This window comes from Dactylosporangium salmoneum, assembly GCF_039532525.1.
GTDB lineage: Bacteria > Actinomycetota > Actinomycetes > Mycobacteriales > Micromonosporaceae > Dactylosporangium > Dactylosporangium salmoneum.
The window spans coordinates 57,672-113,962 of record NZ_BAAARV010000069.1 but is presented as its reverse complement, the minus strand read 5'-3'; the positions used below and the strand labels follow the sequence as shown (position 1 = coordinate 113,962).

Here is a 56,291-nt window from a genome sequence, read left to right as displayed (position 1 = left end):
AAGGCCACGCCGAACACGAGCATCATGCCGGTGACGAAGTCGACGTACGCCATCGCCTCGAGCATGATCGACGTGTTCGGGTTGATGAAGCTGATCAGGAACTCGAGGCCCTTCGAGACCACGATGAACGCGAGCACCGCGCCGGCCGCGAACAGCGGCGCGGCGAGACCGGCGAACACGTAGGCCCACCGGCGCTCGCTGCGGTGCAGGCCCGGGGCAACGAAGGCCCACAGCTGGTACATCCAGAACGGCGACGAGACGATCAGCCCCGACCACAGCGAGATCTTCAGCGTCAGCAGCAGCGGGTCGGTGACCTTCAGGGCCACGAACTCGCACCGCCAGCCCTGGGGCAGGACACCGTTGTTCGCCGCGGTCGCGTTCTTCAGCGAGATCTGGCAGTAGGGGTCCTGGAGGATCTGCAGGATCCAGGTGTGCAGCAGGTATCCGACGATCATGCCGAGCACGATCGCGATGGATGCCCGGAAGAGCCTCGTGCGCAGTTCCCGCAGATGCTCCAAGAGGGTCATGGAGCCATCTGCGGCGCGCTCAAAGTTCGACGGCTGCTTGTCACGCCGCCGTGCGAGGATGCTCACGACCCGAGCGCGCCTCAGCGCTCGCGCGCGTGATCGACCGGGTCGACCTGCGGCTTCGGCGACGGCTGGTTGTCGGCGATCGTGCCGCTGAGCGGCGCCCGGCCCGACTGCGCCTCGGCCTTGGCGTCCACGTCGTCGTCGGCCAGACCCTTGGTCTCGGCCTTGATGATCCGCATCGAGCGGCCGAGCGAGCGTGCCGCATCAGGCAAGCGCTTCGCGCCGAACAGCAGGATCAGCACCACCACCAGAACGATGATGTGCCACGGCCTAACTGCACCCATGTGAAGCCACCTCACTGTATTCGAGCTGCCGCACCCATCGTACTGACCACAGGTGGGTGAGGGCAGTGGCCGGGGTTTGCGGGATGGAGTCCGGCCGCTGAAGTCCTGACGAGTGTTGCCGGGGCCCTGCCCGATCGTCAACTATCCGTCCGGACAAAGGTGCACTTTGCCCGGTTGATCCGGCAGGATTGTTAACTGTTCTCGACTTCGGCCCGTGCCTGCGCACGCGCGACGGCCTGGGCCTGCATGGCTTCCAGCTGCGGCAGCATGGCCTCGACCGTCTGCTGCAGCGCCGCGACGCGCGGCTCGACCCGCCGCTGCCCGTCGACCAGGCGGGCCTGCATGGCCCGGGCGGCGTTGTCGAACGCGCGCATCCGGCCCATGACGCTCAGGACCACCCCGACCAGGACGATGAGCGCGAGCAGGACGATGCCGCCCGAGATCCACCACAACACGTGAACGACCTTAATGCACGTAGGCGTCCAGCGCCGCCAGCGCCTCGGCGGCGACCGACGCGGCGAGCTGCGCGGGGGCCACGACGGTGACCTCGGCGCCGAGCCCGAGCACGAACCGGCGGGCCCAGTCGAGGTCGGAGGCGCGCAGCGATACCGTCCAGTGCTCGCCGGGACCGCGGACGACCTCTTCGCAGGGGTACTGCTCGGTGATCCACCGCGCGCCCCGGCCCACCCGCAGCGTGACGAGGGGCAGGTTCGGGGTCGGCGTGAACAGGCTCCCGCGGCGGGTGTCGGTCGGCTGAGCCTGCTGCGGCACCCGGGCCGGCTCGTCGAGCTCGGTGGAGGCGTCGATGCGGTCGATGCGGAACAGCCGGACCGCCTCGGCGCGCCGGCACCAGGCCTCCAGGTAGGCCCACCGGCCGACGACGAGGACCCGCATGGGGTCGACCACCCGCTCGGTGGTCTCGTCGCGGGTCGCCGTGTAGTACGTGATCCGCAGCGCCCGCCGCCGGTCCACGGCCCCGCGCAGCTCCTCGAGCCGGTCGGTGTTGCCGGGCAGCCGCACCGCCACCGGCGCGTCGGCCAGGTCGCCGGCCGCGTGCTCGATCTTCGCCAGCGCCCGGTGCACGCCGTCGCCCGCGGTGACGCCCGGCGTCTCGGCGAGCATCCGCAGCGCGACGATGAGGGCGAGCGCCTCGTCGGGCGTGAGGCGCAGCGGGCGGTCGATTCCCGCGTCGTACGTCAGGGTGACGCTGTCGCCGACGAATGCCATGTCGATGAGGTCGCCCGGGCCGTACCCCGGCAGCCCGCACATCCACAGCAGTTCGAGATCCTCGCGCAGCTGCCGCTCGGTGATCCCCTGGTCGGCGGCGGCCTCGGCGAGCGTGATCCCGGGGCGGGCCTGCAGGTAGGGCACCAGGTTGAGCATCCGGCCCAGCCGGTCCGCCGACGTCGTCACGCGAGCACCTTCTCCACCGGCTCGTAGGCGGCGGCGACCGCGCGCAGGCGGCGCACCATGTGCTCGCGCACCTCGGGCGGGTCGAGCACGACGACGTCCGCGCCGTACCCCACCAGCCAGGCCGCGAACTGGTCGGCGTCGGCGTAGCTCAGGGTGAGCCGGTCGCCGTCGGGGCCGCTGACGCAGCGTTCGGCCCAGCGCCGTACCCCCGCGGCCTTGCCGGGGCGGATCAGCACCGTCGCCCGCCCGGTGCGCTCGACCGGCCCGCTGGACCGGGCCACCCGGCCGATCAGGTCCACCTTCGGCGGCTCGTAGGCGCCGCGCCGGCCGATCCGGCGCACCCCGCTGACGATCCGGGACAGCCGGAAGCAGCGCTCGGCGTCGCGGTCGAGGTCGTGACCCACGACGTACCACCGGCCCCGCCAGCACACCACGCCCCACGGCTGCAGCCGCCGCACGCCGGCGCTGTCGCGCTCGGGCACCTCGTAGGAGAACGTGACCGCCTGCCGGTCCCGCACCGCCGCGGTCAGCGGCTCGAACGCGGGGTCGACGGTGACCACGGCCTCCACCCCGAGCGTGGCGTGCGGGTCGACGTCGATCCCGCCGGCGCGCAGCTTGGCCAGCCCCGAGGACGCCGCCGCGGCCAGGCCGGTCTGCTGCCACAGGCGGGCCGCGATGCCGACCGCCGCCGCCTCGTCGGGCGCGAGCGGGATGTCGGGCAGCGCATACTCGCGGCGCGCGATGCGGTAGCCCTGCTCGTTGTCGAAGATGCTGGCGGTGCCCATCTCCAGCGGCACGCCGAGCTCGCGCAGCTCGGACTTGTCCCGCTCGAACTTGCGCTGGAACGCCTCGTGGTCGCGCTCGTCGTTCGGATCGTGCTCGTATCCGGGCACGATCGCGGCGATCTGTTCGGCGGTCAGGAAGCGGCGCGTAGCGAGCAGGCAGATCACCAGATTGACCAGGCGCTCGGTTCGGGTCCGCGACACGCAGCGAACCTACCAGCCCGAACGCCTGTTCTGCGCCGCCCACGCGGAGTGCGACCCACGGTCACCACGAAAGCGCACAGTGTCGCTGCGTTACGGTATGCGCCGTGATCCGCTGGCGCTGGGGAACCGTCGTCGAGGCCCGCCGCGAGTGGCGCGGGAGCCTCGAGCTCGAGGTGACGGTCGAGTCGAGAAGAGCAGAGGACCCGGCGACGGTACGGGCACTCGCCTACCCCCGGCTCGTAGGCACCCCCGAGCCGGGCGATCGCGTGCTGCTCAACCTCAACGCCCTCGCGCTGGGGCTCGGCACCGGCGGCTACGCCCTCGTCGTGGCGATCCCGGACCGGCTCCCCGAGGACGCCGACGTCCCGGGCCACGTCGTCAAGGCGCGGTACACCCCGCTGCAGGCGATCGTCCTGGCCGCCGACGAGGAGGCCTCTCCCCTGCGCGGCGCCCTGGCCGGCGCCACCGACCTCGAGGCCATGCCGGTGGTCGTGGCCGACCTGCACTCGGCCCTCCCCGCCGTGGTCGCCGGCGCCCTGGCCGCCCGCCCGGACGCCCGCATCGCCTACGTGATGACCGACGGCGGCGCCCTGCCGGCCTGGTTCTCCCGCACCCTGGACGCCCTTCGCCCGCTGCTGGCCGGCACGGTCACCACCGGCCAGGCCTTCGGCGGCGACCTGGAGTCGACAAACGTCCACAGCGGCCTGCTCGCCGCCCGCCACGGCCTGCGCGCCGACCTGGCCGTCGTCACCCAGGGCCCGGGCAACCTGGGCACCGGCACGAGCTGGGGCTTCTCGGGGGTCGCGGCCGGCGAGGCGGTCAACGCGGTGGCCGCGCTGGGCGGGCGCCCGATCGCCGCACCGCGCATCTCGGACGCCGACCCGCGCCCGCGCCACCGCGGCGTGTCGCACCACAGCGTGACCGCCTTCGGGCGCGTCGCCCTGGCCCCCGCCGACCTGGTCATGCCCTCCGACCTGTCCGAGCCGCTGTCCGGCGAGGTCCGGGAGGCGCTGGCCGCCCTGTGCCCGCCGCACACCCTGGTCGAGGTGCCGTCCCGCGACCTGCTGGCGGCGCTGACCGCCCTGCCGACGAAGCTCTCGACGATGGGCCGCGGCCTGGCCGAGGACGAGGCCTACTTCCTGTCCGCCGCCGCCGCGGGCCGGCACGCGGCAACCGCCGGCTAGATCGGCGTCAGGCCTTCGCGAGGGCGGCGCTGGCGACCGAGCGCAGCTGCGAGAGGTGGTCGGCGCCGGGGTTGGCGGCGGCCACCATGTAGACGGCGACGATGGCCTTGCCGCGGCGGGCGAGCAGCGTCTTGGACTTGTCGCTCAGTGCCGCCTCGCCGACGCCGCCCACGGCCTCCAGGGACGCGATCGTCGTCCACAGCTTCTGGGCCTGGCCCGCGTCGGCGAAGGTCAGGGCGACGACCGTGACCTGGTCGCCGGCCGCGCTGCCGAAGGGGCACATCCGGGCGTGGGCGTCCAGGCCGAGGGTCTGGGCGGCCTGGCCGTACTGGGCGGCCGCGGCGGCGCCGTCGCCCTGGCTGGCGCCGACCGGCAGGCCGGTGGCCTGCTGGACCTGGGCGGCGGAGATCAGGCCCTGGCAGCCGTCGGAGTTGACCACCGGCGGGAGGGTGGGCGAGGCCAGCGGCTGGTGGGAGGCCTCGCTGGCGGCCGGGGCGGCCGGCAACGGCTGGTGCTGGGCGCCGTCGTCGGTGCAGGCGGCGAGCAGGAGGAGGACCGCCCCCGCGAGGAGCCCGGCCGCGGGCCTCATGCGTAGATCACGATCAGGACGAAGGCCGCGACGATGACGATCAGCACCGAGGCCAGCAGCCAGGTCGGGTACTTCGGACCTTCGGTCCGGTTGCGCTCGATCTCCTCGCGGATGCGCTGCAGCCGCCGGCCCTGGCGGCTCTTCGCGGGGCGGTCCGGGTTGAAGTCGGCGTCGAGCTTCTTCGGCTTCGGGGGCGGCTGGTCCGGTGCGTCATACATAGCGCCGGTCAGCCTAGCCCCCCTCAGCCTCGTGCGTCACATACTCGCGATCAGGCGGTCGACGCGCTCGTCGTAGGCGCGGAACGGGTCCTTGCACAGGACGGTGCGCTGGGCCTGGTCGTTGAGCTTCAGGTGCACCCAGTCGACGGTGAAGTCGCGGCGGCGCTCCTGGGCGTGACGGATGAACTCGCCCCGCAGGCGGGCCCGGGTGGTCTGCGGCGGGGTCTCCTTGGCCTCGAAGATCTCCAGGTCGGTGGCGACCCGGTCGACCTGGCCGCGCTTCTCCAGCAGGCCGTAGAGGCCCCGGCCGCGGCGCAGGTCGTGGTAGGCCAGGTCCATCTGGGCCACCCGCGGGTGGGACAGCGGCAGGTCGTGCTTGGCCTGGTAGCGCTCGATCAGGCCGAGCTTGGTCACCCAGTCGACCTCGCGCTCGACGTCCTTGTGGTTGCCCGTCTCGACGGCGTTCAGGACCCGGCCCCACAGGTCCATGACCCGCTTGGTGGCGGCGTCGGCGCCGCGGCGGTCCAGGAACTCGGTGGCCTTGTCGAAGTACTCCTGCTGGATCTCCAGGGCCGAGATCTCCTTGCCGCTGGCCAGGCGGACCCGGCGGCGGCCGGTGATGTCGTGGGACACCTCGCGGATGGCGCGGATCGGGTTCTCCAGCGAGAGGTCCCGCATGGCCACGCCGGCCTCGATCATGCGCAGCACGATGTCGGCGGTGCCGACCTTGAGCAGCGTGGTGACCTCGTTCATGTTCGAGTCGCCGACGATGACGTGCAGGCGCCGGTAGCGCTCGGCGTCGGCGTGCGGCTCGTCGCGGGTGTTGATGATCGGACGGGACCGGGTGGTCGCCGACGACACGCCCTCCCAGATGTGCTCGGCGCGCTGCGAGAGGCAGTACACGGCGCCGCGCGGGGTCTGCAGCACCTTGCCGGCGCCGCAGATCAGCTGGCGGGTGACCAGGAACGGGATGAGGATGTCGGCCAGACGGCCGAACTCGCCGTGCCGGCTGACGAGGTAGTTCTCGTGGCAGCCGTACGAGTTCCCGGCGGAGTCGGTGTTGTTCTTGAACAGGTAGATCTCTCCCGCGATGCCCTCGTCGTGCAGGCGCCGCTCGGCATCGACGAGCAGGCCCTCGAGGATGCGCTCGCCGGCCCGGTCGTGGACGACCAGATCGGGCACCGAGTCGCATTCGGGGGTGGCGTATTCCGGGTGGGAGCCCACATCCAGGTAGAGGCGCGCGCCATTGCGCAGGAAGACGTTGCTGGAACGGCCCCACGACACGACGCGCCGGAACAGATAGCGGGCGACCTCGTCCGGGGACAGGCGGCGCTGCCCCCGGTAGGTGCACGTGACCCCGTATTCGGTCTCAAGGCCGAAAATTCGCCGGTCCATGTACAGACATTAGCCGCCTGAGGCCGCTTTCGAACCTATTGGGACCGGAGACTTTCGGTATACCCCTGGCAGGTGGAGTAGTCGGGCAGCCGCCCCTCCTCGCGCAGCTGGGCCAGGGTCGGCGCGGCGGCGTCGCGGGCCGACAGCTGCGGCTCCTCGGCGGGCCACGCGATGGCCAGGTCCGGGTCGAGCGGGTGGATGCCGTGCTCACCCGTCGGGTTGTACGTCTCGGAGACCAGGTACGTCAGGGTGGCGTCGTCGCTGAGGGCGCAGAACCCGTGCCCGAGGCCCTCGGAGAGGTACACCGCGCGCCGGTCGACGTCGTCGAGCTGCACGCCCTCCCAGCGGCCGAATGTCGGGGATCCGACCCGGATGTCCACGATCACGTCGAGCACGGCCCCGCGGGTGCACATGACGTACTTCGCCTGCCCCGGCGGCACGTCGGCGAAGTGGATGCCGCGCACCACCCCGCGCGCCGAGACGGACAGGTTGCCCTGCGCCAGCCGCAGCGGGTGACCCACCTCGGCGGCCAGGTGGTCGAAGCGGTAGAACTCGGTGAACAGGCCGCGGGGGTCCCCGTGCAGCACGGGGGTGATCTCCCAGGCGCCGCCGATCGAGAGCTGTCGGATCTTCACGTGCTGGCTCCGTAGCGTGTCGGTCGTGGTGGCGGGTGCGTCGAGCGCGACCCGGTGGTCAGTTCTTCCAGTCCAGCAGGTGCAGCAGGTAGTCCCCGTAGCCACTCTTGCGCAGCGGCTCGGCCAGCGCCCGCAGTTCGTCGTCGGAGATCAGCCCGGCCCGCCAGCTCACCTCTTCCACGCACCCGATCTTGAAGCCCTGCCGCTCCTCGATCACGCGCACGAACTCGGCCGCCTGCACCATCGTGTTGAACGTACCGGTGTCCAGCCACGCGGTGCCGCGGTCCAGCACGACCACGTGCAGCTCGTCGCGCTCCAGATACGCCGCGTTCACCGCGGTGATCTCCAGCTCGCCCCGGTCGCTCGGCTTGAGCTCGCGGGCGATCTGCACGACGCGGTTGTCGTAGAAGTACAACCCGGGGACCGCGTAGCGCGACTTGGGCCGGACCGGCTTCTCCTCGATCGACAGCACCCGGCCGTCGGGGGCGAACTCCACGACGCCGTAGTCCTGCGGGTTGGCCACCGGGTAGGCGAAGACCCGGCCGCCCTTGACGTCGGCGTTGTCGGAGAGGCGCTGGCCGAGCGCGGCGCCGTGGAAGATGTTGTCGCCGAGCACCAGGGCCACGCTGTCGTCGCCGATGAACTCGGCGCCGATGATGAACGCCTGCGCCAGGCCCTCGGGGCGGGGCTGGGTGGCGTAGCTGATCCGCAGGCCCCATTGGGAGCCGTCGCCGAGCAGCCGCTCGAACTGGTCGGAGTCCTCAGGAGTGGTGATCACCAGGATCTCGGTGATGCCCGCCATCACCAGCGTGGTGAGCGGGTAGTAAATCATTGGCTTGTCGAAGACCGGCATCAGCTGCTTCGACACGGCCTTGGTCAAGGGCCACAGACGCGAGCCGGTCCCACCGGCGAGGATGATGCCACGCACCCGGTCACCTTACGGGCTGTGGCCATGCGGGGTCGACCCGGCCGTGACTTGGTTGCACTAGACTCCCGAACCCGTGAGAATCCTCGTCACCGGCGGTGCCGGTTTCATCGGCTCGCATTACGTGCGCACCCTGCTCAGCGGCGGCTATCCCGCGTACGCCGGTGCAGCCGTGACCGTCCTCGACAAACTCACCTATTCGGGAAACCGGGAGAACCTCGCCCCCGTCGACGGTGACCCTGCGCTCACGTTCGTGGAGGGCGACATCTGCGACGCCGGCCTCGTCGGCGAGCTCATGCCGGGCCACGACGCGGTCGTGCACTTCGCCGCGGAGTCGCACGTCGACCGCTCGATCCTGGGCGCGGGCCCGTTCGTGACCACCAACGTGCTCGGCACCCAGGTGCTGCTCGACGCGGCCCGGGCGGCCGGGGTCGGGCGCTTCCTGCACGTGTCGACCGATGAGGTGTACGGCTCGATCCAGGAGGGTTCCTGGACGGAGGAGTGGCCGCTGGCGCCGAACTCGCCGTACTCGGCCTCCAAGGCCGGCTCCGACCTGCTCGCCCTGGCCTACCACCGCACCCACGGCATGGAGGTGGTGGTGACCCGCTGCTCGAACAACTACGGGCACTACCAGTTCCCCGAGAAGGTCATCCCGCTGTTCGTGACCAATCTCATCGATGGGGCGACCGTGCCGCTGTACGGCGACGGCGGCAACATCCGCGACTGGCTGCACGTGTCCGACCACTGCGCCGGGATTCAGCTGGCGCTGGAGAAGGGCCGCTCCGGCGAGGTCTACAACATCGGCGGCGGCCGGGAGCTCACCAACCGCGAGCTGACCGAGGTGCTGCTGGACGCGACCGGGCGGGACTGGGACTCCTCGGTGCGCTACGTCGAGGACCGCAAGGGCCACGACCGGCGGTACTCGCTGTCGATCGAGAAGATCCGCAACGAGCTCGGCTACACCCCCCAGATCACCTTCGAACAGGGCATCGCCGAGACGGTGGCCTGGTACAAGGAGAATCGGGCCTGGTGGGAGCCGCTCAAGGCCCGCGCGGCGCTGGGCCACTGACCGTGACCCGCTACCTGGTGACCGGGGCCGGCGGCATGCTCGGCCACGACCTGCTCGACGTGCTGGCCGGCCGGGACGTCACCGCGGCCACCCGCGGCGAACTGGACATCACGGACACGGCGAAGGTCCGCGACCTGGTCGAGGGGCACGACGTGGTGCTCAACGCGGCCGCCTGGACCGACGTCGACCGCGCCGAGTCGGACGAGGCCGGCGCGACCGCGGTGAACGGCACCGGCGTCGCCGCGCTCGCCACCGCCTGCGCGGCCACCGGCGCCCGCCTGCTGCACGTCTCCACCGACTACGTCTTCCCCGGCGACGCCGAGGCGCCGTACGCGGAGGACGCCCCGACGGCGCCGATCAACGCCTACGGGCGCAGCAAGCTGGCCGGCGAGCGGGCGGTGCTCGACACGCTGCCCACGACCGGCTACGTGGTGCGCACCGCCTGGCTCTACGGCGCGCACGGCAAGAACTTCGTGACCACGATGCTGCGCCTGGCCGGCGAGCGCGAGTTCGTCGACGTGGTCGACGACCAGGTCGGCCAGCCGACGTGGTCGCGGGATCTGGCCGAGCGGCTGGTCGCCCTGGCCGACAGCGGCGCGCCGGCCGGCGTCTACCACGGCACGGCCGCGGGCCAGACCTCTTGGCACGGGCTGGCCGAGGCGGTCTTCGCCGGCGCCGGCCACGACCCGGCCCGGGTCCGCCGCACCACCAGCGAGGCGTACAAGCGCCCGGCGCCCCGCCCCTCCTACAGCGTGCTCGGGCACGCGCGCTGGGCGGCGGCGGGGCTGGCGCCGATGCGTCCGTGGCATGACATGCTGACCGCAGCGCTCGCCGACCCGGCGTTCGCTACCCGAGCAGACGAGGCCCCGCGTTGAAGCTCACCATCGTCACGGTCATCACGGCGATCGCCGTCCTGGCCTTCATGATCGAGCTGCTGCGGAGGCGGCAGCTCCAGGAGAAGTACGCCATTCTGTGGCTCGCGGTCGGCATCCTCATGGTGCCGCTGGCGATCTTCCCCGTCATCATCGACAAGATCGCGAAGCTCGTCGGCATCGCCTCCGGCGTGAGCCTGGTGATGTTCTTCGGCATCGTGTTCCTGCTGCTGGTGACGGTGCACCTGAGCTGGGAGGTCAGCCGGCTCGAGGAGGAGACCCGGACGCTGGCCGAGGACCTGGCGCTGCTGCGCAGCGAGCTGGGCCGCCCCCGCCCGCAGGAGCTCGCAACCCACGAGACCCACGAATCCCTCTCGCCCCAGGAGGTGGGCCCGGATGATCAACGGTAAGCGGGTCCTCATCATCATCCCGGCCTGGAACGAGTCCGGGTCGATCGCCGACGTCGTGCGCGAGGTGCACGGCGAGCTGCCCGGCGTGGACATCATCGTCGTCGACGACGGCTCCACCGACGACACCGCCGCCAAGGCCGCCTCGGCCGGGGCGATCGTGGCCCGGCTGCCGTTCAACCTCGGCGTGGGCGGCGCGATGCGCACCGGCTACCGCTACGCCCGCGACCACGGCTACGACGTGGCCATCCAGGTCGACGCGGACGGGCAGCACGACCCGCGGTACATCCCGAAGCTCGTCGACGCCCTGGACGAGAACGACCTGGTCATCGGCGCCCGGTTTGCCGGCGAGGGCGGCTACTCGGTCAGTGGCCCGCGCAAGTGGGCGATGAAGATGCTCTCGGCGGTCCTGTCCGCGATGGCCGGCACCCGGCTCACCGACACGACGTCGGGGCACCGGGCCTGCAACCGGCGGGTGATCGAGTTCTTCGCCAACTGGTACCCGGCGGAGTACCTCGGCGACACCATCGAGGTGCTGGTCCGGCTGGCCCGCAACAAGTACAAGATCACCCAGATCCCGGTGGCGATGCGCCCGCGGATGGCCGGCACCCCGAGCAACTCCCCCGTCAAGGCGTCGATCTACCTGGGCCGCGCGTTCGTCGTGCTGCTCCTGGCGATCATCCGCGCCTGAGCACACAGCAAAAAAGGGCCGGGTCGAGCGACCCGGCCCTTTTGTGAGGACTACTCTTCTTCCGGGCCGCCCGAGGCGTTGTCGGCCGGGGTGCTCGGCGAGGCCGGCGGCTGCGGCTTGTCCTCGAGGCCGCCCTCCACGTCGGCGGACTTGACCGCCGAGGCGTCCTCCAGGATCGCGGTCAGGGCCAGCCCGGTGAGCCGGCGGAACGTGCGTCCCGGCCGGTTGCGGTCCAGGACCGCGACCTCCAGCTGGTTGGCCTGCAGCTTGCGCGGCTGGCCGCCCTCGCCCCCGACGCTGCCCAGACCCTCGACGGCCAGCTTCAGGGCCTCAGCGAGCGTCTGGTCGGGCCGCAGGCGGCTCTTCACGGCGCCGGAGATGGTGTCGGACTGCCCGCCCATGGTGACCAGGCCCGGCTCGTCCTGGACGGAGCCGTCGTAGGTGATCCGGTACAGCTCGTCCTCGGCCGAGGTGGCCCCCGCCTCCGCGACGCAGATCTCCACCTCGTAGGGCTTCTGCTCCTGGGTGAAGATCGCGCCCAGGGTGCGGGCGTAGGCGTTGGCGATCTGCCGGCCGGTCACGTCGCGGCGGCCGTAGGAGTACCCGTGCAGGTCGGCCAGACGGACCCCGGCCGAGCGGAGGTTCTCGAACTCGGGGTAGCGGCCGACGGCGGCGAAACCGATCCGGTCGTAGATCTCGCTGACCTTGTGCAGCGCGGTCGACAGGTTCTCGGCGACGAACAGCACGCCGCCCTCGTAGCTGAGCACCACGACACTGCGACCACGGGCGATGCCCTTGCGCGCGTATTCCGAGCGGTCCCGCATGATCTGCTCGGGCGAGGCGTAGAACTGCATGGCCACGGTGGCGAGTTCTCCTTCTGCTGGTGGTCGGGACTGCTAGGACTCAGGAGCCGGGGTTCTCGCGGCGCTCCGCGATGATCTGCTCGGCGACGGCGCGGGTCTCGTCGTCGCTGAACCGGCGGGTGCCCTCCACCGTGGCGGTCATGACCACCGGGAAGATGCCACGCAGCAGGTCGGGGCCGCCGGTCGCGGTGTCGTCGTCGGCCGCGTCGTAGAGCGCCTCGATCGCCAGCTTGACCGCCTCCTCGGTGGTCACGCCCGGGCGGTACCGCTTCTTGAGCGACGACTTCGCGAAGAGCGAGCCGGAACCGATCGAGTCGTAGCCGCGCTCCTCGTAGACGCCACCGGCCACGTCGAAGCTGAAGATGCGCCCGGCCTGGTCGACGCTCTTGGCGTCGAGGTCGAAGCCCGCGAACAGCGGCACCACGGCGAGGCCCTGCATGGCGGCCCCGAGGTTGTTGCGCACCATGCTGGCCAGCCGGTTGGCCTTGCCCTCCAGCGAGAGCATGCTGCTCTCGATCTTCTCGTAGTGCTCCAGCTCGACCTGGAACAGCCGCATCATCTCCAGGCCGAAGCCGGCGGTGCCGGCCATGCCGACGAGCGAGTAGGCGTCGGCGGCGAAGACCTTCTCGATGTCGCGCTGGGCGATGAGGTTGCCCATCGTGGCCCGCCGGTCGCCGCCCATGAGGACGCCGTCGGCGCAGCCGATCGCGACGATGGTCGTGGCGTGTGCGCTCACGTCGGCCGCCATTCCGGGCGGGAGCGGCCGCCGGCCCGGCAGCATCTCGGGTGCCACCTCGGAGAGGAACTCGCTGAACGACGAGGTCCCGGCGGCGTGATACGCGGCGGGCAGGCGCCCTGAGTGGTCAAGACCCGTCGGCAACGCAACTCCTTCTCAACTGACGTCTGCAGTGATCGACTGAGATGGCCCCACAATACGCGCTGGAGCGTCCCGAAAGCGGCGCGCCACAACGCTGTGGGCGAACAGGCCGCCCGCCCGGAACCCGGACGGGCGGCCTGTCGCGACGGCGGCTACTGGCCGCCCTTCTGCACGTATCCGCGGACGAACTCTTCGGCGTTCTCCTCGAGCACGGAGTCGATCTCGTCGAGGAGGTCGTCGACGTCCTCGCCCAGCTGCTCGACCCGTTCGGCGGTCTCCGGATTGACCTCGGCCGCGACGACCTCTTCTTCCTCGTCGCGCCGGGACTTCCCGGACTGGGACTGCCCGCCCGTATCCCTCGTAGCCATGACTCATCCTCCTCGGGGGGACCACCATACGTACCGCTGCATCGAACTTACCCGGAAGTGATCGCTTCGAGCAGATCCTTCGCACTCGGGCACTTGTCGAACAGCGCGCCGACGTGCTTCTTGGTCCCTCGCTCGGGTTCCATCATCGGCACCCGCACGAGCGACTCGCGGCCAACGTCGAAGATGACCGAGTCCCAGCTGGCCGCCACCACCTCGGCGGGGTACTTGGCCAGGCAGCGGCCGCGGAAGTAGGCCCGGGTGTCGTCCGGCGGCTCGACGATGGCCCGCTGGACCTCCTCCTCGGTGAAGAGGGTGGCCATCGAGCCGCGGGCGACGAGCCGCTGGTACAGGCCCTTCTCCGGGCGGACGTCGGAGTACTGCAGGTCGACGAGCTGCAGCTTGTGCGAGGACCAGCCGAGCGACTCGCGCTCCCGGTAGCCCTCCAGCAGCCGCAGCTTGGCCACCCAGTCGAGCTCCCCCGCGCACAGCATCGGGTCGCGCCCGAGCTTGTCCAGCGCGTCCTCCCAGCGCTGGAGCACGTCGAGGGTGATCTCGTCGGCGTCGTCGCCCTGCCGGTCCTCGACAAAGGCCCGGCAGCGCTCGTAGAACGCCCACTGGATGTCCAGGGCGGACAACCGCCGCCCGTCACGCATCCGGATGAGGTGCTTGAGCGACGGGTCGTGGCTGACCGACTTGAGCTCGGTGACCGGGTCGGCGATGCCCAGGTCCGAGGGCAGCGCCTTCTCCTCGATCATGGCCAGGACCAGCGACGTCGTGCCGACCTTGAGGTACGTCGAGATCTCCGACAGGTTCGCGTCGCCGATGATGACGTGCAGCCGCCGGTACTTGTCGGCGTCGGCGTGCGGCTCGTCGCGGGTGTTGATGATGGGCCGCTTCAGCGTGGTCTCCAGCCCGACCTCGACCTCGAAGAAGTCGGCCCGCTGGGAGAGCTGGAAGCCCGGGGCGGAGCCGTCCTGCCCGAGGCCGACCCGGCCCGCGCCGCAGACGATCTGCCGGGTGACGAAGAACGGCGTGAGGTGCATGACGATGTCGGCGAACGGGGTCTGCCGGCGCATCAGGTAGTTCTCGTGGGCGCCGTAGCTGGCGCCCTTGTTGTCGGTATTGTTCTTGTACAGGTGGATCGGCAGCGTGCCCGGGATGGTCGCGGCGCGCCGGGAGGCCTCCGCCATCACCCGCTCGCCGGCCTTGTCCCACAGCACCACGTCGCGCGGGTTGGTCACCTCGGGCGTGGAGTACTCCGGGTGGGCGTGGTCGACGTAGAGGCGCGCGCCATTGGTCAGTATCACGTTGGCCAGCCCGAGATCCTCGTCGGCCAGTGCCTCGGCGGGGTCGTAGAGCGCGCCGGAGTAGGTGAACCCCCGGGCGTCGCGCAGGGGCGACTCCTCCTCGTAGTCCCACCGGGCGCGCCCGCCCTTGGTGAGCTCGGGCCGCGCTCCGTAGGCGTTGACCACCTGGGAGGACGTGACCATCGGGTTTGCACCCGGCTGGCCGGGCACGGACACGCCGTACTCGACCTCGGTGCCCATCACGCGCCGCACACTCATGCCCACAACCCTAGCCGTATGGCGAGCCACCCTGCCCACACCGGGCGGGCCACTTTGCGAGAAAGCGTGAGCGGGCGGTGACCGTTCGGCCGTCCGCCCGCTCGTCGCTTTTGTACCGGTTTATCTGGTTTACAGGTACTGGCCGGTGTTCGTGGCGGTCTCGATCGACCGGCCGGCCTCCGCACCCTTGCCCCCAGAGACAAGCGTGCGGATGTAGACGATGCGCTCGCCCTTCTTGCCGGAGATGCGGGCCCAGTCGTCGGGGTTGGTGGTGTTGGGCAGGTCCTCGTTCTCCCGGAACTCGTCGACGCACGAGTCCAGCAGGTGCTGGAGGCGCACGCCCTTCTGGCCACTGGACAGGAAGTCCTTGATGGCCATCTTCTTCGCCCGGTCGACGATGTTCTGGATCATGGCACCGGAGTTGAAGTCCTTGAAGTACAGGACCTCCTTGTCGCCGTTGGCGTAGGTCACCTCGAGGAAGCGGTTCTCCTCCGTCTCGGAGTACATCCGCAGCACGACCGCGTCGATCATGGCCGCGACCGTCGCCTCGGGCGATTCGCCGTGCTCGGCGACGTCGTCCTTGTGCAGCGGTACGTCGGTCAGGATGTACTTCGAGAAGATGTCCTTGGCCGCCTCGGCGTCCGGCCGCTCAATCTTGATCTTCACGTCGAGCCGGCCGGGGCGCAGGATCGCCGGGTCGATCATGTCTTCCCGGTTGGACGCGCCGATGACGATGACGTTCTCCAGCCCCTCCACGCCGTCGATCTCGCTGAGCAGCTGAGGGACGATCGTGTTCTCCACGTCGGAGGAGACGCCGGAGCCGCGGGTGCGGAACACGGAGTCCATCTCGTCGAAGAACACGATCACCGGCGTGCCCTCGCCGGCCTTCTCACGAGCCCGCTGGAAGATCAGCCGGATGTGCCGCTCGGTCTCGCCGACGTACTTGTTGAGCAGCTCAGGACCCTTGATGTTCAGGAAGTAGCTGGTCTGCCGCTCCTCCCCGCGCCGCTCGGCGATCTTCTTGGCCAGCGAGTTGGCCACCGCCTTGGCGATGAGGGTCTTGCCGCAGCCGGGCGGGCCGTAGAGCAGCACGCCCTTCGGCGGGCGCAGCTTGTGCTCACGGAACAGCTCGGCGTGCAGGAACGGCAGTTCCACCGCGTCGCGGATCTGCTCGATCTGCGGAGACAGGCCACCGATGTCGGTGTAGTCGACGTCGGGCACCTCCTCCAGGACCAGCTCCTCGACCTCACTCTTCGGGATGCGCTCGTACGCGTACGCCGAGCGCGGCTCGATCATGAGCGAGTCGCCGGCCCGCAGTGGCTGGTCGGCGAGCGTGTGGGCCAGGTGGACGATCCGTTCCTCGTCGGCGTGCGAGACGACGAGGGCGCGGTCGCCGCCCTCGAGGACCTCCTTCAGCATGACGACCTCGCCGGCCCGCTCGAACCCGAGCGCGTCGACGATGTTGAGGGCGTCATTGAGCAGGACCTCCTGCCCTCGGCGCAGCTCCTCGGTCTCAATCGCCGGGGATACTGCCACGCGCAGCTTGCGCCCGCCGGTGAAGACGTCGACAGTGCCGTCGTCATGGCGGGCGAGGAAGACGCCGTAACCGCTCGGCGGCTGCGCCAGGCGGTCAACCTCCTCCTTCAGCGTCACGATCTGGGCGCGGGCCTCCTTGAGGGTGGCCACGAGCCGCTCATTGTTTTCGGTCAGCCGGGCAATCTGCGCCTGTGCTGCGGCAAGCCGCTCCTCGAGCTGTCGCACGTGTCGCGGTGTTTCCGTCAGCTTGCGCCGCACCAGGGCGAGTTCCTCCTGAAGAAACGCGACCTGCGTGGAGAGATCGTGGGCGTCCTTCTCCCATCGTGCGGCGCGCGTCTCCGCGTCGTCGCTGCGTGCCACGTCCCACCTCCCCGGGGGCTTCGAACGTTGTGCTCTAACACTAACTGCTGATCGGCGGTTCAGGCCCCCTCGAACACGTGCGCCATAGGGTGTTTACAAATCCGGGATGGTCGCAGGCCCCTATCCAGCACCCTTTTTGCCGTCGGTGCGGCGTCGGTCACGGCCCCCTGCACGGTTGCGGGCGCGTCGGGTAGCGTCGTGAACGTGAGCGTGGAGACTTCCGAGGACACCCTGCAGGTCTGGGTCGACCAGGACCTGTGCACCGGCGACGGGCTGTGCGTGCAGTACGCGCCGGAGGTCTTCGAATTCGACGTCGACGGCCTGGCCTACGTCAAGGGCCCCGACGGCGAGCTGCAGATGGCACCGGGAAGCAGGGTCGGCGTGCCCGCCCACCTGCGGCTGGAGGTCATCGACGCCGCCAAGGAGTGCCCCGGCGAGTGCATCCACGTGCACCGCGAGTCCGACGACGCACCGGTCGCCGGACCCAACGCCGAGTAGCTCACAGCCGCGGGGCGGCTCACAGCATCGGCTTGCCCACCAGGCCGCTGACCAGGCGCGCGAACTCCTCCAGCCGGGCGATCTGACCGGCGCCGCCGTCGTCGAGGGTCTTGCCGAAGCGCAGCGCGTCGTGCCGGATCACCGACCCGGCCTCCTCCGCCGCCACATTCGCCTCGTCCAGCGACGTGAGCAGCAGATATACGTCCACGCTGTCCACCCGGTGGGTGCCGTTGGGGTTGCGCGAGATGCGCCGCCGGCAGCCCACCTCGGTCACCGCCGACAGCGCGACCACCCGCAGGGACGACGTCATCGAGCCCGGCGGCGCCTCCTCAGGTGGGATGTCCTCGCCGTGCCACAGGATGAGCCGGTTGCCGTCGCAGACCACGACCTCCTGCCACACGCCGTTGACGTCGTTGACGAACCGCTCGAGGGTGAAGCCCAGAACGCTCTGACCTCGCAGTACACCCGCCATGGCATCCAGGGCGATGTCGGGGTCACGCAGGTATGCCCGGGCCGCCGACTCGAGATCCGGGTACGGCGACCAGTCGGGGAAGACTGCGGGAAGGTCACTGAAGCTCGGTCGGCTCATGTCCTTCGGCCTCCTCGTCTGCCCGAGCGGCCGCGGCGGCCGCCAACCGCCGCGCCGCATACGCCTCGGCCCCCTTGCTCGGCTTGCGCCGGCGCGGCGGAGCCGTCACCCCAGGGGCGAGCTTGCGCGCGCTGACCAGGAACGCCGTGTGGGCGATCATGCGGTGGTCGGGCCGCACGGCCAGACCCTCCGCGTGCCAGTCACGCACGAGACTCTCCCAGGCTCGAGGTTCGGTGTACCCACCATCCTCGCGCAAGGCCTCCACCAACTCCGACAATTGCGGCGTGGTCGCCACATAGCCGATGAACACCCCGCCGGGGATCAGCGCCCGCGAGACGAGCGGCAGGATCTCCCACGGGGTGAGCATGTCGAGGATTATCCGGTCAAACCCGCCCTCTTCGCAGCCTGCCACGTCGCCCACCCGCAGCGACCAGCCCGGAACCGGCCCGCCGAAGAACGCCTCGACGTTGCGTCGGGCGATCTCGGCGAAGTCCTCCCGCTGCTCGTACGACACCAGGGAGCCCTGTGGCCCCACGGCACGCAGCAGCGAACAGGTCAGCGCCCCGGAGCCGGCCCCGGCCTCCAGGACCCGGGCGCCCGGGAAGATGTCGCCCATGGCCACGATCTGGGCCGAGTCCTTCGGGTAGATCACCTGGGCGCCGCGCGGCATGGACAGCACGTAGTCGCTCAGCAGCGGCCGCAGCGCCAGGTAGCCCGTGCCGCCGATGCTCACCACGCTGCCGTCGGGCGCGCCGATGAGCTCGTCGTGGGCCAGCCGTCCGCGGTGGGTGTGGAACTCCTTGCCCGGCTCCAGCACGATGGTGTGCATCCGCCCCTTCGGGTCGGTGAGCTGCACCCGGTCGCCCGGGCGGAAGGGCCCCCTCCGGATGGCGGACGGGGTCTCGACGGGGCTTTCCACACTCACGCGCTGTTCCTCCGGACGGTCGGCCTGCGCGGCCGCCGGGTCGGGGCCACGAGGGAGACGAGCTCGGCGCCGCGCAGGACGCCGTGCACATCCTCCCCGGTGACCACCAGATAGTCGCCGCCCGGGTCGTCCCGGATCGCCATCAGCAGGTCGGTGCCGCGAAGATCCCCGGCGAGCACGTGATGGCGGTCGATGCGAGCGGCGACGTCCACGATCGGCACCCACGGCCGCCGCTCGACCGGCACCGCCCGCGCCTTCGCCCGGTGCACGAACCCGACCAGGCTCCCGGCGCTGTCGACCACCGCCACCACCGGCCCGCGGTCGTCGCTGAGCTCGGCGATGCGGTCGGCCTCGGCCAGCGGCGTGCCCGAGCGCACGGCGACGAGCGGCCGGGCCAGCTCGCGGGCGCTGAACGGGGGCAGCCTGGCGGCCGCCTTGGCGTGGCGGATGGCCTGCCCCGCCCCGACCCACATGGTGATCGCGACCAGCAGGGTGAACGCCACCCCGAAGTACGCCTTGTGGAAGGGTCTGAACTCCAGCAGCAGCAGCGCCGAGCCCGCCGTGGCCAGCGCGAGCAGCCGCCCGAACCAGCCGGCCACCCGGCGCCCGACGTTGGCGTCGCCGGTGAGCTTCCACACAAGCGCCTGCAGCGCCCGCCCGCCGTCCAGGGGCAGCCCCGGCAGCGCGTTGAATACCCCGACCACGATGTTGGACAGCGCCAGCTGGAAGGCGAACGTGGCGGCGATCCCGCCGGACGGCAGCACCACGGCCGCCCCCGCCGCCAGGAGCCCCAGCACCAGCGACACCACCGGCCCGGCCAGCGACACCAGCAGCTCCACGCCCGGGCGCGGCGCCTCCCGCTCCATCTCGGTGTACCCGCCGAGCATCTCCAGCGTGATCCCGCGCACGCCGATCCCGCTGCGCCGGCTCGTCACCGCGTGCCCGAGCTCGTGCAGCAGCACCGACACCAGCAGGCACACCACGAACCCGAACCCGACCAGCAGCCCGGTGCTGAACGGCAGCGGCTGGGCACGGGTCTGCACGATCGTGCCGTACGTGAGCGTGATCAGGGCCGCGAGCAGCAGCCACGAGGGCGCCAGATAGATGGGGACGCCGGCCAGCCGGCCCAGCGGAATGCCCGATCCGCGCTCCTCCGTCCGCTCGCGAGCGGCCGTTGCCGATGCCGTGCGGTGTTCGCTCATCGCCCCCGATGCTACGGGTTCGGGGGTTCGAAACGCGTTTTTGTCGTACCCCCCGCTTAACCTTCTCAGCATGACGGTGCCCGTTACCTCCGCCCTACCCACCCTGTCGCCGTCGCGCGCCGCCGACTTCAAGACGTGCCCGCTGCTGTACCGGTTCCGCAGCATCGACCGGCTACCCGAGCGGCCCACCCCGGACCAGGCCCGCGGCACCCTGGTCCACGCCGTCCTGGAGGCCCTCTTCGACTCCCCCGCCGGCGCCCGCACCCCGGAGCAGGCCGCGTCCCTGGTCGCACCCCAGTGGCAGCGCCTGGTCGAGCAGGAGCCGGAGCTCGCCGGCATCTTCACCGGCACCCCTCTCACCGCGGAGGAGTTCCTGGCCGGCGCGAGCGAGCTGCTCAACGGCTACTTCGCCGTCGAGGACCCCAACCGCCTCGACCCGGCCGACCGCGAGTCCTACGTCGAGGCAGAGGTCGACGGCCGGCTCGTCATCCGCGGCATCATCGACCGCCTCGACATCTCCCCGGCCGGCGACCTGCGCGTCGTCGACTACAAGACCGGCGGCGCACCGCGCGAGGCCTTCGAGGCCCGGGCCATGTTCCAGCTGAAGTTCTACGCGCTGGTCCTGTGGCGCACGCGGGGCGTGGTGCCCCGGGTGCTGCGCCTGATGTACCTGCGCGACCAGGAGGTCTGCGACTTCGCACCGGACGCGGAGGAGCTGGCCCGGTTCGAGCGGACCCTGCTGGCGCTGTGGCAGGCGATCGAGCTGGCCACCCGGACCCAAGACTTCAGGGCGCAGCCCTCGCGGCTGTGCGGGTGGTGCGCGCACCAGGCGTTGTGCCCGGCTTATGGGGGGACGCCGCCGCCGTTCCCGGTAGCGGCGGCGCCGGCTACCGAGGTGGTGGTGGAGCGGGACTGACTCCTACTTCCTCTGGGCCCGGGGGCCGGGGCCGGGGCCGGGGCCGGGGCCGGGGCCGGGGCCGGGGCCGGGGCCGGGGCCGGGGCCGGGGCCGGGGCCGGGGCCGGGGCCGGGGAAGTGTGTCGGAAGAGCATGGCTCCGGTTCGTGCAAGTGGCGGCCGTTGCTCCCGTCAGACAGCGGTCGGCCCTGAGGGGCCTCCCTGCCAGGTCCGTGGTGCCAAGGGCGGGCCCGGGTCCGTTCTTGGCTCGGCTTGGGGAATGCCGCTTGCGGTTCGGGCATACCTTGCGGCCGGGCCGGCGCCCGGAATGAAGTGGCTCCGGGGGTGCCGCTTGCGGTTGGGCACCTCTGTGGCGGGGGCGGCGCCGGGAACGGCGTGGCCAGCAACGCCGGTCGCGGTGGTTCCGGCGGCGAACCGACCGCCCGACGCGCGGGCGTCAGCACAGAGCCCGCCTTCGGACCTGCCGCCGCCCCGGGCGGGACAATGCTCCCGGTGAGCCGCACGCGCGCGGGAACGGCTCTCCTCCAGGCACGTTCACGAACTCGCAGTGACACGCCAACGGGAACCGCTTAGCCGGGCCATCGTCGTCGAGACGTCCGGGAAACCGCTGGCGGCCCATTGGGACAGCAGTGATCTGACGTCGCCCTTCGAGGATTTTGACGAAAATGACGTCCGGGCGTGCGCGGCATTGTTGAACGACGAATGCAATGCATCGGTGGCCGGATATTGCTGGCTACCGATGCAGGTGTTGCCGCATCGACTGCGCTGCGACGCTTCGGGACAGGGCTGGGCTGTGTAGCGCCGTTCGTCTCGGGCGGTGCGGGATCACCGTCGTACGCCATGCTGTGGCTCGCGGGATCTCCGGCCTGCCCGGGCGGCATGGCCCGCGACGAGGGCTGCATTACTGCTGGCGGCGAGGGCGGCACCGGTTTGCCTACCGAGCCGGCGTCGTCGAGCGATGGCGGGGTGTCGCCGCGCACGCGGCGCAGGCGCTCGGCGTGGCGTTTGGCCAGGCCCCAGGCTCGATGCCGCTCATGTTCCTTGCGGAACTGCTCCTTTTCCGGAGAATAACGACGCGACCTCGTCCGGTCGCGCATGGCAGCCAATTCGGTCCTGGTGAACAATTGCAGCTGCCCCATGCACACAATTATCCCAGCACCCAGCCGAATTCACCGTCCCGGATGGCGACGCAGAATGTCAAATGGTGCAACCTCATGCCGCAGACCATGCTCGCCGGCGCGATGCGGGCGCGAGCGCCGGGCAGCGCCGATCAGGCGACGGCGCCCAGGCCCGGGAGGCGGTCCACGTCGTTGGCTCGCATGGGCTTGTCGCAGTTGGAGCAGTGCAGCTCCACGTGGGAGATCTCGCCGCAGGCGTGGTGGCGCAGCAGGACCGGGGGGCCCGCCTCGCCGGCCAGCCACTTGTCGCCCCACGCGACCATGACCATCAGCAGGTCCACCAGTTCCTCGCCCTTGGGGGTCAGGACGTACTCGTAGCGCGGGCGGCGGTCGTACGGGCGGCGGGTCAGCACGCCGCGGTCGACCAGGTAGCCCAGGCGCTCGGTCAGGACCTTGCGCGAGATGCCCAGATCCTCCTGGAGCTGGTCGAACCGGGTCAGGCCCACCCAGATGTCGCGCAGGATCAGCGGGGACCACGGTTCGCCGATGACATCCAGGGTGCGGGCGATCGAGCACGCCATCTCGCCGAAGTTCGTGCGCTGCATGCGACCCATCCTAGCGACCAGGGTTCCCTTACGGAACTCGGGCTGATACGGTCGTGGAGTCTCTTGAAGGAACCCCAAGGCGAACGGGAGAGGTGCAATGGGCAAGGTCTTCAGTGCGCACGCGGTGTCGGTCGACGGGTACATCACCGGGCGGGGTGCCGGGCCGGGGCACGGGCTCGGGGACGGCGGGATGCTCTTCGACTGGTACTTCGGAGGCGACACGCCCAGCCGGGTGTTCGACGGGTTCCGGCTCAGCGAGCAGAGCGCCCGGGTGTTCGACGAGCTGGCCGGGCGGATCGGGGCCGTCGTGGCCGGGCGGAACACGTACGAGGACTCCGAGCAATTCGGCGGGGGCAGCCCGCACCCCGACGCGCGGCTGTTCGTGGTCGGGCATCCCGGGGCGCCGGAGGTCGGGGAGCGGCAGACGCTCGTGACCACCGGGATCGAGGACGCGATCGCGGCCGCGCGGCGCGAGGCCGGGCAGCGGGACGTCGGCCTCATGGGCGGGGGTGTGCTGGCCGCGGCGCTGCGGGCCGGGCTCGTCGACGAGATCGTGCTCCACCAGGTGCCGATCCTGCTCGGGGGCGGGCGGCCGTTCTTCCAGGAGCTGCCGGAGCCCGTGCGGCTGCGGCTCGTCGAGGCGGTGGCCGCGCCCGGCGTGACCCACCTGCACTACGCGGTCGAGCGATAGCCAGAAAAGCAGCAAACCAGAGGAGACGGCGACGCTGCGGCCTGACGGGCTCCTCCCCCTGGGCGCCAGCCTCATCCCTGAGGAGGAGAGCGCCTCGGGCGCGGCGATGAACGGCGGGGCGGTGGCGGCCGATACCGTCGAAGCGTGCGCGGGATCCGGGAGCGGTTCGGGCGGCGCGGGTCGCCCGCCGCCCACGACGGTGCGTTCGCGCTGCTGCTGATCGCGGTCAACGCCGCACTGGAGCTGCTCGCGCACAAGGCGTTCGGGGTCCGGGACCTGCCGCTGCAGCTGGTGTACGACACCATGGGGCTGGCCGTGATCGCCGTGCGGCGGCAGTGGCTGTGGATCGCCGTCGCGTTGACGTCGCTGCACGTCGTGCTGCCGTTCGCGACGGGGCTGAAGCTCGTCGAGGGCGGCATCGGGATCCTCGTCATGACGTACACGGCGGCGGCCTACCTGTCGATGCGCCCCGCGCTGGGGGCGGCGGCGCTGATCTGGGTGCCGGGCATGGGGCTGCCGGCGCTGCTCGGGCGGACCGGGGCCAGCGCGCTGTACCCGGACGCGACGCTGTTCCTGGCCTTCAACGCGATGAGCGCCCTGGTCTGCTTCACCGTCGGGCGGACCGTGGCGACCCGGCGGGCGTACATCGCGGCGCTGGAGGACCGGGCCCGCACGGCCGAGACCAGCCAGCGGGCGCTCACCGAGAAGGCGGTGGCCGAGGAGCGGCGGCGCATCGCGCGGGAGCTGCACGACGTCGTGGCGCACCACGTGAGCGTCATGGGGGTGCTCGCCACCGGGTCGCGGCGGATGCTCGGGCGGGACCCCGCCGCCGCCGACGAGGCCCTGGCGACCATCGAGGAGACCGGACGGACGGCCCTGCGGGAGATGCGGCGCCTGCTCAGCGTGCTGCGCACCGAGGCCGAGCCCGCCGGAGAGCTGGCGCCGCAGCCGGGGCTGGCGGGGATCGAGGGGCTCGTGGAGCAGATCCAGGAGGCTGGGCTTCCGGCGGTACTGCGGGTCGAGGGCGAACCCGGCCCGCTGGACCCCGGCGTGAGCCTCACGCTGTACCGCATCGTCCAAGAGGCGCTGACGAACGCGCTGAAGCACGCGGGCACGGCCACCGTGGAGGTGCGGCTCGGGTTCCGGCCGGCCGACGTGACCGTCGAGATCTGCGACACGGGACGGGGACCGCAGCTGGGCAGCGCGGCGGTCGGGCACGGGCTGCTCGGCATGCGCGAGCGGGTCATGCTCTACGGCGGGACCCTGCGCACCGGGCCGCGGCCCGGCGGCGGATACCGTGTGCACGCGAGAATTCCGATCGAGGCCCCCGTAGAAAGGCAGTTGGCGAGTTGAGCGAGGCGCGTCCCATCCGGCTGCTGCTCGTCGACGACCAGCCCCTGCTGCGCACCGGTTTCCGGATGGTGCTGGGCGGCGAGCCCGACCTGGACATCGTGGCCGAGGCCGGCGACGGCGTCGAGGCGATCGAGCTGGCCCGGCGGCTGCTGCCCGACGTGGTGCTCATGGACATCCGGATGCCGCGGATGGACGGGGTGGCGGCGACGCGGGCCATTGTCGAGGCGAAGCTGCCCGTGCGGGTGCTTATCCTGACCACGTTCGACCTGGACGAGTACGTGGTCGGCGCGCTGCGGGCCGGGGCCAGCGGGTTCCTGGCCAAGGACGTGCCGGCCGACGACCTGGTCATCGCGATCCGCACGGTGGCGGCCGGCGAGGCGGTGGTGGCGCCGCGGATCCTCAAGCGGCTGCTGGACAAGTTCGCCGGGACGCTGCCCGACCCCGACGCCGCGCCGCCGCGCGACCTGCGCGTTCTGACCGACCGGGAGCGCGAGGTTCTGGTCCAATTGGCCAAGGGACTGTCCAACGCTGAGATCGCCCGCGCACTCTCCGTGAGCGAGACGACCGTCAAGACCCATGTGGGGCACGTGCTGACGAAGCTCGGGCTGCGCGACCGGGTGCAGGCCGTCGTCCTCGCGTACGAGACCGGACTGGTCCGCCCCGGGTCCTGACCTCCTACTCGGGGACGACGGCCGGGGTGCGGGGCGCCCTTAGCGTGAAGTGGACAAGTCATGCGGACCACTTCAAGGGGGAGCTGAGCGTGACCACGACAGTCACGACGGGGGGCGTCGCCGCCCGCGCGGTCGACGTGTGGAAGGTGTACGGCAGTGGCGAGGCTCAGGTCATCGCGCTGCACGGGGTGAGCGTCGAGCTCGAGCGCGGGCACTTCACCGCGATCATGGGGCCGTCCGGCTCCGGCAAGTCGACGCTGATGCACACGCTCGCGGGCCTGGACTCCGTCAACCGTGGAGAAATTTTCATCGGGGACACGCGGCTGACCGGTATGTCCGACGGCGAGCTGACCAACCTGCGCCGGACCAAGGTCGGGTTCATCTTCCAGCAGTTCAACCTGCTGCCGACCCTGACCGCGGAGGAGAACATCCTCCTGCCGCTGTCGATCGCCGGGCGCAAGGCGGACCCGGCGTGGTACGACACCGTGATCAAGACGGTCGGGCTCGCCGACCGGCTCGGGCACCGGCCCAGTCAGCTCTCCGGCGGCCAGCAGCAGCGCGTCGCGTGCGCGCGGGCCCTGGTGTCGCGGCCCGAGGTCATCTTCGCCGACGAGCCCACCGGCAACCTCGACTCGCGTTCCGGCGCCGAGGTGCTGTCGTTCCTGCGCAACTCGGTGCGGGAGTTCGGCCAGACGATCGTCATGGTCACCCACGACCCGAACGCGGCCTCCTACGCCGACCGGGTCATCTTCCTGGCCGACGGCCAGATCGTCGACGAGCTGCGCGAGCCGACCGCCGAGGCGGTGCTGGACAAGCTCAAGGGCCTGGACAACGCGGCGGGCCGGCTCGCCGGCGGGGTGGCCTGAGCGCCATGCTGAGGGCAACCCTGAAGAGCCTGCTGGCGCGCAAGCTACGGCTGACGCTGTCGACCCTCGCGGTCGTGCTGTCGGTCATGTTCGTGTCCGGCTCGCTCGTGCTCACCGACACGCTCGGGCGCACGTTCGACAACCTGTTCGCCAACATCTACACGTACACCGACGTGCAGGCCTGGGCGAAGTCCCCGATCGATCAGCAGGGCGGCGGCGGCAGCCAGAACAGCACGCCGTTCCCGGCCTCGACCGTGGACCGGGTGGCCAAGCTCGACGGCGTGGCCAAGGCCACCGGCCAGGTGTTCCTCAACGGCGCCATGCCGATCGGGCACAACAACAAGGTCGTGGTCAACCAGACGGGGCAGCAGTTCGGCGCCAACTGGACCGGCGAGGACGAGCTGGTGAAGCTCGCCGAGGGACACGCGCCGCAGACCGACGACGAGATCGTCGTCAACAAGGGGCTGGCCGAGGCGGCCAACGTCAAGGTCGGCGACTCGATGGACGTCATCACCCGCGACCACCAACGGGCGTCCTACAAGATCGTCGGCTTCATGCAGTACACCGGCGGGCGCAACTCGATGGCCGGGGAGAGCACGGTCTTCTTCACCACGGCCAAGGCGCAGACGGCGATGCTCGGCACCGAGGGCGCCTACAACGTCATCGACGTCAGGGCCGCGCCCGGGGTCAGCGACGAGAAGCTGCGCGACACCGTCCGGGCCGAGCTCGGCGACGGGTTCGTGGTGAAGACCGGCAAGGAGCTCTCCGACGAGTCCTCCCAGGCGATCAAGAACATCCTCAAGTACTTCAACTACGTCCTGCTCGGCTTCGGCGCCGTGGCGCTGCTCGTGGGCGTATTCCTGATCCTCAACACGTTCTCGATCATCGTCGCCCAGCGCACGCGGGAGCTGGCGCTGCTGCGGGCGATGGGTGCCGCCCGGGGGCAGGTGCTGCGTTCGGTACTGCTGGAAGCCCTCATCATCGGCATCGTCGGCTCGATCTTCGGCTTCCTCGTCGGCCTCGGCCTCGGCGCGCTCGGCGCCTACCTGTTCGTCGGCCTCGCCGACGGGGCCCAGGTCGCCGGCCTCGGGTTCCCGATCTCGGCGATCATCGCGTCGTTCGTGATCGGCATCGGCGTCACGACCATCGCCGCGCTGATGCCGGCGGTGAAGGCCTCCCGGGTCGCCCCCATCGCGGCGATGCGCGAGTCCGCTGCCCCGGACCGGCCGCTCACCAAGCTCACCATCAGCGGGGCGATCGTCACCGCGCTGTCGGCCGGCGCGCTGGCCTGGGGCCTGGCCGGGGCCGGCGGCGGCACCCTGGCGCTGGTCTTCGGCGGGGTGCTCGGCCTGCTCATCGGCGTCGCGCTGCTGACCCCGGTGATCAGCAAGCCGCTGGTCGCGGCGCTCGGCGCGGTGCTGTCGTGGTCGGTGCCGGGCAAGCTCGGGCGGCGCAACTCCGCGCGCAACCCGCGCCGCACCGCGATCACGGCCGGCGCGGTCATGATCGGCATCGCGATCGTCACGGCGATCAGCACGATCTTCACCTCGCTGTCCACGGCGCTGGGCGACACGGTCTCCAAGGACCTGCAGGCCGACGTCGTGGTGCTGGGCCAGCAGACCAACGAGGTGCCGCCGGTCGTCACCCCGCAGGAGCTGGCCAAGATCGAGGCGCTGCCGCAGGCCAAGACGGTCGCCGCGATCACCGCCGACGTGGTGAAGATCAACGGCGAGCAGGCGTACGTCCTGTCCTACCTCGACCCGGCCGCCGGCACGGCAACCCTCAAGGTCACGGCCGACCAGGGCCGCATCGACAAGCTCGACGCGGGCGAGTTCATGACTGACAAGAAGACCGCCGAGAACCGCAAGCTCAAGCTCGGAGACACCATCCAGGTGACCTTCTCCAAGGGCCAGCAGAAGACCCTCAAGCTCACCGGGATCACCAGTGACTCGGCCATCGGCAACGGCATCGTGCTCAGCTACGCCGACGCCAAGGAGGGCTTCGCGTTCTCCGATCCGTGGCAGGTGTTCCTGTCGCTGAAGGACGGCTCGTCGCCCGAGCAGGCCAAGGCCGCGGTCAACGACATCCTCAAGGACAACCCGCAGGTCCAGGCGTACACCAAGGACGAGTACGTCAAGACCAACCAGCAGGGCTTCACCGTCGCCCTGGTGATCGTGCAGGTGCTGCTGCTGATCGCGCTGGCCATCTCGGTCCTCGGCGTCATCAACACCCTGCTGCTGTCGGTCATCGAGCGGACCCGGGAGCTGGGCATGCTGCGGGCGGTCGGGCTGCGCCGGGGCCAGACCTGGCTCATGGTGACCACGGAGTCGATCGTGATCACGGTGTTCGGCACCCTGCTCGGCCTCGTGGTCGGCGTGGGCCTGGGCGCCGCGATCGTCACCGCGCTCAAGGACGTGCTGGGCTTCGGCGCGGTCACCCTGCCGTGGGGGCTGATGACCCTGTACTTCGTCGCCTCCGTCTTCGTCGGTGGCGTGGCCGGGCTCATCCCCTCGGTGCGGGCCGTGCGCCTCAACGTGCTCGGCGCCATCGCCTACGAGTAGCACCACGCAGACGCGCACATTGGGCCGCGGCCGCCTCCGGGTGGCCGCGGCCCTGCTCATGGGACCTGTCTGAGAAAGCTGTGCCGCCCGGGTCGGGGTTGACCCTGAGCCGGGCTAGGGGACCCTCCCCCACCGCAATATCCGTGGCCGGCTACCCCCGCGGGTGGAGGTTTCGGCGCCCGGCCGCCACGACGATGAGTGCACATCATTCACCAGGGGGAACAATGACTGCATCGGTTGCGACGCGCACCGAGGTGGCCGCGCGAGCGGTCGACGTGTGGAAGGTCTACGGCTCGGGCGAGGCGCAGGTCAACGCCCTCGCCGGCGTGTCGGTGGAGCTGGAGAAGGGCCGCTTCACGGCCATCATGGGCCCGTCCGGCTCGGGCAAGTCGACGCTCATGCACTGCCTCGCCGGGCTGGACGCCGTGACGCGCGGGCAGGTGTACGTCGGGGACACGAAGATCACCGGCCTGTCGGACCGGGGACTGACCAACCTGCGCCGGGCCAAGGTCGGGTTCATCTTCCAGCAGTTCAACCTGCTGCCGACGCTGACCGCCGAGGAGAACATCCTGCTGCCGCTGTCCATCGGCGGGCGCAAGGCGGACCCGGCCTGGTACAACACCGTCATCGACACGGTCGGCCTGCGCGACCGGCTCGGGCATCGGCCCAGCCAGCTGTCCGGCGGCCAGCAGCAGCGCGTCGCGTGCGCCCGCGCCCTGGTCTCCCGGCCCGAGGTCATCTTCGCCGACGAGCCCACCGGCAACCTCGACTCGCGCTCCGGCGCCGAGGTGCTGTCCTTCCTGCGCAACTCGGTCCGCGACTTCGGCCAGACGATCGTCATGGTCACCCACGACCCGAACGCCGCGTCGTACGCCGATCGGGTTGTGTTCCTCGCCGACGGCCAGATCCGCGACGAGCTCTACGCCCCGACCGCCGACGCCGTGCTGGACCGGCTCAAGCGCCTCGACAAGGTGGCCTGACCCCGATGCTGAAGGCAACCCTGAAGAGCCTGCTGTCGCGCAAGCTACGGCTCGTCCTGTCCGGGCTGGCGGTCGTGCTCGGCGTGATGTTCGTGTCGGGCGCCTTCGTGCTCACCGACACGCTGGGCCGCTCGTTCGACAGCCTGTTCGCCTCCGTCTACGCCGGCACCGACGTGCAGGTCACCCAGAAGCCGAAGGTCGGCGGCGGCGAGGTCGACAGCCCCTCGACGCCGGCCAACATCCCGGCCACGACCGTCGACAAGGTCAAGGCCGTGCCCGGCGTGGCGAGCGTGACCGCGCAGGCCGCCTCCGACGGCGCCCGGGTGGTCGGCAAGAACGGCAAGGTCCTCACCACGGTCGGCCCGCCCCGCCTCGGCGAGAACTGGACCGGCACCAACGACTTCCTGCAGCTGCGCGAGGGCCGCGGCCCCACGGCCGACAACGAGATCGCGATGAACGCGCTCACGGCCAAGAACGCCGGGGTCAAGGTCGGCGACGAGGTCGGCGTGCTCACCCTGCAGCCGAAGAAGACCTTCAAGCTGGTGGGCATCTTCGGGTACAGCGGCAACCGCGACTCGCTGGGCGGCGCCCTCGAGGTCGCGTTCACCACGCCGGTGGCCCAGGAGCTGATGCTGGGCGAGAAGGGCGTCTTCAGCAGCATCGACGTCAAGACCGAGCCGGGCGTCACCCACGAGCAGGTCCGCGACCGCATCGCCGCGGCCGTCGGCGATGGCTACAAGGTGCAGACCAACGCCCAGATGCAGGCGGCGACGAGCGCGGAGTTCAAGAAGGGCCTCGGCTTCTTCAACAACATCCTCATCGGCTTCGCCGGCGTGGCGCTGTTCGTCGGCACGTTCCTCATCCTCAACACGTTCTCGATCATCGTGGCCCAGCGGACCCGGGAGCTCGCCCTCATGCGGGCGCTGGGCGGCAGCCGCGGCCAGACCCTCGGCTCGGTGCTCATCGAGGCGGTTGCCATCGGCCTCATCGCCTCGTTCCTCGGCCTGGCCGCCGGCATCGGCGTCGGCGCGCTGCTGGCCTGGGTGTTCGGCAACGTCAGCGGCGTGGCCCTGGCCTCCGTCGGGGTGCCCGCGACCGCGGTGATCAGCGCGTTCGTCGTCGGCCTGGTGGTCACGGTGGTGGCCGCGGTGCTGCCGGCCCTGCGGGCCAGCCGCATCCCGCCGATCGCCGCGCTGCAGGAGGTCGCCACCCCGGACCGGCCGCTCACCAAGCTCACGGTCAGCGGCGCGCTCGTCGGCGCGGCCGGCGGCACCCTGCTGGGCCTGGGCCTGGCCGGCAAGGGCAGCGGCAACACCCCGCTGTGGCTGATCCTGTCCGGCGTGCTCGTCACGTTCATCGGCGTGGCGCTGCTGACCCCGCTGCTGGCCCGCCCGGTGGTGAACCTGCTCGGCCGCCTGTTCTCCTGGTCGGTCCCGGGCAAGCTGGGCCGGCTCAACTCGGGCCGCAACCCGCGTCGCACGGCGATCACCGCGGCCGCGCTCATGGTCGGCCTGGCCCTCATCACCGGCGTGAACGTCATCCTGGCCTCGGCCAAGCAGAGCCTGTCGCAGCAGGCCGACAAGGACGTCACCGTCGACCTCATCATCTCCGGCGACGGCGACCAGAACGGCCCGGCCACGTTCGACCCGGCGGTCATGACGTCCGCCGCGAAGATTACCGGGGTGTCGTCGGTGGCCAGCGAGTACGTCGGCTTCGGCCAGATCGGCGACATGCAGCGCGGCGTGTCGGCGACCCCGGACGTGGTCGCCTGGGCCGACATGTTCAAGGTCAAGACCGAGCAGGGCGTGTTGCAGTGGACCGGCAAGGACCAGGCGGTGGTCGACGTGGACACCGCCAAGGAGCACCACTACACCGTCGGCCAGACGATCGACATGCAGTTCGGCCGGGGCGACGTGCACCACGTGACGCTGGTCGGCATCTACGGCAAGAGCGACGTGGTGGGCGGCTTCGAGGTCTCCCCCGACATGATCTCCGACTTCCGCACCCAGCAGCCGTCCTTCGGCTTCGTGAAGGTCGCCCCCGGCACCTCGGTCGACGCGGTCCAGTCGCAGGTCGACACCCTGCTCAAGGACAACCCCGAGGTCTCGGTGGCCAATCGGGCCCAGTTCGTGGCGGCCCAGTCGGCCCAGTTCGACCAGCTGCTGAACATGATCCAGATCCTGCTGGCGCTGGCGATCCTCATCGCGGTCCTCGGCATCATCAACACCCTGGCCCTGTCGGTGCTGGAGCGGACCCGCGAGCTGGGCCTACTGCGGGCGATCGGCATGCGCCGGGCCCAGACGATGCGGATGGTCACCGTGGAGGCGGTCGTCATCTCGGTCTTCGGCGCGATGCTCGGCCTCGCCGTGGGCACCGGCCTGGGCGCGTCGGTGGTCCAGGCGCTCAAGAACGAGGGCTTCTCGAAGATGGCGTTCCCCTGGTCGCAGATGGCGACGTACCTGGTGCTGGCGGCGCTCATCGGGGTCATCGCCGCGGTGCTGCCCTCGATCCGGGCGGCCCGGGTCAACGTCCTGCAGGCGATCGCGCACGACTGAGCGTTACCTGGGGGAAAGAAGCGGGCGCCTGCGGCCGATCCGGCCGCGGGCGCCCGCGATCTATTCGGCGACGTTGAGCCTCACCAACTTCGAATACGGCTACCTACCAACCCCAACTCGGGCAAGTGCCTGGACGCGAACGGCTGGGGCACCGCGAACGCCACCCAGTTGATCATCTGGGGCTGCGGCAACGCCCAGTCCAACCAGACCTGGCGCTTCCAGTCCTGACCCGACTCTCGGTGGTGGATCACTCCGGCGGTGCCGACCTGCCAGCTACCAGCACCTTGTTCTGGCACCACCGCGAAGCAAGACGAAGGCCCGGCACGCTTCGATCCGGTCGGCTACGGTAATGCGTCGGTCGGCGTACGGAAGGCTCGAACATGGCTATCGATGTGGCGCAGACGATCGCCGCCGACGTTGCCCGGCGGGACCCGGTGGAGGGTATTCGCATCGTCGGCATCGACGGCCCCAGCGGGTCCGGCAAGAGCTTTCTTGCCGCTCAGGTTTCGCAACTCCTCGCCGCGCCCATTATCGAGATCGATGACTTCGTATCGTGGGACTGCTTCGCAGGCTGGTGGCCGCGCTTCGACGCGCAGGTGCTCACCCCGCTGCTGGCCGGTCGAGACGCCGTTTACCAGGCCAGGGACTGGAATGACTGGTACGGCTCCACACTGGGCGCGTGGAAGACTCAGCCGTGGTCGCCCGCAATCGTCCTGGAGGGTGTCACGTGCACCCGCAGCGACACGATCGACCGCCTCGCCTACGCCGTCTGGGTGGAGGCGCCCGCGCAGCTGCGGCTGGCCCGCGGGATGGCGAGGGACACGACCTTCCCCGGCAAGGAGGAACTGTGGCGGCGGTGGATGCGCGAGGAGGACACCTTCTTCGCCGCCGACGACACCCGCAACCGCGCCGACGTCATCGTCGACACCTCGATGTTCGGCGTGCCCACCGCTGACCCGGGGTAACGGCCTGGAGACGGCCTGATGTCGATCTCAGGCCGTCTCCGGAGACCTATCGGCGCGCGCTACTTGGCGTTGAAGTACGAGGCGTCGGGGTGGTGGACGATGATGGCGTCGGTGGCCTGCTCGGGGACGAGCTGGAACTCCTCGGACAGGGCGACACCGATGCGGTCCGGGCGCAGCAGGGCGACGGTCTTGGCGCGGTCCTCCAGGTCGGGGCAGGCCGGGTAGCCGAAGCTGTAGCGGCAGCCGCGGAAGTCGGTGCGCAGCAGGCCGTCGAGGTCCTCGGGGTCCTCGGCGGACATGGGGCGGCCGTCGGGGAGGACGAGCTCCTCGCGGACGCGCCTGTGCCAGTACTCCGCCAGGGCCTCGGTCAGCTGCACCGACAGGCCGTGGACCTCGAGGTAGTCGCGGTAGGCGTTCTCGGCGAAGAGCTTGGCGGTGTAGTCGGAGACGGGCTGGCCGACGGTGACGAGCTGCATGCCGATGACGTCGAGCTCGCCGGAGTCGCGGGGCTTGAAGAAGTCGGCGATGCACAGGCGGCGGTCGCGGCGCTGGCGCGGGAAGGAGAACCTCGCCCGCTCGCTGTGGCCGTTCTCGTCGAGGACGACGAGGTCGTTGCCCTCGGAGTAGCAGGGGAAGTAGCCGTAGACGACGGCGGCCTCGAGGACCCGGTCGGAGGCGAGGCGGTCCATCCAGTACCGCAGCCGCGGGCGGCCCTCGGTCTCCACCAGCTCCTCGTAGGTGGGGCCGGTGCCGCCGCGGGCGCCGCGCAGGCCCCACTGGCCGAGGAAGGTGGCACGCTCGTCGAGCAGGGCGGCGTAGTCGGCCAGCGGGATGCCCTTGACGACCCGGGTGCCGAAGAACGGCGCGGCGGGGACAGGGGCGGTGTAGTCGATGTCGGAGCGCACCGAGGTGTCGTCCAGCGACGGCAGGTCCTCGCGGACCTCGACCGTGCGGGCCCGGCGCTCGCGGCGGGCGGCCAGGGCGGCCTCGCGCTCGGCGTCGATGACGGGGGCGCCGCCGCGCTTGGCGGTCATGACGCGGTCCATGAGGGCGAGGCCCTCGAAGGCGTCGCGGGCGTAGTGCACGTCGCCGTTGTACAGGGCCCGCAGGTCGTCCTCGACGTAGGCGCGGGTCAGGGCGGCGCCGCCGAGCAGCACCGGCCAGCGCTCGGCCACGCCGCGGGCGTTCATCTCCTCCAGGTTCTCCTTCATGATCACCGTGGACTTGACGAGCAGGCCGGACATGCCGATCGCGTCGGCCTGGCGGGTCTCGGCGGCCTCGATGATGGCGGAGATCGGCTGCTTGATGCCGATGTTGACGACCTCGTAGCCGTTGTTGGACAGGATGATGTCGACGAGGTTCTTGCCGATGTCGTGTACGTCGCCCTTGACCGTGGCCAGCACGATGCGGCCCTTGCCGGCGTCGTCCTCGGACTTCTCCATGTGCGGCTCGAGGTAGGCGACGGCGGACTTCATCACCTCGGCGGACTGCAGCACGAACGGCAGCTGCATCTGGCCGGAGCCGAAGAGTTCGCCGACGGTCTTCATGCCGTCGAGGAGCACGTCGTTGATGATCTCCAGGGCGGGCCGGACGGCCAGCGCCGCGTCGAGGTCGGCCTCGAGGCCGTTGCGCTCGCCGTCGATGATGCGCCGCTTGAGCCGCTCGTCCAGGGGCAGCGCGGCCAGCTCCTCGGCCCGCGACGCCTTGGCCGAGGCGACGTCGACCCCCTCGAACAGCTCAATGAACTTCTGCAGCGGGTCGTAGCCCTCGCGGCGGCGGTCGTACACCAGGTCGAGGGCCACCTCGCGCTGCTCGTCCGGGATGCGGCTCATCGGCAGGATCTTCGAGGCGTGCACGATCGCGCTGGTCAGGCCGGCCTGCTGGCACTCGTGCAGGAAGACCGAGTTAAGCACCTGGCGGGCGGCGGGGTTGATGCCGAACGAGACGTTGGAGATGCCCAGGGTGAAGTTGATCCCCGGGTACCGCCGGGAGATCTCCCGGATCGCCTCGATCGTCTCGATGCCGTCCCGGCGGACCTCCTCCTGCCCGGTCGTGATCGGGAAGGTCAGGCAGTCGACCAGGATGTCCTCGACGGCCATGCCCCACCGCGTGGTCAGGTCCTCGATGAGGCGGGCGGCGATGCGCACCTTCCACTCGGCGGTGCGGGCCTGCCCCTCCTCGTCGATGGTCAGCGCCACGACGGCCGCGCCGTGCTCCTGAACCAGCGGCATCATGCGCGCGTAGCGGGAGGTGGGGCCGTCGCCGTCCTCGAAGTTGACCGAGTTGACGATGCAGCGCCCGCCGAGCATCTCCAGGCCGGCCGCGATGACCTCGGGCTCGGTCGAGTCGAGCATGATCGGCAGGGTGGAGGCGGTGGCGAAGCGGCCGGCCAGCTCGCGCATGTCCTGGGCGCCGTCGCGGCCGACGTAGTCGACGTTGAGGTCGAGCATGTGGGAGCCGTCGCGGGCCTGCTGCCGGGCGATCTCCAGGCAGGTCTGGTACTCACCGGCGAGCATCGCCTCGCGGAAGGCCTTCGAGCCGTTGGCGTTGGTCCGCTCGCCGACCATGAGCACGCTGGCGTCCTGGTGGAACGGCACGTGGTGGTAGATGCTGGCGACGCCGGGCTCGACCTGCGGCCGGCGGGCCACCGGGGCCTGGTTGCCGAGCTTCTGCGCGACGGCGCGGATGTGGGCCGGAGTCGTACCGCAGCAGCCCCCGACGAGCCCCGCGCCGTACTCGAGCACGAAGCGCTGCAGCGCCTCGGCCAGCTCGTCCGGGGTCAGCGGGTAGTAGGCGCCGTTCGCCGTCAGCTGGGGCAGGCCCGCGTTCGGCATGACCGACACCGGCACCTTGGCGTGCTGGGCGAGATACCGCAGGTGCTCGCTCATCTCCGCCGGCCCGGTGGCACAGTTGAGGCCGATGAGGTCGATCCCGAGGGGCTCCAGCGCGGTGAGCGCGGCCCCGATCTCCGAGCCGAGCAGCATGGTGCCGGTGGTCTCGACCGTGACGTGCGTGATGATCGGGACGATCCGGCCGGCGGCGGACATCGCGCGCTGGGCGCCGATGATGGCCGACTTCGTCTGCAGCAGGTCCTGGCAGGTCTCGATGATGAGCGCGTCGGCGCCCCCGTCGAGTAGGCCGGCGGCGTTTTCGAAGTAGGCGTCGCGCAGGGCCGCGAACGGCGCGTGGCCCAGCGTCGGCAGCTTCGTGCCCGGCCCGATGGAGCCGAGCACGAACCGCGGCCGGTCAGGGGTGCTGTGCGCGTCGGCGGCCTCCCGGGCCAGCCGCGCACCCGCCTGCGACAGCTCGCGGATGCGCGACTCGATGCCGTACTCGCCCAGGTTGGCCAGGTTCGCGCCGAAGGTATTGGTCTCCACGGCGTCGGAACCTGCCGCGAAGTACTCCTCGTGCACGCCCCGGACCACGTCCGGGCGGGTCACGTTGAGCACCTCGTTGCAGCCCTCGTGGCCCTCGAAGTCGTCGAGGGTGAGCTCGGCCGCCTGGAGCATGGTGCCCATCGCGCCGTCGGCGAGGAGCACCCGCTCCGCGAGCGTCTTCAGCAGTTCCGCCATACCCCGAAGGTTAACGGGAGCCGGGTGCGGCTTCAGCACCTGGCACGCGCGATTCCCGCCACGTATCGGAACGGATCTCCCGCTGGATGGGAACGTCGCCCGCCGCCACCGGTACCTCGGCATCCTCCGATGCCTCCGGCGCGACCTCCGTCACCTCGGCGCTTTTGCCGGCCGGCTGGACGGCCGATACCTCCTCGGCGACGAGGACCGGGGCCACCGGGGCGCCCGCGTGCGGCACCCGCCAGAACACCCAGCCGACGTAGAGCAGGCCGATCGTCATGAGCACCAGCGGCGGGAAGGAGGTGGTCGGCGGGTGCCAGTTGCCGGCGAGGGGGTTGAAGTAGCCCACCCCGGCCCGCAGCGGCAGGCCGCGCTGCCAGCGCACCATCGCCCACACCAGCAGCACCATGTGGATCGGCAGCAACGTGACCACGAACGTGCGGGCCAGCGAGCGGACCTTGTCGGCGTCGAGCAGCCGCTGCTCCAGCGTCCAGGCGCCCAGCAGCGGCAGGCCGGCCAGCAGCGGCAGCATGTAGCGGCCGGCGGTGATGAAGCCGGTCTGGTTGGCCTGGCTGACCTGCAGGAAGCCGGGCAGCACGATGCCGCCGAGCAGGATGACGAGGTACCGCCACCGCAGCGTCCAGTTGCCGAAGATGCCGCCGAAGAACACGACCCCGCCCACGAGCATGGTCCAGACCATGTAGAACGGCTTCCACATGCTCACGTCGAACCAGCCGGCGACGCCGATCATGCCCTCGAGGTAGATCGACCAGCTGTCGATGTAGAGCGCGACCGCCTCGCCGAAGCGCCAGTGCCACAGCCCGGGCGGCGGCGGCACCAGCTCGCCGGTCTTCATGCCGACGATCCAGGCGGCGGACAGCACGCCGGCGAGGATCACACCGCCGGTCCAGTACCGCACCCGCCGCAGCGCCTTCCAGTACTCCTTCAGCCACTTCCAGCGCACCGGCACCGCGAGGGCAAAAAAGGCAAACGCGAACCACGCCGGGCCGGCCGAGCGTAGGGTCAGCAGCAGCACCGCGCTGATGCCCAGCAGCGTGACGAGGTTGCGCTTGCGCACGGGGTCGGGCGGCTCCAGCAGCAGGGGTATGCCGGCGGAGAAGAACGCGATGCCGGCCGCGATCTCGACCGAGTTGGGGTTCACGCCACCGGCGAGGTGCGCCAGCATCGGGGTGGCTACGCACAGTAGCGCTGCGGCGGTGAGCCCGTAGCGCGACCAGCGCAGCAGCGAGACGAACGCCGAGGCGAGCAGGGCGGCGCACAGCGCCGAGCTGATCAGCCGGGCCGCGAGCAGGCCGCCCCAGTTCGGGAACCAGCGCAGCGGCGGGCCGACGAAGAAGTAGTACAGGGGGTTGTAGCGGCCGGCGCTGGTGCTGACCTCGCCGATCGGCCCGCCCTGCAGGCCCTCGGCGCAGTCGGCGGACTGCCGCTGGTTGTTGCCGAAGCAGAACGCGTGGGCGTCCATGCCGACCGGCACCCGCTGGTAGGCCCCCATGCCCGGGCGCCCGAACGCGTCGGGGACCACGGCCGGCCGGGCGAAGATCTGCCCTGGGTCGAACGAGGCGACGCCCGCTGCCCGGATGGTGTGCTGGACCTCGTCCGCCGGGCCATCGAACGGAGCGGCGAAACACCACGCCCCAAAGACCAGGAAGAAAGCCGTGAAAGCCACGAGCCAGGACCTACGTCCGTTTCGCATTCCAGGATGCTACCGAGAGATCATGAGCCTGCCGCTATGGGGCGTGGCACATCACCCGCCATCCGCCGCCTAGAGTATTCACCCCCATCTGGTCGGTTACCCGCGCGGCCGGCAAGCCATCTCGCGGCGCTCAACGTAGGCTGGGTCCGTGACCGAGTTCGACGGCCTGCCCGTGTTGCGCTCCCCTGTCGCGATTGCCGCGTTCGAAGGGTGGAACGACGCTGCCGACGCGTCGACCGCTGTCGTCGAGCATCTCGAGCAGGAGTGGGGCGCGGAGACGATCGCCTCGCTCGACCCGGAGGACTTCTACGACTTCCAGGTCAACCGGCCGACCGTGATGATGTCGGACGGCGAGACCCGGCGCATCGAGTGGCCGACGACCCGCTTCTCCGTAGCCAGCCCCCCGGACTCGGCCCGCGACATCGTGCTCATCCGTGGCATCGAGCCCAGCATGCGCTGGCGCACCTTCTGCGACGAGGTCCTCGAGGTGTGCCACAGCCTCGAGGTGAACCGGATCGTGCTGCTGGGGGCGCTGCTGGCCGACGTGCCGTACACCCGGGCGCTGCCGGTCAGCGGCTCGGCCCCGGCCAGCGCGTCGGCGGAGGCGGCCGAGCGGCTGGGCCTGATCCCGACCCGCTACGAGGGCCCGACCGGCATCGTCGGCGTCCTGCACGACGCCTGCGCACGGGCCGACCTGGAGGCCGTGTCGTTCTGGGTGCACGTGCCGCACTACGCGAACAACCCGCCCTGCCCGAAGGCGACCCTGGCGCTGCTGCACCGGGTCGAGGAGATCCTCGACCTCCCGGTGCCGACCGGCGACCTGGCCAAGCAGTCGGCGGAGTGGGAGGAGCGGCTCAAGCAGGCCGCCGAGCAGGACGCGGAGCTGGCCGAATACGTGCGCGAGCTGGAGGAACGCGCCGGCGACGCGGGGCTGCAGCCGCTGTCGGGCGACGAGATCGCGCAGGAGTTCGAGAAGTACCTGCGGCGGCGGGGCGGCCAGGCCGGCCCCTCGGCGACGGGTGCCTGGTAGCCGCAGGTCTTGGCACAGCGGAGCTGGCAGGGAGGCCCCCCAGGGCCTCCCGGTCACTGACGGGAGCAACGGTCGCAAGTTGCACGGACCGGAGCCATGATCTGCAAAAACGGACATTTAGTCCTGGACGTAGGTACTCAGGAACCGGCCCAGGCGGGTCACCGCGTCCTCCAGGTCGGTGACCCTCGGCAGCGTCACGATCCGGAAGTGGTCCGGGTGGTGCCAGTTGAAGCCCGTCCCCTGCACGATCAGCACCTTCTCCGCCTTGAGCAGGTCGAGGGCGAAGCGCAGGTCGTCCTTGATCGGGTGCACGTCCGGGTCGAGGCGCGGGAACATGTACAGCGCCCCCTGCGGCTTCACGCACGACACGCCCGGGATCTCGTTGAGCATCTTCCAGGCCACGTCCCGCTGCTCCAGCAGCCGCCCGCCCGGCAGGATCAGGTCGTTGATGCTCTGGTAGCCGCCCAGGGCCGTCTGCACCGCGTACTGCGTCGGCACGTTCGGGCACAGCCGCATGTTGGCCAGGATGTCCAGGCCCTCGATGTAGCTGGTGGCGTGCCCCTTCGGGCCGGCCAGCACCATCCAGCCGGTGCGGAACCCGGCCACCCGGTAGGCCTTGGACAGGCCGTTGAACGTGATCGTGAGCAGGTCGGGGGCGAGCGCGGCGGTCGAGGTGTGCTCGGCGTCGTCGTAGAGGATCTTGTCGTAGATCTCGTCGGAGAAGATCAGCAGGTTGTGCCGGCGGGCCACCTCGGCGATGCGCTCGAGCAGCTCGGTGGAGTACACGGCGCCGGTCGGGTTGTTCGGGTTGATCACGACGATGGCCTTCGTCCGCGGCGTCACCTTCGCGGCGATGTCCTCCACGTCGGGCATCCACTCGTTGCTCTCGTCGCACAGGTAGTGCACGGGCCGCCCGCCGCACAGCGACACCGACGCCGTCCACAGCGGGTAGTCCGGCGACGGGATCAGCACCTCGTCGCCGTTGTCCAGCAGCGCCTGCAGCGACATGACGATGAGCTCGGAGACGCCGTTGCCGAGGTACACGTCCTCGATGTCGACGCCGTAGACGCCCTTCTGCTGGTAGTACTGCACCACGGCCCGCCGGGCCGACAGCAGGCCCTTCGAGTCGCCGTAGCCGTGCGCGGCCGGCAGGTTGAGGATGACGTCCTGCAGAATCTCCTCCGGCGCGTCGAAGCCGAACGGCGCCGGGTTGCCGATGTTGAGCTTCAGGATGTGGTGGCCGTCGGCCTCCATGCGCTTGGCGGCGGCCATCACCGGTCCGCGGATGTCGTAACAGACGTTGGCCAGCTTCGCGGACTGAGTCACCTGCATGCCAGGCACATTACGGGCCGGTGTCCCTATCTCCGGTAACCACTTCCCACCATGTGGCTCCCGACGCCCGCCGGGCCGCGCACGGTACGGTCGACGATGTGCGATTCGTGATCATCGGGGCGGGTGCGGTCGGTGGGGTCGTCGCTGGGCGGCTCGCCGGCTCCGGCACCGACGTGGCGGTGGTGGCCCGCGGCCCCCACCTCGAGGCGATCCGCCGCGACGGCCTGCTGCTGCGCGAAGCGTCGGGCGACTCCGTGCACCGCATCCCGGCGTTCGCCACCCCGGCCGAGGCCGGCTGGCGCCCGGACGACGTCGCGGTCCTCGCCGTGAAGAGCTACGACACGGTCGGCGTCCTCGAACAGCTACCGCGCGACCTGCCCGTGGTCTGCCTGCAGAACGGCGTCGCCAACGAGCGGTCCGCGCTGCGGCGCAACGCCGAGGTGTACGGCGTGTGCGTCATGCTCCCCTCGGCGCACCTGTCGCCGGGCGTCGTCGTCGCCCAGTGCGCCCCGGTCCCCGGCATCCTCGACATCGGCCGGTACCCGGCCGGCACCGACGGCCTCGCCACCGAGATCGCGGCCCGGCTCGTGAAGGCCGGCTTCCACGCCGAGCCGCGGCCCGACATCATGCGCCGCAAGTACACCAAGCTGCTCATGAACCTCGGCAACGCCGTCGAGGCCCTGTGCGGCCGGGTCGACGGCCTCGACGAGGCCACGGCCCCGGTGCGCGCCGAGGGCGAGGCGGTCCTGCGCGCCGCCGGCATCGACTTCGCCTCCGCCGAGGAGGACGCCGAGCGCCGCGGCGACATCCTGCAGCTGCGCCTCGTCGGCGGCGAGGAGCGCGGCGGCGGCTCGACCTGGCAGAGCCTGGCCCGCCGCACCGGCAGCGTCGAGGCCGACTACCTCAACGGCGAGATCGTGCTGCTCGGCCGCCTGCACGGGGTGCCGACCCCGGCCAACGAGACGGCCCGCCGGCTGGTCCTGGCGGCCGCGCACGCGGGCACCGGCCCCGGCTCCCTGACCCCGGACGAGTTCCTGGCCCGGCTCCGCTCGGCGTGAGTTAGCGCACGGTACACCCTCGGTGCACCCGATCCGGAACCCGCGCTTGGCAGGATCGGTGCCGTGGCGATGCAGGCGGTGCTCTTCGACATGGACGGGACCCTCGTGGACAGCGAGAAGGTCTGGGAGGTCGGGCTGAACGAGCTCTCCGCCCACTACGACCGCACGCTGTCGGCCCGGGCCCGCCGGGCGATGGTCGGCACCAACATGTCCGACTCCATGCGCATCCTGCACGACGACCTCGGCCTGCCGGCGACCCGCGCGGCGATGGACGAGAGCGTCGTGTGGCTGGAGGAGCGGGTCAAGGAGCTGCTGCGCGAGGGCGTGCCGTGGCGGCCCGGCGCCAAGGAGCTGCTCGCCGCCCTGCGGGCCGAGGGCGTACCGCTGGCCCTCGTCACCGCCACCCATCGGCACCTCGTCGACGTCGCCCTGCTGACCATCGGCGCCGCCAACTTCGACGCCGTCGTGGCCGGCGACGAGGTGGACGAGACCAAGCCGCACCCGATGCCGTACCTGACCGCGGCCCGCCTGCTCGGCGCCGACGCGACGCGCTGCGTGGCGGTCGAGGACTCCCCCAACGGCATCCGCAGCGCCCGCGCCGCCGGCTGCGCGGTCCTGGCCGTGCCGTGCGAGGTCGAGCTCGACCCCGAGGGCGTGACCCTGATCGGCTCCCTGCTCGACGTCGACGTCGACTACCTGCGCAAGCTGGTCGGCTAGGGACAGCGGCCGGGGTCTTAGCGGGAGGACCATCCGCCGTCGGAGGCGATGGTCTGGCCGGTGACCCAGGCGGCGGCGTCGCTGAGCAGCCAGGCCACCAGGGCCGCGGTGTCGGCCGGGGTGCTCCAGCGGCCGCCCGGGTTGCGCGCGGCCACGTCGGCGCGGACCTCCTCGGTGGCGTAGCCGGTGTCGTTGGGACCCGGGTTGACGCAGTTCACGGTGATGTTCCTCGGCATCAGGTGTACGGCGAGGCTCCGCGTCACCTCGTGCAGCGCCGCCTTCGACGCGATGTACGGCAGCTCCCCCGGCATCGCCCCGTGATACTGGCCCGAGGTGAACAGCACCACCCGCCCGCCGCCGCGGGCCGGGTCGTGCTGGGCCGCGAACGCCTGGACCAGCAGCAGCGTGGCCCGTGTGTTCACCGCGTAGCTGAGGTCGAGCTCGGCCGCCGTGAGGTCCTCGAGGGCCTGGCCGCTGGAGCGGGCGTGGTTGGCCACGATCGCGTCCACCGCCCCGAACGCGTCCCGGGCCGCCTCGACCAGGCGGCGGGGAGCGCCCGGGTCGGCGAGGTCGGCGGCGACGTGCTCGGCCCGGCCGCCGGCCCGCCGCACCTCGGCGACCAGCGCCTCCGCCCCGCCCGGGTCGGCGCCCCACTCCTGCTCGCGGTCGTGCGGCTCCCAGGAGTGGACGAGGACGGCCGCGCCGTCGGCGGCTATTCGCCGTACCACCGCGGCGCCTATGGCGATCCTCCGGCTGGCGCCGGTCACGATGGTCACCCGCTGCCGGTTCGTCATCGGTGCACCTTATGTTGCCGATTGCGTTGCGTGGGGCATCCTAGGAGGCTAGTTTGGTGGGCATGACCATCAATCCCGGGGCCGCGGAGTTCCCGCATCGGCAGATCGGCGCGCAGCTGCGGGCGCAGATCCAGCGCGGGGACTGGGGGCCCGGCGAGCGGCTGCCGTCCATCCCGGCGCTCGCGGCGCAGTTCGGGGTGGCGAAGCAGACCGTGCAGCGCACGATCGACCAGCTGCGGATCGAGGGGCTGCTCATCACGCGGCCGGGTTCGGGGACGTTCGTGCGCGGCACGAAGCGGCGCATGAACCGGCTCTCGCGCGGACGGTACGGCGCCCAGCGCGGCTACCACGCGGAGCTCGCGGCGCGGTACCGGCAGCATCTCATGATCGTGGCGCAGATGCCGGCGCCGGCCGAGGTGGCCGAGGCGTTCGGGCTCGACGCGGGAGCGCCGCTGCTGGTGCGGCGCCACCTCGTGCGCACCGGGGACGCGCCGGTCGAGGTCGGGGCTTCCTGGTTCAGGCCGAACGACGTGCGCGGGACGTCGATCGAGCGGCCCGACGTGTTCGACCGGCCGCTGTACCAGGAGGTCGAGGAGGAGCTGGGCCGCCGCTACGCCAGCGCCCGCGACCAGGTCAGCGCCCGGCTGCCCACGCGCGAGGAGGCCGAGCTGCTGCAGATCCGGCCGGACACGCCGGTGCTGGTGCTGCTGCACGTGGCCTTCGACGAGGACCACAAGCCGATCGAGGTGGCCCAGGCGACCTGGCCGGGGCCGATGACGACGCTCACCGAGGAGTACCGCATCCCGGCGCCCCGCCCGGACCTGCCCGACGACGAGCCGGGCCTGGCCCTGGGCTGAGGCCGGGCGCGCCTATCCGATCAGGCCGAGCTGCTGCAGGTGGCTGACGTCGTCGCGCACGCCCCGGCCCGGGCGGCGGCGCGCGCCGCCGCCCGGGCGGGCGGTCAGGTGATCGGGTCCGGCGCCGCGGCCGCCGGTGCCGGGGACGTCGGCGTGTCGGTCAGGCGCGGGTCGCCCTCGTCGGCGAAGTAGTCCGCCGGCTGCGTGTCGTCGCCGCCGTCGGCAACCGAGGTGGCCCGCAGGATCAGCGTCACGACGACGGCGACCAGCAGGTTCGCCACGACCGCCACGAAGCCGACGTAGATGGTCTTCTTCGTGTCCAGGCCCCACTCGCTGAGCGGGAAGGCGGAGCCGGCGAAGTGCCGGCCCGTCGTCGGGTTCTTCACCAGGTAGAGCATCCACAGGCCGAGGCCCATGCCGGCGGCCCAGCCGGCCGCCAGGGCGCCGCGGTGGAACCAGCGGGTGAACAGGCCCAGGCCCACCGCCGGCAGCGTCTGCAGGATGATGACCCCGCCGATGAGCTGCAGGTCGATGGAGAACTGCGGGTCGACGAAGACCACGAAGACCAGGGCGCCGAACTTCACCAGCAGCGACATGATCTTCGAGGCCTGGGCCTCCTGGGCCGGGGTGGCATCGCGCTTGAGGTACTCGCGGTAGATGTTGCGGGTGAACAGGTTGGCCGCGGCGATGGACATGATGGCCGCCGGGACCAGCGCGCCGATGCCGACCGCGGCGTAGGCGACGCCCGCGAACCAGTCCGGGAACAGCTTGTCGAACAGCAGCGGCACCACGGTGTTGTTGTCCGGGGTGCCGTTGGGGTTCTTCAGCGGCACCACGCCGGCGGCGATCGCGGCGAAGCCGAGCAGGGCGATGAGGCCGAGCAGGAACGAGTACGCCGGAAGGGCCGACATGTTGCGCTTGATGGTGTCGCGGTTCTTGCTGGCCAGGACGCCGGTCAGGCTGTGCGGGTACAGGAACAGCGCCAGCGCCGAGCCCAGGGCCAGCGTGAAGTACTGCACCTGATTGTTGGCGTTGAGCAGGATGCCGTCGGCCGGCGAGGCGGTCTTGGCGAACTTCGCGTCGGCGGCGTCGAAGATCGCGCCCCAGCCGCCGAGCTTGGCCGGCAGGTAGAACACGGCGACCAGGATCACCACGTAGATGAGGATGTCCTTGACGAAGGCGATGAGCGCGGGCGCCCGCAGGCCGCTGGAGTACGTGTAGGCGGCCAGGATCGCGAACGCGATGATGATCGGCAGGTGCCGGGCCAGGGTGCCGGAGCCGGTGAGGCCCATCGTCTTGAGCACGGACTCGATGCCGACGAGCTGCAGCGCGATGTACGGCATGGTGGCCACGATCCCCGTGATGGCGATCAGCAGCGCGAGCGTCGGCGACTGGAACCGGGCCCGCACGAAGTCCGCCGGCGTCACGAACCCGTGCCGGTGCGACACCGACCACATGCGCACCAGCACCAGGAAGACCAGCGGATAGATGATGACGGTGTACGGCACGGCGAAGAACCCGGCCGCGCCGGAGGCGAACAGCAGGGCTGGCACGGCGACGAACGTGTACGCCGTGTAGAGGTCACCGCCCACCAGGAACCAGGTGACCCAGCCGCCGAAGCTGCGCCCGCCCAGGCCCCACTCGTCGAGGTGGGCCAGGGTGTCCGGGCGGCGCCAGCGGGCGGCGACGAAGCCGACCGCACTGACGGCGAGGAACAGGATGACGAAGATGGCGATCTCGAGCTCATGGTCGCGCCACATGCCCGCTCACCGCCGCTTCGTCATCTGGTAGACGAGCGTGGTGGTGCCCACGCCGAGCACGATGAAGGCCAGCTGGAGCCAGTAGAACCGCGGGAAGCCGAGCAGGCGGGGTCCGTCGGCGTTGAACAGGAAAGTGAGCAGCGGCACGACGATCGGGATGAACAGCAGCCAGTTCCACGGGCTGCGGTCACCCGCCCTCGGCGTGGTGCGCTCTTCGGGTCCGGTCACGGCGACCTCTTTTCGACGGGGGTCGGCCTGGGCGGCAGGCCTTATTGATCGACGTAACCTGATCCATGGCGAGGGTCGAGCGGGGCCGGACGGCGAATCGGCGAGCGGTAGGAACAAAGCGCCTAACGGGCAAGCTCCAATTCGGTGGCGTTGGCCCCCGTGACGACCACCCCGACGGCGCGGCCCATGAGGTCGGGCCGGGCGAGCACCGCGGCCAGCGCCGCCGCGCCGGCCCCCTCGGCCTGGGTGCCGGCCCGCCGGGCCAGCAGCCGCCGGGCCGCGTCGATCTCGTCGTCGCCCACCAGCACGAAGTCCGCCAGGTGGGCGCGCAGCAGCGCCTGCGGCCCCTCGAAGCCGCGCCCGGTGGCCAGCCCGTCGACGCGGGTGCGGTTCTCGCGGCGCACGCAGTGGCCCGCCCGCCACGAGTCGTGCGCGGCCGGCGCGGCCGCCGACTGCACGCCGATGACCCGGCAGCCGGGCGCGACCGCAGCCGCGACCAGGCCGGCGGCGGCCGCGCCGGTGCCCGAGCCGACCGGGACGACCACGGTGTCGAGGCCGGGATGGCGCTCGAACAGCTCCAGGTAGGCGGTGGCCACCCCGGCGATCAGTGCCGGCTCGTCGCCCGGGCTGACCAGCCGGCCGGGCAGCGTCTGCGCGTGCGCCTCGGCGTCGCCCATGTTCGCCCCGTGCCGCACGACCGCCGCGCCCAGCGCCTCGACCGCGCGGACCTTGAGCTCGGCGGCGTGCTCCGGCATGACGACGGTGGCGTGGCGGCCGAACGCGCGGGCCGCGTACGCGATGGCGCGGGCGTGGTTGCCGGTGGAGTAGGTGACCACGGGCTCGTCCAGCCCGGCCAGCAGGTTGAGCGCCCCGCGGACCTTGAACGCGCCGGTGGGCTGGGCGTTCTCGTGCTTGACCACGAGGTGGCGCCCGGCGGCCTCGTCGAGCAGCGGATACGACCAGGACGGGGTGGGCGGCAGGTGGTCCCGGATGAGCCGGCGGGCCCGCAGGACATCGCGCATCGTGAGCATGGGATGAGCTTCCCGCGGTACGAATGATAAATCCAATGCTTGTGAAGGCGGAAAAGCATAGGCACGATTGATGAATGCTGGACGTGACGCGGCTGCGGGTGCTCGTGGCGGTGGCCAGGCACGGGTCGGTGACCGCGGCGGCCGAGGCGCTGCACTATGCGCAGCCCTCGGTGAGCCACCACCTCGCCCGGCTGGAGGCCGAGACCGGGGCGCAGCTGCTGCAGCGGGTGGGCCGCGGGGTGCGGCTCACGCCGGCGGGCCTGCTGCTGGCCGAGCGGGCCGAGGAGATCCTGGGCCGCCTCGACGCCGCCGAGGCGGAACTGGCCGAGCACAGCGGCCTGCGCGCGGGCCGGGTCCGCCTGGCCGCGTTCCCGTCGGCGCTGGGCTCGTTCGTCCCGCTCGCCGCCGCCGGGTTCGCCGCGGCCCATCCGGACGTGGCCCTGGAGTTCGTGGAGGCCGAGCCCCCGGAGGCGCTGCGCCTGCTGCGCGCGGGCGAGGCGGACCTGGCCGTGGTGTTCGACTACAGCCAGGACGGCTCCGCCGGGGCGCGGCTGACCCCGCTGTTCGAGGAGCCGCTGCACCTGGTCACCCGCCCCGGCGAGGAGGGCGAGGAACTCTCCGCGTTCCGGCGGGCGCGATGGATCGCGGGCTGCGCGCGCTGCCGGGAGAGCCTGGTCCGGCGGTGCGGGGAGGCGGGGTTCACGCCCGACATCGCGTTCACCACCGACGACTACGTCGCCGTGCAGGCGCTGGTCGCGGCGGGCCTGGGGGTCACCATCCTGCCGGACCTGGCGCTGCGGGCGCACCGCTCCCCCGCCGTGGGGACCCGGGTGCTGGAGGGCGGCGAGCGCCGGGTGAGCGCGGCCGTCTACGGGGACCCGCCGGATCCGCCGGCGACGGCCAGGCTGATGCAGTACCTGACGTCGCGCGGCGGCGGGACCGGCCCCGCCGCCGGCCACCGTCCGACAGGCGGCCGGCGACGAAGGGCCGGTCAGGCTTAGAGCTTGATCCCGAGCAGGGCGTCGACCGCGGCGGTCATCAGGGCCGGGGCCTCGCGGTCGTCGCCCGCGTCGGCGAGGGTCGCGTCGACCCAGGCGTCGACGGCGGCGAGGGCGCCGGGCGAGTCGAGGTCGTCGGCGAGCCGCTCACGCAGCTGGGCGATCAGCTCGGCCCCCGACGGGCCGATGCCGGCCCGGGCCGCCGCCCGCCAGCGGCTCAGCCGCTGCTGGCCGGTCTTGAGCACGTCGTCGTTCCACTGCCGGTCGTTGCGGTAGTGGTCGGCGAGCAGGCCCAGGCGCACCGCCGTCGGGTCGACGCCGTCGCCGCGCAGCCGCGACACGAACACGAGGTTGCCCTTGCTCTTGGACATCTTCTCGCCGTCGAGGCCGATCATGCCGGCGTGCACGTAGTGCGTGGCGAACGGCGCCTTGCCCGACAGCGCCTCGGCGTGCGCGGCGGAGCACTCGTGGTGCGGGAACAGCAGGTCGTTGCCGCCGCCCTGCACGTCGATCGTGTCGCCGAGCAGGCTCTGGGCGATGACCGCGCACTCGATGTGCCAGCCGGGGCGGCCGGGGCCGAGGTCGCCGCCGTCCCAGGCCGGCTCGCCCTCGCGCAGGCCGCGCCACAGCAGCGGGTCGAGCGGGTCGCGCTTGCCGGGGCGCTGCGGGTCGCCGCCGCGCTCGGCGGCCAGGCGCAGCATCTCGGTGCGCGACAGGTTGGACTCGGTGCCGAAGCGGGGCGCCGAGGCGACGGAGAAGTACACGTCGTCGGTGCCGTCCTGCAGCGTGTACGCGTGGCCGGAGGCGAGCAGCGCCGAGACCTTGCGGGCGATCTGCGGGATCGACTCGACCGCGCCGACGTACCGCTTCGGCGGGATGATCCGCAGCGCCTCCATGTCCTCGCGGAACAGCGCGGTCTCGCGCATCGCGAGCACCACCCAGTCCTCGCCGTCGCGGGCGGCCCGCTCCAGCAGCGGGTCGTCGACGTCGGTCACGTTCTGGACGTAGTCGACCTCGAGGCCGGCGTCCCGCCACACCCGGTTGGCCAGGTCGAACGCGATCATCGTGGCGGCGTGGCCGAGGTGGGTGGCATCGTACGGGGTGATGCCGCAGACGTACATGGTGGCGGGCCGCCCGGCGATCTCGAACGGCGCGATCTCCCGCCGCGCCGAGTCGAAGAGGGCGAGCGGGGCGTCTGCCGCCCCGGGGCGGGGCAGCGTGGGCAGCGCCGGTGCGGTCCAGGACTCCATGACCAACAGCGTATCTGTGCGCGCAGGGTTCGGAGCATGTGATGATCCCCGCCTCTGCCGCTTGCAGTTCCAGTAGCTGGAAGGGTTTGACTGACTGCCATGACGACGGGCGTGCCGATCGGGGAGTTCTCGCGGCTGTGTCACCTCTCGGCCAAGACGCTGCGGTACTACCACGACATCGAGCTGCTGGTCCCGGCCGACGTGGACGCGGCCAGCGGCCACCGGCGCTACCACCCCGGCCAGGTCGGCGACGCGCACCTCATCCGGCGGCTGCGCGGCCTCGAGATGCCCCTGGCCGAGATCCGGCAGGTGCTGGCCGAGCCGGGCGAGGCCGAGCGGGCCACGGCGCTGGCCCGGCACCTCGACCGGATGGAGGCCGAGCTCGCCCGGACCCGCGACGTGGTCGCCTCGCTGCGCCGGCTGCTGGACGCGGCGCCGCCGGTGACCGTGCTGTACCGCCGCCAGCCCCCGCTGCCCGTCCTGCACGTCGCCGGCCGGGTGCGCCGCGACGAGGTGGCCGGCTGGTTCGCGGTGAGCTATACGGGACTGTTCGGCGGGCTCCTGGAGCGGGGGCTGGACCCGGCGGGGGCGGCCGGCGCGACGTACTCCTCGGAGTTCTTCGAGCAGGACGAGGGCGAGGTGGTGGCCTTCGTGCCGGTGCCGCCGGAGGTACCGCCGACGCTCACGCTGCCGGGGCGGCGGTACGCGGTGGCGGTGCACGCGGGCCCGTTCGCCGACTGCGACCTGACCTACGGGGCACTGGGTGCGCACGTGGCGGCCCGCGACGCGGCGCTGCCCGAGCCGATCGTCGAGCTGTACCTGGTGGGGCCGCAGCACACGGACGACCCTGAGCGATACCGCACAGAGGTGTGCTGGCCAGTCGAATAGTTCAGAACGAATAGTTCAAACGAAATATCCGGCGCTGGCGCGCCAGATATTTCGGACATTTCGCCTGTCGGGTTATAAATCCGAAAAGTCGTGGCGCGCCAGCGCCCGACTTTTCGTAACAAGAGGGGAACGAGCACAATGTCCGATTTGAAGATCGCGAACATCACGATCGACTGCAGCGGGGACGCCTCGGCGCTGGCCGGGTTCTACGCCGAACTGCTGCGCACCGAGGTCGACGAGGGAGCGTCGCCGTACTTCGCCACCGTCGGCCGCCGCGCCGGGTCAGTGACGCTCATGTTCATCCGCGTGCCGGACCGCACCCCCGGCAAGAACAGCGTGCACGTCGACCTGCACGCCGCGGACGTGCCGGCCGAGGTCGAGCGGGCCGTCGGGCTCGGGGCCAAGCACGTCAAGGACTTCGACGAGTACGGCGCCGTGTGGACCACACTCACCGACCCCGAGGGCAACCTGTTCGACATCGGGGCCGGGGCCGGCAGCTAGCTAGATTGGCGGCCAGGGGATCGCGTGGCGGTCCTCGTCGGGCGACGGGAAGGTCCGTGACCGCAGCAGCGCGCCGATGCGCACCGAGACCATCGCCACCTCGGCCGGCGTCAGATGGTCCGAGAGCGACTCGGCCAGCCCGGCGGAGTACTGCGCGCGGAGCTTCTCCAGCACCTCGAGCCCCTCGTCGGGGATGGGCTCGCCGGCCCACCCCCAGATGATGGTGCGCAGCTTGTCCTCGGTGTGGAAGCAGATGCCGTGGTCGACGCCGTGGACGCCGCCGTCCACGGTGTCGATCACGTGGCCGCCCTTGCGGTCGGCGTTGTTGGCCACGACGTCGAAGAGGGCGAGGTGGGCCAGGCGGGGATCGTCGGCGTGGGCGAGGACGAACGGACGGCCGTGCTCGTCGCGGGCCGAGAGGATGCGGCGCCAGCCCTTCGGCACCTTGCCGGCCGGGACGAAGCCCAGCAGCAGCTCGTCGCTCTGCAACTCCTCGTCGATCCACAGCTGGACCATGCCGGTGCCGAGCGGCCCGTCGCGCAACACGGTCGGCGGGACGATGCCCCAGCCGGTGGCCTCGGAGAGCAGCCAGGCGGAGTACTCGCGCCCGGCGAGGGTGCCGTCGGGGAAGTCCCACAGCGGACGCTCGCCGCTCACCGGCTTGTAGACGCACCGGGCCTCGGTGCCGGCGTGGGTGATCACGCAACGGAGGGTGGCGTTCGAGGCGTCCATGAGCCGGCCCTCGATCTCCATGGTGCCGTGACGCAGCAGCTCCAGCGCCTCGTCCTCGGGCAGGGCCGGCACGCGGGGCTACCGCCGGTAGCCGTTGTGGCGCGGGCAGAGGTGCCCGCGGGCGTCGAGCGGCTGCCCGCACAGCGGGCACGGCGGGCGGCCGGAGGCAACGACGCGCTTGGCCCGCTCGATGAACGCGCGGGTGGCGGCCGGGGTCAGCCGGACCCGCAGGCGGTCCCGGTCGGCCGTGGCGAGCTCGTCGTCCTCGTCCTCCTCCGGCTCCTCGGCCTCCTCCTCGCCGACCGCGATCGCCTCGATGACGACCGTGGCGGTGTCGACGTCGAACTGCAGCCCGAGGGTGCCGACCCGGAACTCCTCGTCGAGCGGCGTGTCGAGGGGCTCGTTGTCGGCGGTCTCCGCGGCCGGCTCGGCGGCGAGGTCGACCCCGAAGCGGCGGTGGGCCTCCTGCAGCAGTTCCTCGAGCTTCTCGGCCAGCAGGGAGACCTGCACCTTTTCCAGGGCGACGCTGATCAGCCGGCCGCCGCCGCGCGCCTGCAAGAAGAAGGTCCGCTCCCCCGGCGCACCTACGGTGCCGGCAACGAACCGCTCCGGCGGCTCGAATGCGTACACGTGGTGGCTCATGCTCAGAACTCTATCCACTCCGGCGGTCGGATGCCGCAGCCGGGCACAAGATCACACGGAACCGCCCGATCCGCCCCCGACGGCGGCATCCGAGGACGGTTCGCCTTCCGTCTTCTCCGGCGGCAGGAAGCCCGAGAGGTCGCCGCCCGTGTCGTTGAGGCGCAGGACGAACGAGCGCAGCGGGGTGTACCGGACCACGGTCACCGACGCCGGCTCCACCGCGATGCGCTGGAACAGGTCGAGGTGCATGCCGAGGGCGTCGGCCACGATCGCCTTGATGATGTCGCCGTGGCTGCAGGCCAGCCAGACCGCCTCCGGCCCGTGCTCGGCCGCGATGCGCGCGTCCCAGCCGCGGACCGCGTCGATCGCCCGGGCCGACATCGCGGCCATCGACTCGCCGTCCGGGCCGGGGAACACCGCGGCCGACGGGTGCGCCTGGACGGTCGACCAGAGCGGCTCCTTGGCCAGCTCCTTGAGCGGGCGGCCGGTCCAGTCGCCGTACCGGCACTCGATGATCCCCTCGTCCTCGACCACGTCGAGGACGTCGGGCAGGGCCAGGGACAGGGTCTCGAGGCAGCGCGGCAGCGGGCTGCTGACCACGGCGGCCAGCGGGAGCTTGGCCGCGGCCAGCCGCTCCCCGACGGCGGTGGCCTGGGCCCGGCCGACCTCGTCGAGGGCGACCGGCTGGTGCCCGGCGAGGACCCCGGTGGCGTTGGTGGTGGTGCGCCCGTGGCGCAGCAGAAGAACAGTGGTCACTGGTTACAGGCCCGCCTTCTCCCACGCGTCGGCCAGCTGGCGCAGCGTGGCGATCGAGTTGTCGGCATCGCCGAACACGATGGTGGAGATCTCGGTCACCCCGGCCTCCTTGTACGCCTGCAGCCGCTCCGCCACCCGCTCGACCGGGCCGAGCAGCGAGGTGCGGTCGATGAACTCCAGCGGCACCGCCGCGGCCGCGTCCCGGGGACGCTTGGCCAGGTAGAGGTCCTGCACCTCGCGGGCCGCGTCGCCGTAGCCCATCCGCGTGGCCAGGGCGTTGTAGAAGTTCTGCTCCCGCGAGCCCATGCCGCCGACGTAGAGGGCCGCGTAGTGGCGCACCAGCTCCGCGCACATCGCGACGTCGTCGCCGAAGACCACCGGTACCCCCGCGGTCACCTCGAAGCCCTCGAGCGTCTTGCCGGCCTTGGCCCGGCCCGCGGCGATGGAGGCGAGGGACTCGCTCGCGAACTCGGGGGCGAAGAAGATGGCCAGCCAGCCGTCGGCGATCTCGCCGGCCAGCTCGAGGTTCTTGGGCCCGACCGCGGCGAGGTACACCGGGACGTGGTCGCGCTCGGGGTGCAGGATGAGCTTCAGGGCCTTGCCGGGGCCGTCGGGCAGGGGCAGCTGGTAGTGCTGCCCGTCGTACTGCACGACCTTGCGCGTCAGCGCCAGGTTCACGATGTCGACGTACTCCCGGGTGCGCTGCAGCGGCTTGGCGAAGCGCACCCCGTGCCAGCCCTCGGACACCTGCGGGCCCGACACGCCGAGACCGAGCCGGAACCGGCCGCCGGAGAGCTTGTCGATCGTGGACGCGGTCATGGCCGTCATGGCGGGCGTGCGGGCCGGGATCTGGAAGACGGCGGCACCCAGCTCGATCCGCTCGGTCTGCCCGGCGATCCAGGCGAGCATCGAGGGTGCGTCCGATCCGTACGCCTCCGCCACCCATACGCAGGAGAAACCGAGCCGGTCGGCCTCCTGCGCGACGGCGAGGTGACCTTGCGGGTCGTTCCATGACGACAGGTAACCGAGGTTCAACGCAAGTCGCACATCTGCCTCCCAGGAACTCCCCCGCGCGACCCTGCACGGGCGGCACCAGGGTAGCCCGAGGCCCGCCTACCGTACGAAGGCGCCGTCCGGCCGTATCGTTCCATGCATGCAACAGCGACCGCTCGGCCGTAGCGGGCTGGCGGTATCCCGGCTGGCCCTCGGAACCATGACCTGGGGCCGTGACACCGACGCCGACGACGCGGCGGCCCAGCTCAAGACGTTCCGCGACGCGGGCGGCACCCTGCTGGACACCGCGGACGTCTACGCCGACGGCGAGGCGGAGTCCGTCATCGGCGCCCTGGTGGGCCGCCTGGTACCCCGCGACGAGCTGGTCATCGCCACGAAGGCGGGCCTGCGCCCGGGCATGACCCGCCGCCGCGACGGCTCCCGCGGCCACCTCCTGCGCGCCCTCGACACGTCCCTGCAGCGGCTCGGGACCGACTACGTGGACCTGTGGCAGGTGCACGGCTACGACCCTGACACGCCGCTGGAGGAGACGCTCTCCGCCATCGACACGGCGGTGAGCAGCGGCAAGGCCCGCTACGCCGGCGTGTCGAACTTCTCCGGCTGGCAGACCGCGCGGGCCGCCACCTGGCAGGCGGCCTGGCCCGGGCGGGCCCCGCTGGTCTCGACGCAGGTGGAGTACTCGCTGCTCGAGCGGGGCATCGAGCGCGAGGTCGTGCCCGCCTGCTCGGCCCTGGGCATCGGCATCCTGCCCTGGTCGCCGCTGGGGCGGGGGGTGCTCACCGGGAAGTACCGCACCGGGGTCCCGGCCGACTCGCGGGCGGCCTCGCCCCATTTCGAGCGGTTCGTCGCCCCCTACCTCGACGACCGCTGCGCCGGGATCGTCGAGGCGGTGGCCACGGCGGCCGGCGGCCTCGGCGTGTCGCCGCTGGAGGTGGCCCTCGCGTGGGTCCGCGACCGGCCCGGCGTCATCGCCCCGGTGCTCGGCGCCCGCACGGTCGGGCAGCTGCTCGGCGCGCTGCAGACCGAGGAGATCGTGCTGCCCCGGGAGATCCGCTCCGCCCTCGACGACGTCTCGGCGCCCACCTCCGGCTATCCGGAGCGCCAGACGTAACCTTGGCCGATCATGATGCGCCGCCTGCTGCCCCTGACAACCCTGCTGCTGCTCACCGCCTGTGACGCCGGGGCTCCGTCCAGCAACCACCCCGACGCGACCGTCCCCACGCCCACCTGGGCCCCCGCGCCCTCGCACACCCCGGCCGGCACGACGACCCGGGTCCCGTCCGGCCCCACCGGACTGGCGGTCAAGGGCGACGGCCTGGCGGTGATTGCCAAAGACGCCGCGTTCGTACGGCATGAGCCCGCGACCGACGTCACCAGCGTCACGGTCGACGGGTCGCCCAGCGCGGTGGTCACCGGGAGCGACGGTTACCGGATGGTCGTCGGCGCGAGCGTGGTCACCGTGGCGGCCGACGGCACGAAGGGCGCGGCCTGGCCCCTGCCGGCCGAGGGCGGCGCGATCGCCGTCCCGCCGGCCGGCGACTGGACCGCCGTGGCCCTCCCCGCCACCGGCGACGTGATCATTCTCTCCGCCACGGGCGCCGCGACCCGCACGATCCACACCGGCGGCCGCCCGAGCGCGCTCGCCGCCGACGAGGAGCGCATCGCCGTGCTGGACTTCGCCGAGTCGTCGCTCACCGTGTACGACGCGGCGACCGGCGCGCGGCAGGAGGCACTGCGAGCCGGCGACGGCGCGGCCGCGGTCGCCGCCGCCGGGAACGGCCGGTTCGCCGTCGTCGACGCGCGCGACGGGGAACTGCTGGTGTTCGAGACCGGCCCCCTGCTGCTGCGCCAGCGCTACCCGGTGCCGGGCGGCCCCTGGGCCCTCGCGTACGACTCCGGGCGCGACGTCCTGTGGGTCACCGTCACGCAGCGCAACGAGGTCGCCGGCTACGACGTGACCGGCGGCACGCCCCGCGAGGTGGCCCGGCACGCCACCGTACGACTCCCGCTGGCGGTCGCGGTGGACCCGCGAACTGGGACACTCGCCGTCGCCGGGTCGGGCGCAACCGCCCCGGAAGGGCTGGTGCAGCGGATAC

Annotated in this window: 56 protein-coding genes (2 of these 56 cut by a window edge); 25 read left to right on the top strand and 31 right to left on the bottom strand. The window is 71.5% G+C overall.

The features are described from left to right. The 5 genes from tatC to ABD352_RS35555 form a co-directional block, all read right to left on the bottom strand. Window positions 1-527 carry the 5' portion of a twin-arginine translocase subunit TatC gene (gene tatC, locus ABD352_RS35575; RefSeq protein WP_344616935.1) on the bottom strand. It extends 412 nt beyond the left edge of the window, so only the first 527 of its 939 coding nucleotides appear in the window; it begins with the start codon at window positions 525-527; the stop codon falls past the left edge of the window. Window positions 528-607: 80 nt separating this feature from the next. Further along, complete coding sequence (gene tatA / locus ABD352_RS35570) at window positions 608-874, bottom strand: Sec-independent protein translocase subunit TatA (RefSeq protein WP_344616934.1); 267 nt, start codon at window positions 872-874, stop codon at window positions 608-610. A 191-nt stretch (window positions 875-1,065) separates the two neighbouring features. Further along, entirely contained in the window at window positions 1,066-1,329 is a 264-nt protein-coding gene (locus ABD352_RS35565) for a hypothetical protein (protein WP_344616933.1), read from the bottom strand. A 10-nt stretch (window positions 1,330-1,339) separates the two neighbouring features. Then, window positions 1,340-2,287 (bottom strand): helix-turn-helix transcriptional regulator, encoded by a 948-nt coding sequence (locus tag ABD352_RS35560; RefSeq protein ID WP_344616932.1) that lies wholly within the window; start codon window positions 2,285-2,287, stop codon window positions 1,340-1,342. Then, window positions 2,284-3,273: a helix-turn-helix transcriptional regulator gene (locus tag ABD352_RS35555; RefSeq protein ID WP_344616931.1), complete on the bottom strand. Its 990-nt coding sequence runs from the start codon at window positions 3,271-3,273 to the stop codon at window positions 2,284-2,286. The genes ABD352_RS35560 and ABD352_RS35555 overlap by 4 nt, the downstream gene beginning before the upstream one ends. Before the next feature lie 104 nt (window positions 3,274-3,377). On the opposite strand from ABD352_RS35555, the gene ABD352_RS35550 reads away from it, so the two are divergent. Beyond that, the gene (locus ABD352_RS35550) at window positions 3,378-4,457 is read left to right on the top strand and encodes a DUF3866 family protein (RefSeq protein WP_344616930.1); all 1,080 of its coding nucleotides are present in this window, start codon (window positions 3,378-3,380) and stop codon (window positions 4,455-4,457) included. Between the two features lie 7 nt (window positions 4,458-4,464). Here the strand turns inward: ABD352_RS35550 and ABD352_RS35545 are convergent, their stop codons facing one another. The 5 genes from ABD352_RS35545 to rfbA are packed head-to-tail and all read right to left on the bottom strand — an operon-like array spanning window position 4,465 to window position 8,222. Further along, window positions 4,465-5,046, bottom strand: a complete 582-nt coding sequence (locus ABD352_RS35545) for a hypothetical protein (protein ID WP_344616929.1) — start codon at window positions 5,044-5,046, stop codon at window positions 4,465-4,467. Continuing rightward, window positions 5,043-5,264 (bottom strand): hypothetical protein, encoded by a 222-nt coding sequence (locus ABD352_RS35540; RefSeq protein ID WP_344616928.1) that lies wholly within the window; start codon window positions 5,262-5,264, stop codon window positions 5,043-5,045. The genes ABD352_RS35545 and ABD352_RS35540 overlap by 4 nt, the downstream gene beginning before the upstream one ends. A 36-nt stretch (window positions 5,265-5,300) precedes the next feature. Beyond that, window positions 5,301-6,659: a Pup--protein ligase gene (gene pafA, locus ABD352_RS35535; protein ID WP_344616927.1), complete on the bottom strand. Its 1,359-nt coding sequence runs from the start codon at window positions 6,657-6,659 to the stop codon at window positions 5,301-5,303. A gap of 35 nt (window positions 6,660-6,694) precedes the next feature. Next, window positions 6,695-7,294 carry a dTDP-4-dehydrorhamnose 3,5-epimerase family protein gene (locus ABD352_RS35530; protein ID WP_344616926.1) on the bottom strand — a complete coding sequence of 200 codons (600 nt, stop codon included), beginning with the start codon at window positions 7,292-7,294 and terminating at the stop codon, window positions 6,695-6,697. A gap of 58 nt (window positions 7,295-7,352) precedes the next feature. After that, complete coding sequence (gene rfbA, locus ABD352_RS35525; RefSeq protein WP_344616925.1) at window positions 7,353-8,222, bottom strand: glucose-1-phosphate thymidylyltransferase RfbA; 870 nt, start codon at window positions 8,220-8,222, stop codon at window positions 7,353-7,355. Window positions 8,223-8,295: 73 nt separating this feature from the next. On the opposite strand from rfbA, the gene rfbB reads away from it, so the two are divergent. The 4 genes from rfbB to ABD352_RS35505 are packed head-to-tail and all read left to right on the top strand — an operon-like array spanning window position 8,296 to window position 11,258. Continuing rightward, window positions 8,296-9,288 carry a dTDP-glucose 4,6-dehydratase gene (gene rfbB / locus ABD352_RS35520; RefSeq protein WP_344616924.1) on the top strand — a complete coding sequence of 331 codons (993 nt, stop codon included), beginning with the start codon at window positions 8,296-8,298 and terminating at the stop codon, window positions 9,286-9,288. A gap of 2 nt (window positions 9,289-9,290) precedes the next feature. Then, window positions 9,291-10,163: a dTDP-4-dehydrorhamnose reductase gene (gene rfbD, locus ABD352_RS35515; RefSeq protein WP_344616923.1), complete on the top strand. Its 873-nt coding sequence runs from the start codon at window positions 9,291-9,293 to the stop codon at window positions 10,161-10,163. After that, complete coding sequence (locus ABD352_RS35510) at window positions 10,160-10,570, top strand: DUF2304 domain-containing protein (protein WP_344616922.1); 411 nt, start codon at window positions 10,160-10,162, stop codon at window positions 10,568-10,570. Before rfbD ends, ABD352_RS35510 begins: the two co-directional genes overlap by 4 nt. Continuing rightward, a complete protein-coding gene (locus ABD352_RS35505) occupies window positions 10,557-11,258 on the top strand; it encodes a glycosyltransferase family 2 protein (RefSeq protein WP_344616921.1) in 702 nt (233 codons plus the stop codon). The genes ABD352_RS35510 and ABD352_RS35505 overlap by 14 nt, the downstream gene beginning before the upstream one ends. Before the next feature lie 50 nt (window positions 11,259-11,308). Here ABD352_RS35505 and prcA read toward each other — a convergent pair whose 3' ends face one another. From prcA to arc, 5 genes are all read right to left on the bottom strand, one after another. Then, on the bottom strand, window positions 11,309-12,118 hold the full coding sequence (gene prcA / locus ABD352_RS35500; protein WP_344616920.1) for a proteasome subunit alpha: 810 nt from the start codon (window positions 12,116-12,118) through the stop codon (window positions 11,309-11,311). Between the two features lie 43 nt (window positions 12,119-12,161). Continuing rightward, window positions 12,162-13,001, bottom strand: a complete 840-nt coding sequence (prcB, locus tag ABD352_RS35495; RefSeq protein ID WP_344616919.1) for a proteasome subunit beta — start codon at window positions 12,999-13,001, stop codon at window positions 12,162-12,164. A gap of 149 nt (window positions 13,002-13,150) precedes the next feature. Then, complete coding sequence (locus tag ABD352_RS35490; RefSeq protein ID WP_344616918.1) at window positions 13,151-13,366, bottom strand: ubiquitin-like protein Pup; 216 nt, start codon at window positions 13,364-13,366, stop codon at window positions 13,151-13,153. 47 nt (window positions 13,367-13,413) lie between these two features. Further along, on the bottom strand, window positions 13,414-14,931 hold the full coding sequence (gene dop, locus ABD352_RS35485; RefSeq protein ID WP_344616917.1) for a depupylase/deamidase Dop: 1,518 nt from the start codon (window positions 14,929-14,931) through the stop codon (window positions 13,414-13,416). Between the two features lie 129 nt (window positions 14,932-15,060). Continuing rightward, window positions 15,061-16,827 carry a proteasome ATPase gene (gene arc, locus ABD352_RS35480; protein ID WP_344616916.1) on the bottom strand — a complete coding sequence of 589 codons (1,767 nt, stop codon included), beginning with the start codon at window positions 16,825-16,827 and terminating at the stop codon, window positions 15,061-15,063. Window positions 16,828-17,037: 210 nt separating this feature from the next. Between arc and ABD352_RS35475 the strand changes: the two genes are divergently transcribed. Next, window positions 17,038-17,325: a ferredoxin gene (locus tag ABD352_RS35475; RefSeq protein ID WP_344616973.1), complete on the top strand. Its 288-nt coding sequence runs from the start codon at window positions 17,038-17,040 to the stop codon at window positions 17,323-17,325. 19 nt (window positions 17,326-17,344) lie between these two features. Here the strand turns inward: ABD352_RS35475 and ABD352_RS35470 are convergent, their stop codons facing one another. The 3 genes from ABD352_RS35470 to ABD352_RS35460 are packed head-to-tail and all read right to left on the bottom strand — an operon-like array spanning window position 17,345 to window position 20,041. After that, window positions 17,345-17,914: a hypothetical protein gene (locus ABD352_RS35470; protein WP_344616915.1), complete on the bottom strand. Its 570-nt coding sequence runs from the start codon at window positions 17,912-17,914 to the stop codon at window positions 17,345-17,347. Then, window positions 17,892-18,839 (bottom strand): tRNA (adenine-N1)-methyltransferase, encoded by a 948-nt coding sequence (locus ABD352_RS35465; protein WP_344616914.1) that lies wholly within the window; start codon window positions 18,837-18,839, stop codon window positions 17,892-17,894. The genes ABD352_RS35470 and ABD352_RS35465 overlap by 23 nt, the downstream gene beginning before the upstream one ends. Next, entirely contained in the window at window positions 18,836-20,041 is a 1,206-nt protein-coding gene (locus tag ABD352_RS35460) for a site-2 protease family protein (RefSeq protein WP_344616913.1), read from the bottom strand. The genes ABD352_RS35465 and ABD352_RS35460 overlap by 4 nt, the downstream gene beginning before the upstream one ends. A 70-nt stretch (window positions 20,042-20,111) precedes the next feature. On the opposite strand from ABD352_RS35460, the gene ABD352_RS35455 reads away from it, so the two are divergent. Then, window positions 20,112-20,957, top strand: a complete 846-nt coding sequence (locus ABD352_RS35455; protein ID WP_344616912.1) for a RecB family exonuclease — start codon at window positions 20,112-20,114, stop codon at window positions 20,955-20,957. A gap of 1,269 nt (window positions 20,958-22,226) precedes the next feature. On the opposite strand, the gene ABD352_RS35450 is transcribed toward ABD352_RS35455, so the two are convergent. Beyond that, window positions 22,227-22,679 carry a winged helix-turn-helix transcriptional regulator gene (locus ABD352_RS35450; protein ID WP_344616911.1) on the bottom strand — a complete coding sequence of 151 codons (453 nt, stop codon included), beginning with the start codon at window positions 22,677-22,679 and terminating at the stop codon, window positions 22,227-22,229. Window positions 22,680-22,776: 97 nt separating this feature from the next. Between ABD352_RS35450 and ABD352_RS35445 the strand changes: the two genes are divergently transcribed. From ABD352_RS35445 to ABD352_RS35405, 9 genes are all read left to right on the top strand, one after another. Then, the gene (locus ABD352_RS35445) at window positions 22,777-23,370 is read left to right on the top strand and encodes a dihydrofolate reductase family protein (protein WP_344616910.1); all 594 of its coding nucleotides are present in this window, start codon (window positions 22,777-22,779) and stop codon (window positions 23,368-23,370) included. A 144-nt stretch (window positions 23,371-23,514) separates the two neighbouring features. Next, entirely contained in the window at window positions 23,515-24,723 is a 1,209-nt protein-coding gene (locus tag ABD352_RS35440; protein WP_344616909.1) for a sensor histidine kinase, read from the top strand. After that, window positions 24,720-25,394, top strand: coding sequence for a response regulator (locus ABD352_RS35435; RefSeq protein ID WP_344616908.1), 675 nt, complete (start codon window positions 24,720-24,722; stop codon window positions 25,392-25,394). The genes ABD352_RS35440 and ABD352_RS35435 overlap by 4 nt, the downstream gene beginning before the upstream one ends. 89 nt (window positions 25,395-25,483) lie before the next feature. Further along, a complete protein-coding gene (locus ABD352_RS35430) occupies window positions 25,484-26,260 on the top strand; it encodes an ABC transporter ATP-binding protein (protein ID WP_344616907.1) in 777 nt (258 codons plus the stop codon). A 5-nt stretch (window positions 26,261-26,265) separates the two neighbouring features. After that, window positions 26,266-28,821, top strand: a complete 2,556-nt coding sequence (locus ABD352_RS35425) for an ABC transporter permease (protein ID WP_344616906.1) — start codon at window positions 26,266-26,268, stop codon at window positions 28,819-28,821. Window positions 28,822-29,045: 224 nt separating this feature from the next. Then, entirely contained in the window at window positions 29,046-29,801 is a 756-nt protein-coding gene (locus tag ABD352_RS35420; protein WP_344616905.1) for an ABC transporter ATP-binding protein, read from the top strand. 5 nt (window positions 29,802-29,806) lie between these two features. After that, a complete protein-coding gene (locus tag ABD352_RS35415) occupies window positions 29,807-32,356 on the top strand; it encodes an ABC transporter permease (RefSeq protein WP_344616904.1) in 2,550 nt (849 codons plus the stop codon). Between the two features lie 93 nt (window positions 32,357-32,449). Continuing rightward, window positions 32,450-32,584: a ricin-type beta-trefoil lectin domain protein gene (locus ABD352_RS35410; protein ID WP_344616972.1), complete on the top strand. Its 135-nt coding sequence runs from the start codon at window positions 32,450-32,452 to the stop codon at window positions 32,582-32,584. Window positions 32,585-32,736: 152 nt separating this feature from the next. Then, window positions 32,737-33,321, top strand: a complete 585-nt coding sequence (locus tag ABD352_RS35405) for a uridine kinase family protein (RefSeq protein WP_344616903.1) — start codon at window positions 32,737-32,739, stop codon at window positions 33,319-33,321. A 59-nt stretch (window positions 33,322-33,380) separates the two neighbouring features. On the opposite strand, the gene metH is transcribed toward ABD352_RS35405, so the two are convergent. Further along, window positions 33,381-36,893 carry a methionine synthase gene (gene metH / locus ABD352_RS35400; protein ID WP_344616902.1) on the bottom strand — a complete coding sequence of 1,171 codons (3,513 nt, stop codon included), beginning with the start codon at window positions 36,891-36,893 and terminating at the stop codon, window positions 33,381-33,383. A gap of 10 nt (window positions 36,894-36,903) precedes the next feature. Next, window positions 36,904-38,580, bottom strand: coding sequence for a glycosyltransferase family protein (locus tag ABD352_RS35395; RefSeq protein WP_344616901.1), 1,677 nt, complete (start codon window positions 38,578-38,580; stop codon window positions 36,904-36,906). A gap of 175 nt (window positions 38,581-38,755) precedes the next feature. On the opposite strand from ABD352_RS35395, the gene ABD352_RS35390 reads away from it, so the two are divergent. After that, on the top strand, window positions 38,756-39,637 hold the full coding sequence (locus ABD352_RS35390) for a PAC2 family protein (RefSeq protein WP_344616900.1): 882 nt from the start codon (window positions 38,756-38,758) through the stop codon (window positions 39,635-39,637). A 117-nt stretch (window positions 39,638-39,754) separates the two neighbouring features. Here ABD352_RS35390 and ABD352_RS35385 read toward each other — a convergent pair whose 3' ends face one another. Then, window positions 39,755-40,969: a pyridoxal phosphate-dependent aminotransferase gene (locus ABD352_RS35385; RefSeq protein WP_344616899.1), complete on the bottom strand. Its 1,215-nt coding sequence runs from the start codon at window positions 40,967-40,969 to the stop codon at window positions 39,755-39,757. 98 nt (window positions 40,970-41,067) lie between these two features. On the opposite strand from ABD352_RS35385, the gene ABD352_RS35380 reads away from it, so the two are divergent. Beyond that, the gene (locus ABD352_RS35380) at window positions 41,068-42,027 is read left to right on the top strand and encodes a ketopantoate reductase family protein (protein WP_344616898.1); all 960 of its coding nucleotides are present in this window, start codon (window positions 41,068-41,070) and stop codon (window positions 42,025-42,027) included. A gap of 78 nt (window positions 42,028-42,105) precedes the next feature. Beyond that, window positions 42,106-42,744: an HAD family hydrolase gene (locus tag ABD352_RS35375; protein ID WP_344616971.1), complete on the top strand. Its 639-nt coding sequence runs from the start codon at window positions 42,106-42,108 to the stop codon at window positions 42,742-42,744. 17 nt (window positions 42,745-42,761) lie between these two features. Here the strand turns inward: ABD352_RS35375 and ABD352_RS35370 are convergent, their stop codons facing one another. After that, entirely contained in the window at window positions 42,762-43,538 is a 777-nt protein-coding gene (locus ABD352_RS35370; protein ID WP_344616897.1) for an SDR family oxidoreductase, read from the bottom strand. Window positions 43,539-43,600: 62 nt separating this feature from the next. Here ABD352_RS35370 and ABD352_RS35365 point away from each other — a divergent pair, with 62 nt between their 5' ends. Continuing rightward, entirely contained in the window at window positions 43,601-44,395 is a 795-nt protein-coding gene (locus ABD352_RS35365) for a GntR family transcriptional regulator (protein ID WP_344616896.1), read from the top strand. A 104-nt stretch (window positions 44,396-44,499) separates the two neighbouring features. Here the strand turns inward: ABD352_RS35365 and mctP are convergent, their stop codons facing one another. From mctP to ABD352_RS35350, 3 genes are all read right to left on the bottom strand, one after another. After that, window positions 44,500-46,155, bottom strand: a complete 1,656-nt coding sequence (mctP, locus tag ABD352_RS35360) for a monocarboxylate uptake permease MctP (RefSeq protein WP_344616895.1) — start codon at window positions 46,153-46,155, stop codon at window positions 44,500-44,502. 6 nt (window positions 46,156-46,161) lie between these two features. Further along, entirely contained in the window at window positions 46,162-46,383 is a 222-nt protein-coding gene (locus tag ABD352_RS35355) for a DUF3311 domain-containing protein (protein ID WP_344616894.1), read from the bottom strand. Window positions 46,384-46,505: 122 nt separating this feature from the next. Beyond that, window positions 46,506-47,414 (bottom strand): threonine ammonia-lyase, encoded by a 909-nt coding sequence (locus ABD352_RS35350; protein ID WP_344616893.1) that lies wholly within the window; start codon window positions 47,412-47,414, stop codon window positions 46,506-46,508. 74 nt (window positions 47,415-47,488) lie between these two features. Here ABD352_RS35350 and ABD352_RS35345 point away from each other — a divergent pair, with 74 nt between their 5' ends. Beyond that, the gene (locus ABD352_RS35345; protein WP_344616892.1) at window positions 47,489-48,415 is read left to right on the top strand and encodes a LysR family transcriptional regulator; all 927 of its coding nucleotides are present in this window, start codon (window positions 47,489-47,491) and stop codon (window positions 48,413-48,415) included. Here the strand turns inward: ABD352_RS35345 and mshC are convergent. Next, a complete protein-coding gene (gene mshC, locus ABD352_RS35340; RefSeq protein ID WP_344616891.1) occupies window positions 48,412-49,662 on the bottom strand; it encodes a cysteine--1-D-myo-inosityl 2-amino-2-deoxy-alpha-D-glucopyranoside ligase in 1,251 nt (416 codons plus the stop codon). The two genes, ABD352_RS35345 and mshC, sit on opposite strands and share 4 nt — an antisense overlap. A gap of 99 nt (window positions 49,663-49,761) precedes the next feature. Here mshC and ABD352_RS35335 point away from each other — a divergent pair, with 99 nt between their 5' ends. Then, window positions 49,762-50,550, top strand: coding sequence for a MerR family transcriptional regulator (locus tag ABD352_RS35335; protein WP_344616890.1), 789 nt, complete (start codon window positions 49,762-49,764; stop codon window positions 50,548-50,550). A gap of 147 nt (window positions 50,551-50,697) precedes the next feature. Further along, a complete protein-coding gene (locus ABD352_RS35330; RefSeq protein ID WP_425553793.1) occupies window positions 50,698-51,051 on the top strand; it encodes a VOC family protein in 354 nt (117 codons plus the stop codon). On the opposite strand, the gene ABD352_RS35325 is transcribed toward ABD352_RS35330, so the two are convergent. Genes ABD352_RS35325 through ABD352_RS35310 form a run of 4 tightly spaced genes read right to left on the bottom strand, consistent with a single transcriptional unit; the run spans window position 51,052 to window position 54,228 of the window. Beyond that, window positions 51,052-51,855: an SCO1664 family protein gene (locus ABD352_RS35325; RefSeq protein ID WP_344616888.1), complete on the bottom strand. Its 804-nt coding sequence runs from the start codon at window positions 51,853-51,855 to the stop codon at window positions 51,052-51,054. A gap of 6 nt (window positions 51,856-51,861) precedes the next feature. Then, complete coding sequence (locus ABD352_RS35320; RefSeq protein WP_344616887.1) at window positions 51,862-52,425, bottom strand: DUF3090 domain-containing protein; 564 nt, start codon at window positions 52,423-52,425, stop codon at window positions 51,862-51,864. Window positions 52,426-52,476: 51 nt separating this feature from the next. Beyond that, window positions 52,477-53,181, bottom strand: coding sequence for a histidine phosphatase family protein (locus tag ABD352_RS35315; RefSeq protein ID WP_344616886.1), 705 nt, complete (start codon window positions 53,179-53,181; stop codon window positions 52,477-52,479). A 3-nt stretch (window positions 53,182-53,184) separates the two neighbouring features. After that, window positions 53,185-54,228 carry an LLM class F420-dependent oxidoreductase gene (locus tag ABD352_RS35310; RefSeq protein ID WP_344616885.1) on the bottom strand — a complete coding sequence of 348 codons (1,044 nt, stop codon included), beginning with the start codon at window positions 54,226-54,228 and terminating at the stop codon, window positions 53,185-53,187. A gap of 106 nt (window positions 54,229-54,334) precedes the next feature. Here ABD352_RS35310 and ABD352_RS35305 point away from each other — a divergent pair, with 106 nt between their 5' ends. Further along, entirely contained in the window at window positions 54,335-55,306 is a 972-nt protein-coding gene (locus ABD352_RS35305; protein ID WP_344616884.1) for an aldo/keto reductase, read from the top strand. A 12-nt stretch (window positions 55,307-55,318) separates the two neighbouring features. Beyond that, window positions 55,319-56,291: the 5' portion of a YncE family protein gene (locus tag ABD352_RS35300; RefSeq protein ID WP_344616883.1), read on the top strand. The gene runs 8 nt beyond the window's last position; only the first 973 of its 981 coding nucleotides appear in the window; the start codon lies at window positions 55,319-55,321; its stop codon lies off the right edge, out of view.

Coding starts and splice junctions, on each gene's coding strand:
- ABD352_RS35405 (WP_344616903.1), top strand. CDS start 32,737: ATGGCTATCGATGTGGCGCAGACGATCGCCGCCGACGTTGCCCGGCGG.
- ABD352_RS35370 (WP_344616897.1), bottom strand. CDS start 43,538: ATGACGAACCGGCAGCGGGTGACCATCGTGACCGGCGCCAGCCGGAGG.
- ABD352_RS35415 (WP_344616904.1), top strand. CDS start 29,807: ATGCTGAAGGCAACCCTGAAGAGCCTGCTGTCGCGCAAGCTACGGCTC.
- ABD352_RS35460 (WP_344616913.1), bottom strand. CDS start 20,041: ATGAGCGAACACCGCACGGCATCGGCAACGGCCGCTCGCGAGCGGACG.
- ABD352_RS35365 (WP_344616896.1), top strand. CDS start 43,601: ATGACCATCAATCCCGGGGCCGCGGAGTTCCCGCATCGGCAGATCGGC.
- ABD352_RS35350 (WP_344616893.1), bottom strand. CDS start 47,414: ATGCTCACGATGCGCGATGTCCTGCGGGCCCGCCGGCTCATCCGGGAC.
- ABD352_RS35305 (WP_344616884.1), top strand. CDS start 54,335: ATGCAACAGCGACCGCTCGGCCGTAGCGGGCTGGCGGTATCCCGGCTG.
- ABD352_RS35470 (WP_344616915.1), bottom strand. CDS start 17,914: ATGAGCCGACCGAGCTTCAGTGACCTTCCCGCAGTCTTCCCCGACTGG.
- dop (WP_344616917.1), bottom strand. CDS start 14,931: ATGAGTGTGCGGCGCGTGATGGGCACCGAGGTCGAGTACGGCGTGTCC.
- ABD352_RS35320 (WP_344616887.1), bottom strand. CDS start 52,425: ATGAGCCACCACGTGTACGCATTCGAGCCGCCGGAGCGGTTCGTTGCC.
- pafA (WP_344616927.1), bottom strand. CDS start 6,659: ATGGACCGGCGAATTTTCGGCCTTGAGACCGAATACGGGGTCACGTGC.
- mshC (WP_344616891.1), bottom strand. CDS start 49,662: ATGGAGTCCTGGACCGCACCGGCGCTGCCCACGCTGCCCCGCCCCGGG.
- ABD352_RS35545 (WP_344616929.1), bottom strand. CDS start 5,046: ATGAGGCCCGCGGCCGGGCTCCTCGCGGGGGCGGTCCTCCTCCTGCTC.
- ABD352_RS35490 (WP_344616918.1), bottom strand. CDS start 13,366: ATGGCTACGAGGGATACGGGCGGGCAGTCCCAGTCCGGGAAGTCCCGG.
- tatA (WP_344616934.1), bottom strand. CDS start 874: ATGGGTGCAGTTAGGCCGTGGCACATCATCGTTCTGGTGGTGGTGCTG.
- ABD352_RS35505 (WP_344616921.1), top strand. CDS start 10,557: ATGATCAACGGTAAGCGGGTCCTCATCATCATCCCGGCCTGGAACGAG.
- ABD352_RS35420 (WP_344616905.1), top strand. CDS start 29,046: ATGACTGCATCGGTTGCGACGCGCACCGAGGTGGCCGCGCGAGCGGTC.
- ABD352_RS35425 (WP_344616906.1), top strand. CDS start 26,266: ATGCTGAGGGCAACCCTGAAGAGCCTGCTGGCGCGCAAGCTACGGCTG.
- ABD352_RS35345 (WP_344616892.1), top strand. CDS start 47,489: ATGCTGGACGTGACGCGGCTGCGGGTGCTCGTGGCGGTGGCCAGGCAC.
- ABD352_RS35455 (WP_344616912.1), top strand. CDS start 20,112: ATGACGGTGCCCGTTACCTCCGCCCTACCCACCCTGTCGCCGTCGCGC.
- mctP (WP_344616895.1), bottom strand. CDS start 46,155: ATGTGGCGCGACCATGAGCTCGAGATCGCCATCTTCGTCATCCTGTTC.
- ABD352_RS35540 (WP_344616928.1), bottom strand. CDS start 5,264: ATGTATGACGCACCGGACCAGCCGCCCCCGAAGCCGAAGAAGCTCGAC.
- ABD352_RS35450 (WP_344616911.1), bottom strand. CDS start 22,679: ATGCAGCGCACGAACTTCGGCGAGATGGCGTGCTCGATCGCCCGCACC.
- metH (WP_344616902.1), bottom strand. CDS start 36,893: ATGGCGGAACTGCTGAAGACGCTCGCGGAGCGGGTGCTCCTCGCCGAC.
- ABD352_RS35335 (WP_344616890.1), top strand. CDS start 49,762: ATGACGACGGGCGTGCCGATCGGGGAGTTCTCGCGGCTGTGTCACCTC.
- ABD352_RS35385 (WP_344616899.1), bottom strand. CDS start 40,969: ATGCAGGTGACTCAGTCCGCGAAGCTGGCCAACGTCTGTTACGACATC.
- ABD352_RS35445 (WP_344616910.1), top strand. CDS start 22,777: ATGGGCAAGGTCTTCAGTGCGCACGCGGTGTCGGTCGACGGGTACATC.